This is a genomic window from Leucobacter sp. cx-42, assembly GCF_014529985.1.
In the GTDB taxonomy this organism is placed as follows: Bacteria; Actinomycetota; Actinomycetes; order Actinomycetales; family Microbacteriaceae; genus Leucobacter.
Map to the genome: position 1 here is coordinate 114,180 of NZ_JACVMU010000004.1, position 57,671 is coordinate 171,850.

54 protein-coding genes (1 of these 54 only partly in view) are annotated in these 57,671 nt (G+C 62.8%); 9 read left to right on the top strand and 45 right to left on the bottom strand.

The window, feature by feature from the left end; genetic code table 11:
• Nucleotides 1–113: 113 nt before the first annotated feature.
• From ICM05_RS04820 to ICM05_RS04860, 9 genes are all read right to left on the bottom strand, one after another.
• Nucleotides 114–1,754 carry an amidohydrolase gene (locus ICM05_RS04820; RefSeq protein WP_188023452.1) on the bottom strand — a complete coding sequence of 547 codons (1,641 nt, stop codon included), beginning with the start codon at nt 1,752–1,754 and terminating at the stop codon, nt 114–116.
• Between the two features lie 41 nt (nt 1,755–1,795).
• Nucleotides 1,796–2,965: an FAD-binding oxidoreductase gene (locus tag ICM05_RS04825; RefSeq protein ID WP_188023453.1), complete on the bottom strand. Its 1,170-nt coding sequence runs from the start codon at nt 2,963–2,965 to the stop codon at nt 1,796–1,798.
• Nucleotides 2,966–2,976: 11 nt separating this feature from the next.
• Nucleotides 2,977–3,330, bottom strand: coding sequence for a cupin domain-containing protein (locus ICM05_RS04830; protein ID WP_188023454.1), 354 nt, complete (start codon nt 3,328–3,330; stop codon nt 2,977–2,979).
• A gap of 92 nt (nt 3,331–3,422) precedes the next feature.
• The gene (locus ICM05_RS04835; protein ID WP_188023455.1) at nt 3,423–4,790 is read right to left on the bottom strand and encodes an FAD-binding oxidoreductase; all 1,368 of its coding nucleotides are present in this window, start codon (nt 4,788–4,790) and stop codon (nt 3,423–3,425) included.
• A 62-nt stretch (nt 4,791–4,852) separates the two neighbouring features.
• A complete protein-coding gene (locus ICM05_RS04840) occupies nt 4,853–5,863 on the bottom strand; it encodes an ABC transporter ATP-binding protein (RefSeq protein ID WP_188023456.1) in 1,011 nt (336 codons plus the stop codon).
• Nucleotides 5,847–6,653 carry an ABC transporter permease gene (locus ICM05_RS04845; RefSeq protein ID WP_188023457.1) on the bottom strand — a complete coding sequence of 269 codons (807 nt, stop codon included), beginning with the start codon at nt 6,651–6,653 and terminating at the stop codon, nt 5,847–5,849. The genes ICM05_RS04840 and ICM05_RS04845 overlap by 17 nt, the downstream gene beginning before the upstream one ends.
• A 1-nt stretch (nt 6,654) precedes the next feature.
• A complete protein-coding gene (locus tag ICM05_RS04850) occupies nt 6,655–7,536 on the bottom strand; it encodes an ABC transporter permease (protein WP_188023458.1) in 882 nt (293 codons plus the stop codon).
• Nucleotides 7,537–7,556: 20 nt separating this feature from the next.
• Nucleotides 7,557–8,684 (bottom strand): ABC transporter substrate-binding protein, encoded by a 1,128-nt coding sequence (locus ICM05_RS04855; protein ID WP_188023459.1) that lies wholly within the window; start codon nt 8,682–8,684, stop codon nt 7,557–7,559.
• A gap of 52 nt (nt 8,685–8,736) precedes the next feature.
• Nucleotides 8,737–9,324, bottom strand: coding sequence for a cupin domain-containing protein (locus ICM05_RS04860; RefSeq protein WP_188023460.1), 588 nt, complete (start codon nt 9,322–9,324; stop codon nt 8,737–8,739).
• A 208-nt stretch (nt 9,325–9,532) separates the two neighbouring features.
• Here ICM05_RS04860 and ICM05_RS04865 point away from each other — a divergent pair, with 208 nt between their 5' ends.
• Both ICM05_RS04865 and ICM05_RS04870 read left to right on the top strand, forming a co-directional pair.
• On the top strand, nt 9,533–11,299 hold the full coding sequence (locus ICM05_RS04865; protein ID WP_188023461.1) for a phospho-sugar mutase: 1,767 nt from the start codon (nt 9,533–9,535) through the stop codon (nt 11,297–11,299).
• Between the two features lie 542 nt (nt 11,300–11,841).
• Nucleotides 11,842–12,285 (top strand): GNAT family N-acetyltransferase, encoded by a 444-nt coding sequence (locus ICM05_RS04870; RefSeq protein WP_188023462.1) that lies wholly within the window; start codon nt 11,842–11,844, stop codon nt 12,283–12,285.
• A gap of 94 nt (nt 12,286–12,379) precedes the next feature.
• Here the strand turns inward: ICM05_RS04870 and ICM05_RS04875 are convergent, their stop codons facing one another.
• The 9 genes from ICM05_RS04875 to ICM05_RS04915 all read right to left on the bottom strand — a co-directional run bounded on the left by ICM05_RS04875 (nt 12,380) and on the right by ICM05_RS04915 (nt 20,247).
• On the bottom strand, nt 12,380–14,173 hold the full coding sequence (locus ICM05_RS04875; protein WP_223160330.1) for a cytochrome c biogenesis protein ResB: 1,794 nt from the start codon (nt 14,171–14,173) through the stop codon (nt 12,380–12,382).
• A complete protein-coding gene (locus tag ICM05_RS04880) occupies nt 14,157–14,927 on the bottom strand; it encodes a cytochrome c biogenesis protein CcdA (RefSeq protein WP_188023463.1) in 771 nt (256 codons plus the stop codon). Before ICM05_RS04880 ends, ICM05_RS04875 begins: the two co-directional genes overlap by 17 nt.
• 3 nt (nt 14,928–14,930) lie before the next feature.
• Nucleotides 14,931–15,557: a TlpA disulfide reductase family protein gene (locus ICM05_RS04885; protein ID WP_353055821.1), complete on the bottom strand. Its 627-nt coding sequence runs from the start codon at nt 15,555–15,557 to the stop codon at nt 14,931–14,933.
• Nucleotides 15,554–16,198: a histidine phosphatase family protein gene (locus ICM05_RS04890; protein WP_353055409.1), complete on the bottom strand. Its 645-nt coding sequence runs from the start codon at nt 16,196–16,198 to the stop codon at nt 15,554–15,556. The genes ICM05_RS04885 and ICM05_RS04890 overlap by 4 nt, the downstream gene beginning before the upstream one ends.
• A gap of 99 nt (nt 16,199–16,297) precedes the next feature.
• Nucleotides 16,298–16,807 carry a GNAT family N-acetyltransferase gene (locus tag ICM05_RS04895; protein ID WP_188023465.1) on the bottom strand — a complete coding sequence of 170 codons (510 nt, stop codon included), beginning with the start codon at nt 16,805–16,807 and terminating at the stop codon, nt 16,298–16,300.
• Nucleotides 16,804–17,832 (bottom strand): LLM class flavin-dependent oxidoreductase, encoded by a 1,029-nt coding sequence (locus tag ICM05_RS04900; protein WP_188023466.1) that lies wholly within the window; start codon nt 17,830–17,832, stop codon nt 16,804–16,806. The genes ICM05_RS04895 and ICM05_RS04900 overlap by 4 nt, the downstream gene beginning before the upstream one ends.
• Nucleotides 17,833–17,853: 21 nt before the next feature.
• Complete coding sequence (locus ICM05_RS04905) at nt 17,854–18,615, bottom strand: amino acid ABC transporter ATP-binding protein (protein ID WP_188023467.1); 762 nt, start codon at nt 18,613–18,615, stop codon at nt 17,854–17,856.
• Complete coding sequence (locus ICM05_RS04910) at nt 18,612–19,379, bottom strand: amino acid ABC transporter permease (protein ID WP_188023468.1); 768 nt, start codon at nt 19,377–19,379, stop codon at nt 18,612–18,614. The genes ICM05_RS04905 and ICM05_RS04910 overlap by 4 nt, the downstream gene beginning before the upstream one ends.
• A 7-nt stretch (nt 19,380–19,386) precedes the next feature.
• Nucleotides 19,387–20,247, bottom strand: coding sequence for a transporter substrate-binding domain-containing protein (locus ICM05_RS04915; protein WP_188023469.1), 861 nt, complete (start codon nt 20,245–20,247; stop codon nt 19,387–19,389).
• A gap of 233 nt (nt 20,248–20,480) precedes the next feature.
• Between ICM05_RS04915 and ICM05_RS04920 the strand changes: the two genes are divergently transcribed.
• The 3 genes from ICM05_RS04920 (at nt 20,481) to ICM05_RS04930 (ending at nt 24,547) form a co-directional block, all read left to right on the top strand.
• Nucleotides 20,481–22,529 carry a putative Ig domain-containing protein gene (locus tag ICM05_RS04920; protein ID WP_188023470.1) on the top strand — a complete coding sequence of 683 codons (2,049 nt, stop codon included), beginning with the start codon at nt 20,481–20,483 and terminating at the stop codon, nt 22,527–22,529.
• A gap of 64 nt (nt 22,530–22,593) precedes the next feature.
• Nucleotides 22,594–23,937 carry an aspartate--tRNA(Asn) ligase gene (aspS, locus tag ICM05_RS04925; RefSeq protein WP_353055822.1) on the top strand — a complete coding sequence of 448 codons (1,344 nt, stop codon included), beginning with the start codon at nt 22,594–22,596 and terminating at the stop codon, nt 23,935–23,937.
• Between the two features lie 166 nt (nt 23,938–24,103).
• Nucleotides 24,104–24,547 carry a hypothetical protein gene (locus ICM05_RS04930; protein ID WP_188023471.1) on the top strand — a complete coding sequence of 148 codons (444 nt, stop codon included), beginning with the start codon at nt 24,104–24,106 and terminating at the stop codon, nt 24,545–24,547.
• A gap of 37 nt (nt 24,548–24,584) precedes the next feature.
• Here the strand turns inward: ICM05_RS04930 and ICM05_RS04935 are convergent, their stop codons facing one another.
• Nucleotides 24,585–25,523 carry a LysR family transcriptional regulator gene (locus tag ICM05_RS04935; protein ID WP_188023472.1) on the bottom strand — a complete coding sequence of 313 codons (939 nt, stop codon included), beginning with the start codon at nt 25,521–25,523 and terminating at the stop codon, nt 24,585–24,587.
• Nucleotides 25,524–25,601: 78 nt separating this feature from the next.
• Here ICM05_RS04935 and ICM05_RS04940 point away from each other — a divergent pair, with 78 nt between their 5' ends.
• Nucleotides 25,602–27,365 (top strand): FAD-binding protein, encoded by a 1,764-nt coding sequence (locus tag ICM05_RS04940; protein WP_188023473.1) that lies wholly within the window; start codon nt 25,602–25,604, stop codon nt 27,363–27,365.
• Nucleotides 27,366–27,449: 84 nt separating this feature from the next.
• On the opposite strand, the gene ICM05_RS04945 is transcribed toward ICM05_RS04940, so the two are convergent.
• The 11 genes from ICM05_RS04945 to ICM05_RS04995 form a co-directional block, all read right to left on the bottom strand.
• Nucleotides 27,450–28,241 carry a class I SAM-dependent methyltransferase gene (locus ICM05_RS04945; RefSeq protein WP_188023474.1) on the bottom strand — a complete coding sequence of 264 codons (792 nt, stop codon included), beginning with the start codon at nt 28,239–28,241 and terminating at the stop codon, nt 27,450–27,452.
• A 26-nt stretch (nt 28,242–28,267) separates the two neighbouring features.
• The gene (locus ICM05_RS04950; protein ID WP_188023475.1) at nt 28,268–29,155 is read right to left on the bottom strand and encodes a homocysteine S-methyltransferase family protein; all 888 of its coding nucleotides are present in this window, start codon (nt 29,153–29,155) and stop codon (nt 28,268–28,270) included.
• 186 nt (nt 29,156–29,341) lie between these two features.
• On the bottom strand, nt 29,342–30,754 hold the full coding sequence (locus tag ICM05_RS04955; RefSeq protein ID WP_188023476.1) for a cytosine permease: 1,413 nt from the start codon (nt 30,752–30,754) through the stop codon (nt 29,342–29,344).
• A gap of 134 nt (nt 30,755–30,888) precedes the next feature.
• Nucleotides 30,889–32,538, bottom strand: coding sequence for an amidohydrolase (locus ICM05_RS04960; RefSeq protein WP_188023477.1), 1,650 nt, complete (start codon nt 32,536–32,538; stop codon nt 30,889–30,891).
• Nucleotides 32,535–33,953, bottom strand: a complete 1,419-nt coding sequence (locus ICM05_RS04965) for a cytosine permease (RefSeq protein WP_188023478.1) — start codon at nt 33,951–33,953, stop codon at nt 32,535–32,537. The genes ICM05_RS04960 and ICM05_RS04965 overlap by 4 nt, the downstream gene beginning before the upstream one ends.
• A 169-nt stretch (nt 33,954–34,122) precedes the next feature.
• Complete coding sequence (locus tag ICM05_RS04970) at nt 34,123–35,538, bottom strand: aspartate aminotransferase family protein (RefSeq protein ID WP_188023479.1); 1,416 nt, start codon at nt 35,536–35,538, stop codon at nt 34,123–34,125.
• 143 nt (nt 35,539–35,681) lie between these two features.
• The gene (locus ICM05_RS04975) at nt 35,682–37,172 is read right to left on the bottom strand and encodes an aldehyde dehydrogenase family protein (protein WP_188023480.1); all 1,491 of its coding nucleotides are present in this window, start codon (nt 37,170–37,172) and stop codon (nt 35,682–35,684) included.
• Nucleotides 37,173–37,260: 88 nt separating this feature from the next.
• Nucleotides 37,261–38,640, bottom strand: coding sequence for an MFS transporter (locus ICM05_RS04980; RefSeq protein ID WP_188023481.1), 1,380 nt, complete (start codon nt 38,638–38,640; stop codon nt 37,261–37,263).
• Nucleotides 38,641–38,687: 47 nt separating this feature from the next.
• Nucleotides 38,688–39,830, bottom strand: coding sequence for a M20 family metallopeptidase (locus ICM05_RS04985; protein ID WP_188023482.1), 1,143 nt, complete (start codon nt 39,828–39,830; stop codon nt 38,688–38,690).
• Between the two features lie 19 nt (nt 39,831–39,849).
• Nucleotides 39,850–40,527, bottom strand: coding sequence for a DUF1028 domain-containing protein (locus ICM05_RS04990; protein ID WP_188023483.1), 678 nt, complete (start codon nt 40,525–40,527; stop codon nt 39,850–39,852).
• A gap of 2 nt (nt 40,528–40,529) precedes the next feature.
• Nucleotides 40,530–40,955, bottom strand: a complete 426-nt coding sequence (locus ICM05_RS04995; RefSeq protein ID WP_188023484.1) for a RidA family protein — start codon at nt 40,953–40,955, stop codon at nt 40,530–40,532.
• 168 nt (nt 40,956–41,123) lie between these two features.
• Between ICM05_RS04995 and ICM05_RS05000 the strand changes: the two genes are divergently transcribed.
• Together ICM05_RS05000 and ICM05_RS05005 are read left to right on the top strand one after the other, a co-directional pair.
• The gene (locus ICM05_RS05000; protein ID WP_188023485.1) at nt 41,124–42,065 is read left to right on the top strand and encodes a LysR substrate-binding domain-containing protein; all 942 of its coding nucleotides are present in this window, start codon (nt 41,124–41,126) and stop codon (nt 42,063–42,065) included.
• A gap of 226 nt (nt 42,066–42,291) precedes the next feature.
• Nucleotides 42,292–43,587 carry an NAD(P)/FAD-dependent oxidoreductase gene (locus tag ICM05_RS05005; protein WP_188023486.1) on the top strand — a complete coding sequence of 432 codons (1,296 nt, stop codon included), beginning with the start codon at nt 42,292–42,294 and terminating at the stop codon, nt 43,585–43,587.
• 77 nt (nt 43,588–43,664) lie between these two features.
• Here the strand turns inward: ICM05_RS05005 and ICM05_RS05010 are convergent, their stop codons facing one another.
• The 14 genes from ICM05_RS05010 to ICM05_RS05075 form a co-directional block, all read right to left on the bottom strand.
• Nucleotides 43,665–44,156 carry an N-acetyltransferase gene (locus ICM05_RS05010; protein ID WP_188023487.1) on the bottom strand — a complete coding sequence of 164 codons (492 nt, stop codon included), beginning with the start codon at nt 44,154–44,156 and terminating at the stop codon, nt 43,665–43,667.
• Nucleotides 44,157–44,227: 71 nt separating this feature from the next.
• Entirely contained in the window at nt 44,228–44,632 is a 405-nt protein-coding gene (locus ICM05_RS05015) for a hypothetical protein (protein ID WP_188023488.1), read from the bottom strand.
• Nucleotides 44,633–44,797: 165 nt separating this feature from the next.
• Complete coding sequence (locus tag ICM05_RS05020) at nt 44,798–45,100, bottom strand: Dabb family protein (protein ID WP_188023489.1); 303 nt, start codon at nt 45,098–45,100, stop codon at nt 44,798–44,800.
• Nucleotides 45,097–45,402 carry a glutaredoxin family protein gene (locus ICM05_RS05025; RefSeq protein ID WP_188023490.1) on the bottom strand — a complete coding sequence of 102 codons (306 nt, stop codon included), beginning with the start codon at nt 45,400–45,402 and terminating at the stop codon, nt 45,097–45,099. Before ICM05_RS05025 ends, ICM05_RS05020 begins: the two co-directional genes overlap by 4 nt.
• Before the next feature lie 143 nt (nt 45,403–45,545).
• Nucleotides 45,546–47,003 carry a catalase gene (locus ICM05_RS05030; protein ID WP_215401744.1) on the bottom strand — a complete coding sequence of 486 codons (1,458 nt, stop codon included), beginning with the start codon at nt 47,001–47,003 and terminating at the stop codon, nt 45,546–45,548.
• A 76-nt stretch (nt 47,004–47,079) separates the two neighbouring features.
• A complete protein-coding gene (locus ICM05_RS05035; protein WP_353055823.1) occupies nt 47,080–47,532 on the bottom strand; it encodes a Fur family transcriptional regulator in 453 nt (150 codons plus the stop codon).
• A 559-nt stretch (nt 47,533–48,091) separates the two neighbouring features.
• Complete coding sequence (locus tag ICM05_RS05040; protein ID WP_188023492.1) at nt 48,092–49,330, bottom strand: DUF1524 domain-containing protein; 1,239 nt, start codon at nt 49,328–49,330, stop codon at nt 48,092–48,094.
• Nucleotides 49,331–49,449: 119 nt separating this feature from the next.
• Nucleotides 49,450–49,704: a PLDc N-terminal domain-containing protein gene (locus tag ICM05_RS05045; RefSeq protein WP_188023493.1), complete on the bottom strand. Its 255-nt coding sequence runs from the start codon at nt 49,702–49,704 to the stop codon at nt 49,450–49,452.
• Between the two features lie 180 nt (nt 49,705–49,884).
• Nucleotides 49,885–50,991: a P1 family peptidase gene (locus tag ICM05_RS05050; protein WP_188023494.1), complete on the bottom strand. Its 1,107-nt coding sequence runs from the start codon at nt 50,989–50,991 to the stop codon at nt 49,885–49,887.
• A complete protein-coding gene (locus tag ICM05_RS05055; protein ID WP_188023495.1) occupies nt 50,979–51,749 on the bottom strand; it encodes an aspartate/glutamate racemase family protein in 771 nt (256 codons plus the stop codon). The genes ICM05_RS05050 and ICM05_RS05055 overlap by 13 nt, the downstream gene beginning before the upstream one ends.
• The gene (locus ICM05_RS05060) at nt 51,746–52,510 is read right to left on the bottom strand and encodes an amino acid ABC transporter ATP-binding protein (protein WP_188023496.1); all 765 of its coding nucleotides are present in this window, start codon (nt 52,508–52,510) and stop codon (nt 51,746–51,748) included. Before ICM05_RS05060 ends, ICM05_RS05055 begins: the two co-directional genes overlap by 4 nt.
• Before the next feature lie 2 nt (nt 52,511–52,512).
• Complete coding sequence (locus ICM05_RS05065; protein WP_188023497.1) at nt 52,513–53,481, bottom strand: amino acid ABC transporter permease; 969 nt, start codon at nt 53,479–53,481, stop codon at nt 52,513–52,515.
• 53 nt (nt 53,482–53,534) lie between these two features.
• Nucleotides 53,535–54,503, bottom strand: a complete 969-nt coding sequence (locus ICM05_RS05070; protein ID WP_188023498.1) for an ABC transporter substrate-binding protein — start codon at nt 54,501–54,503, stop codon at nt 53,535–53,537.
• Between the two features lie 44 nt (nt 54,504–54,547).
• Nucleotides 54,548–56,134 carry an amidohydrolase gene (locus ICM05_RS05075; protein WP_188023499.1) on the bottom strand — a complete coding sequence of 529 codons (1,587 nt, stop codon included), beginning with the start codon at nt 56,132–56,134 and terminating at the stop codon, nt 54,548–54,550.
• A gap of 149 nt (nt 56,135–56,283) precedes the next feature.
• On the opposite strand from ICM05_RS05075, the gene ICM05_RS05080 reads away from it, so the two are divergent.
• The gene (locus ICM05_RS05080; RefSeq protein WP_188023500.1) at nt 56,284–57,195 is read left to right on the top strand and encodes a LysR family transcriptional regulator; all 912 of its coding nucleotides are present in this window, start codon (nt 56,284–56,286) and stop codon (nt 57,193–57,195) included.
• 27 nt (nt 57,196–57,222) lie between these two features.
• Here ICM05_RS05080 and ICM05_RS05085 read toward each other — a convergent pair whose 3' ends face one another.
• Nucleotides 57,223–57,671: the 3' portion of an amidase gene (locus ICM05_RS05085; RefSeq protein WP_188023501.1), read on the bottom strand. 751 nt of this gene lie beyond the right edge of the window; only the last 449 of its 1,200 coding nucleotides appear in the window; its start codon lies beyond the right edge, outside the window; the stop codon is at nt 57,223–57,225.

A 57,671-nucleotide genomic window follows, 5' to 3' on the forward strand; every position in this document is an offset into this window, starting at 1 on the left:
TTCCCCAAACACGCGAAAAGGGGTGTTTCTCTCGAAACACCCCTTTTCTTGCGCCAGAAACGCATGATCTCGGCAGAAACGCCCCATCTCGTGGGGATGCCAAGCCAGCCAACCTAGGCCGCGTGCACCACGCGCCCATCAACGACGGTCAGCGCGATAGCAACCTCGGGAAGCTCATCGGCCGAGGCCGCCACGGGATCAGCGCCCCATACGGTGAGGTCGCCTACAGCCCCAACAGCGAGCACGCCGCGGTCTTCGTGACCGCGCGCCTGGGCAGGCCACAGCGTGTACGCGAGCAGTGCTTCTTCGCCGGTCAGGCACTGATCAGGCTCGAAGACGGGAGCCGATGCGTCGCCAGGCGTGTGGCGACCACGCGCCCAAGCCATACCGAGACGGGGGTCGAACTGCGCGACGGGCCAGTCGGAGCCGAGCGTCACGTTGACGCCGGTCTCGAGTACGTCGCGCACGCGGTAGCCCGCGGTGTTCCGGCCTTCGCCGAGGCGAACGGTCCAGTTATCGCTGTGATCTGCCGCACGCCACTGCATGTGCAGGGGCTGCATCGAAGCGGTCACCTGTGCGCCACCAATCTGGGCAGCTTGGAAGCCTCGCAGACGCTCGATGTCCTGCGCAGACAGCACCTCAAGATGCTCGATCGAGTGGAACGGCAGGCCGTCACGGGCGGGCAGTGCTTCGTACACCTCGAGCACCTGGTTCACGGCGTAGTCACCGACAGCGTGCGTCGCGATGAGCATGCCCGCGTCGTGGTACGCGCGCACGACCTCGACGTACCGGTTCCAGTCAGGCCAGAAGCCATCACGACCATCACCGCACGCATCGGCCTCGTGCAGCCACGCGGTGCCGGTGTCGATGACGCCGTCGCTGAAGAGCTTGATTGCGCCGCTCTGCCACAGGTCGCCGCGGCGGTCCTTCGCCGCAATCACTGCAGCAACATCATCATCGGTCGCCCCAACCGCGTGCCAGTGGTGCACCGTGAGGCGATGGTCGAGCTCACCGCGCGACTCGAGTTCTTCGAGCAGGTCGAGTGTTGCTGGCTTCCCGTCCATGATTGCGCCGCCGGCGAGTCCGACAGCAGCAAGCGTTCGGAACATGTCGCGCAGCGCGTCACGCTCCTCGTCATGCGAGGGCTTTGGCGCAGCGTCGAAGAGGATGCCATAGGCGCTCGGCTCACGCAGTTCACCAGTCGGGGTACCGTCTTCGTCAACGACGACCTCACTCGCGTCAGCAAACTCGACCGGGCCGGTGATCCCGGCTGCGGCGAGCGCGGGAGCGGTGCCAAGTCCGGTGTGAAGGTCGTAGCAAATAAGCGCGACGGGGCGACCGGGAGCAGCATCTGCGAGCAGGTCGCCGCGCATACCGGTCTCTTCGAAGGGTTCGTACTCGAGATTCCAGCCGCGCACCCACGCGCCCTCTGGCAGGCGTGCGTGCTCGGCGGCGATCGCTTCTCGGAGCGCCTCGATGGTCTCCAGGCCACCGAGATCGATGCCTGCGGTCACGTCGGCTGCCCAGTGCGGGTGCGTGTGCGAGTCGAACAGGCCTGGGGTGATCACGGCACCCGCCACGTCGCGCACGGCGACCCCAGCGGCTGCCGCACGCTCTGAGACCTCAACGTCTGAACCGATGAGCGTGATCCGCCCACCTTCGATCAGCAGCGCGGTCGCGTCTGCGTGCGCGTCGGTGTTCGTGCGGAGACGAGCGCCAACGAGCGCGAGTGAGCGGGAGCTTTCCGTGGTCATGTGTGGTCCTTTCGCGGAAGCGGATCGCAACAATACAAACGTCAGTGCCGGCCGATGGGCGAGAAATCATCGCGCGGCACGGCGGCTGCGCCGAAGCGCTCTGGGTTCCAATACTGCTGGAACTCGGCGTCGCCGTCACCTCCGGTGACAAGATCTGCGAGGTATTCACCCATAAATGCTGAGTACTTGAAGCCCTCGCCTGAGTCACCGCACGCAAGTACGACGCTCGCGTGGGTACGGCCGATAATGAAATCGCCGTCACCGGAGTCGGTCCAGGTGCAGACCTGGGTTGCGAGGACGTTCGGCACAATTGCCGTGAGGTCGCGCTCGACACGGGCGCGGATCGCCTCAGTTCGGTCGGGCCACTCAGCACGGTCGAGGTCTTCGCCGAGTGTGTGCCCTGCAAGGGAGCGCAGCGGAATGTCGAGGCCAAGCTTGTAGCCAGCGTCGCCATTCGGCATTGCATAGACACCGGGCTCGTCGCTGCGGGTGCAGTCGATGAGGCCGGGAAGATCAGGGGCTGGCGGTGTGAGGCTTGCGTCGCCGACGTACACCACCTGTTCCATGTACGGGGTGAGCGGCAGTGTCAGGCCGAGGCCTGGCAACAGCTCGGTCGTGCCGGGGCCGGCCGAAAGGAGCACCTGATCGCAGGTCACCTCTGAACCGTCAGCGAGGACGACGGTTGCGCTGTCGGGACCGGGGGTGATCCGCGTTACCCGGGTGTTCGGGCGGTAGTCGCCACCGCCAGCGATGAATTCGCGCAAGACCCCGCCGAGCAGCTTGTCGGCGAACACGACACCTGCCTCTTCAACGAAGAGCGCATCGCGGCCGTCTGGGCGGAGGCCTGGGAAGTAGTCACCGACCGAGTCAGCCGGTACGCGCACGTACTGCTGCTCGATCGAGTCGAGTGAGCGGGCGACATCTTCGAGCGACTCGTCATCCCGCCAGAGCGCACCGGTGCGCCGGAACACCGGCTCCCCGATGCGCTCTCCGAGACGTTCCATTGCAGCAAGCGTGCCGAGCATCGCGCGCGAGCGCCACACCTGAGTGTCAGCGAGACGCCACAGGCGCGATGATCCGGCGTTGGAGGCGAAGGGGCTGCCGGGCTCGAACCGCTCAAGAACGGTGACGTGCCAGCCCTCATCTTGGAGTTTCAGCGCCGTCGGCAGGCCCCATGTGCCGCCCCCGACGATGACCGCATGCTGCTTCATTGGAATATCGCCTAGTCGTTGATGGTCGTGTAGTGCTTACGCAGGTGCTCAGTGACGCGCCACTTGCCCTTCCAACCGGAGGGCATCACCATCACATCGCCGGGACCGAATTCTTCTGGCTCTTCACCCTCGACCTCGAGGAACACGCGCCCCGAGAGGATCGTGCAGATCTCGGTGTAGCCGTTGCGCTCTGCGGTGAACGTGCCGGGAGTGCACTCCCACAGGCCCGTGCCGATGCGGTCGTTCGACCACACCTCGAGCGCGGCCTCCTGCTGGCCCTCGGTGATCGCAGTGGGCTTCGGCGCGAGCTCGCCGAGATCAATAGCTGCTGAGTCGTGTGCTGCGAGGGTTCGAATCGTAGTCATCAAATTTCTCCTTTGAATTGACGGCTGTGGTCAGTGGCGGCATGCGTCTGAGGTCATGCATGCCGCTGTCATCAGCGTATAGCGGTGTGCGCTTACCGGCCGCTGATGACGTTTGCGATCTTGGCGATCGGCGAAGTGGTCGGACGACCGTTGAGTTCGGACTTGTCAGCGACGCCATACGCCGCGTACATGCCCTTGGTGGCGATCCAGCGCAGAGGCTCGATCTCCCACTTCCGAACTCGGTGGTTGACCCAGGGAAGGGTCGTGAGCTCGCTGCGGTTGCCGAGGATAAGGTCGGCAATCGTGCGGCCTGCGAGGTTCGTCGAGGTCACACCGGTACCGACGTAGCCACCGCCCCATGCGATGCCGGTCTGCTCATCGAGACCGACGGTTGCAGCCCAGTCACGGGGAACGCCGAGCACACCCGACCACACGTGGTCGATTGCTGCGCCCTTGGTACTCGGGAAGAAGCGGTGCATGATCTCGCTGAGGGTCTCGACCGTGCGCTCCGAGGTCTGGCCGTCGGTGTCGGTCTTCGAACCGTACTTGTACGGAACGCCACGGCCACCGATCGCGATGCGATCGTCGCCGGTGCGCTGCGCGTACATGTAGACGTGAGCCCAGTCACCGAGGACCTCGCCCTTGCTCCAGTTGAGCTCATCCCAGACGTCGGTCGAAAGCGGCTCAGTCGCGATAAGCGACGAGTTCATGGGAAGCCAGAGGCGGTGCAAGCCCTTGAGGTTTGCGGTGAAGCCCTCAGTCGCGCGCACAACGTACTGCGCCGAAACGGTGCCGTGGGTCGTGACGAGCTTGTGCGGTGCGACCTCGACCACGCGAGTGTTCTCGTAGATCTCAACGCCGAGGCGTTCGCACGCCTCAGCGAGACCCTTCGCGAGCTTCGCGGGCTGGATACGAGCCGAGTGCGGGTGCCAGACAGCGGCGCGAGTGTTCGCAACGTTGATCTTTGCCTGTGCCTCAGGTGCTTCGAGCAGCTGGAGGTCGGTGTACTTCCACTGCTGCTCAGCGGCCGCGAACTCGCGGATACGCTTCTCCTGCGCAACGGTGTACGCGACGTTGAACTCGCCGCCCTTCTTGATGTCAGCGTCGATGCCTTCAACCTCGGTGACACGGATCACCTCGTCAACGGTCTCGTTCATCGCGCGCTGGAAGCGCTCAGCCGCATCGCGACCGTGCGTCTTTTCGTACTGCTCGCGACCACCGGTGATTGCGCTGGTGAGCCAACCACCGTTGCGGCCCGAAGCGCCGTAGCCAACGTGACGCTGTTCAACAACGACAACCTTGAGTTCGGGGCGAGCCTGCTTGAGGTAGTACGCAGTCCACAGACCCGTGTAGCCCGCGCCGACGATCGCCACGTCGGCGGTGAGGTTACCCGGAAGTTCAGGGCGCGGTGTAGGGGTACCGATTTGCTCCCACCAGTGGGAGACGTTGCCGTTGATCATTGCAGGGGTTCCTTTGAAATATGTAATTCGTGGTTGTGGGTGTCGGGTCTGTGCGCGGATCGCTACACAGCGAAAACAGAAGCCTGTGCGGGCTCCCAGGCGAGGAGGGCGACCTGGTTGTCAGCGTTGAGCCAAGGCAGCGCCTCAGTTCCGCGGACGACACCGGTCGAACCGTCGCCGAGCACGATCTCGTACTTCCAGCCCGAGCCGAGGTAGATTGCCTGGCGCACGGAGACCTCGACTGAGTCGAAGCCGGCAGGAATGTCAGCGACCGAGTTCACGAGCACGCCGTGCTCGGGACGGACAACCGTCACCTGCTTCTCGGTGCGGATCATGGTCGATTCGCCAATGAAGCCTGCAACGAACAGCGACGCCGGGTTCTCGTAGAGTTCCTTCGAGGTGCCAACCTGCTCGATACGGCCCTCGTTAAAGACAGCGATACGGTCGGAGAGCATGAGCGCCTCCTCCTGATCGTGCGTCACGAAGATGAAGGTGCGGCCAACATCCTTGTGGATGCGACGCAGCTCGAGCTGCAGGCGCTCACGGAGCTGCTTGTCGAGTGCACCGAGCGGCTCATCGAGAAGCAGCACCTGCGGCTCGAACACGAGCGCACGAGCGAGCGCAACGCGCTGCTGCTGGCCACCGGAAAGCTCCTTCGGGTAGCGATCCTCGAATCCAGCGAGGCCCGCGGTTGCGAGCGCCTTGCGTGCCCGATCCGCCGCCTCTGCCTTCGCGACCTTGCGCTGCTGCAGCGGGAAGATCACGTTGTCCAGCACGGTGAGGTGTGGGAACAGCGCGTAGTGCTGGAACACGATGCCAAGGCCACGCTGGTGCACGGGCACCTTTGCCATCGGCTTGCCGTCGATGGTGATATCGCCCTCGGTGAGGTCGGTGAAGCCGGCAATAAGGTTCAGCGTCGTGGTCTTGCCCGAGCCCGAGGGGCCGAGGAAGGTCATGAATTCACCCGGCTTGACGACGAGATCTACGTTGTCGAGCGCGATCGACTTCGGGTAGTGCTTGGAGACTCCGGTGAGAACAATCTCGGCACCTGCCTGATTAGCTCTTGCGTGCACGGTTCTTCCTTCCGGTAAGTACGAGCGCGCCAATGACGAGCGTCGTAGTGAGAACGAGGATGACGGTCGCTGCTGCAGCGAGCGTCGGATCGGTATCGCGGGTCACGCTCGAGTACATAAGCACCGGCAGCGTGTTGAGGTAGGGGCTCTTAATGAAGAGCGACAGCACAACCTCATCGAAGGAGGTGACAAACGCGAAGAGTGCGCCTGACACCATGCCGGGGATGATGTTGGGGAGGGTGACCTTGAAAAAGGTGGTGATGCGGTTGGCACCGAGGCTCAGCGCCGCGAGTTCAAGCCGCTCATCGAATGCCGAGAAGCCTGCGGTGATCGCGATGACCGTGAAGGGCAGTGCGAGCACCGTGTGCGCGAACACGAAGCCGATGATCGTGCCAACGAGGCCCAGCTTGAGGAAGACCGCGTAGATACCGATTGCGACAACGATGCCGGGAACCACCATGGGAGCCATGAGGCCGATCCGCAATGCACCAGCGAGCTTCTTCTTGGTGAGTGCACGCAAGCCCATGACCGCGAGCAGGCCAAGGAGCGTAGCCACGAAGGCGACGAGCAGACCGATGAGGAGCGAATTGCCGAGCGCGGTCGTCCACTGCTTGTTCGTGAAGAACGACTCGTACCAGCGCAGCGACCAGGTCTCGGGCGGGAAGACGAACGAGGCCTTACCCGTGAAGCTCAGCGGGATGACGACGAGCGTCGGCGCGATGAGCCACAGGGCGACGAGCATGCTGACGATCCACAGGATCACGCGCGTGACGGGATGAATTTTCACCATGTCAGAACACCTCCACCGATAGGCCCTTGCGCTTCGCAGCGCGCATGATCAGGCCGATAAGACCGAGCAGCACGAACGTAGCGACGAGCAGAACAACACCGAGTGCACCGCCGCGGCCCCACTGTAGGAGGCTGCTGACCTGTGCGTAAATCGACTGCGCCAGCATGCTGTCTGCCGGCGAACCGAGCAGCGCAGGGGTGACGTAGAAGCCGAGCGCCTGGATGAAGACCATGAGCGAGCCAGCAGCAACACCCGGCAGCGAGAGCGGCAGGAAGATGCGGAGGAACGCGATGGTCGGGCGTGCGCCGAGCGAGCGAGCAGCAACCACGAGGCGGCTGTCGATCCCCGACATCACCGCGTAGAGCGGCAGCACCATGAAGGGCATGAGCACCTGGCTCAGACCGATCATTACACCGAGGTTGGTGCGCAGCAGCTCGAACGGGCCAAGGCCGAGGAAGCCGAGCAGGTTGTTGACGACGCCGTTGTCCTGCAGGAGCACGATCCACGCGAAGGTGCGGATCATGAGGCTCGTCCAGAACGGGATCATGGCGATAACCAGGAGAACGGCGCGAGCCTTCTTCCCAACAATCGTCATGAGGAACGCGTACGGGTACGCAAGCACCAAGCAGATGACCGTTGCCATGAGCGCATTGCTGAAGGTGCGCCCGATCACGGCCAGGTTCTGCGGGTTCTCAAAGACCCACACGTAGTTCGAGACCCCGACCTCGGGGTCGGTCACGCTGCGCAGCATGCTCTCAAAGACCGGGTACGCGAAGACTGCAACCAGCAGCGCGTACGCGGGCAAAAGGAGCAAAAGCGCCCGGTAGGGTGAGCGCTTCGACGTGCTCGCAGCGCTCACCACCGGAATGTTCGTAGTAGTCACAGATTCCTACTTAATAGTTCTTAGCCCTGGAGCCACTTCATCCAGCGCTCGAGCTCAGCGTCGTAGTTCGCAGCCCACCAAGCGGTGTCAGAGACGACCATCTGGTCAGCAATCTCGGGGTTGGTCACGAGGAAGTTCTGGCCGAGTTCATCGACCTGCGGCTTCGCATCAACGTTGACCGGCGAGTACGAGGTCAGCTCAGTAAGCTTTGCCTGCTGGTCAGCACCGAGGTAGTAGTTCAGGAACGCCATCGACGCGTCAGGGTTCTTCGCGTTCTTGGGAACGGTCAGCGCCTCGAAGAGCACGAGCGACTGGTTCCAGACGGGCGCGTACTTTGCGCCGTTCTTGATTGCCTCGTAGCCACGGCCAGACCAGACAAGCGCCATGTCTGCCTCGCCCGATTCGATCATCTGGGTCGACTCAGCGCCGGTCTTCCAGAAGACAAGATCATCGCGGATCGTGTCGATCTTGTTGTACGCGCGGTCCATGTCGAGCGGGTACAGCTCGTCCTCGGCAACGCCGTCAGCGAGGAGCGCACCCTCGTGGATGCCAGGGCCTACGTCTTCGAAGCCAGCGATCGCGCGCTTACCGGGGAACTTCTTGGTATCGAAGAAGTCTGCCCAGCCGGTGGGAGCCGTGTCGTACTTCTCAGTGTTGTAGACGAAGACGTAGCCGTACTGCATCGCGGGGACGTAGCAGTCACCGAAAAGGCCCTCGGGGATCTTCGAGGAGTCAACGATGTCGTAGTTGATCTTCTGCAGGAGACCGTTCTCATCTGCACACTGCTTCTCAGCCCAAATGACGTCGGTGTCGACGACATCCCAGTTCACGTTGTTGCTGTCGACCTGAGCCTTGACCTTTGCGTACTCGGTGGGGCCATCCTCAAGCATGTTTGCGCCCGACTCTTCACCGAACGGGTACGCAATTGCGTCCATCTGGCCCTTCTGGAACGAACCGCCCCAGGAAACAAACGTGAGGGGTACGCCATCGAGCGCGCCAGCCTTCACGGTGCCAACAACGGCAGGACCATCGCCGAGGTCGATTTCAGCGGCTGCGCCACCGCCACCTGCGCAACCGACGAGCAGCGAGCCTGCTGCGCCAGCTGCAAGCAGCGAGGTGAGTACACGGCGGGTGTTCTTGTTCTTCACTCTGGATCTCCTTTGATGTGATGAGTTATGTCGGTAAATCTGTGGGCGCCGGTTAGGCTTCGACCGGGTCGGGAGTCGGCGGGCTGCCGATCCACAAGACCTTGGCCTCGTGCGCTGATTCGTTAAGCGCACGGTGTGGAACTGAGCTCAAGAACTCGATCGAGTCGTCAGTGTTCATGGGGTATCGCTCGCCACCGAGTTCGAAGATGACCTCGCCCTCGGTAACGATGAAGATCTCCTGCGCGTTGCCGTGCGTGTAGTTTTCGGCGCTGGTCGAGCTGCCCGGACCGAGCACGCCCGCGTAGACCTCAAGGTTGCGCAGCGGGGGCAGTGCGAGCACGTACTTCTGTGAGCCGGGCTCGAGTGGGAGTGTGGGTCGATCCGCCGCTTTCAATACACCGCGGGTGTGATCGGCCGAATCGTCAAGCAGCTTCGCGGGTGAGACACCGAGCGCTGCAGAAATCTTGCGGAGCGAGCCGATGCTCGCGCTCGTGCGGCCGTTCTCGAGCTGGCTGAGAAAGCTTGAACTCACGCCCGATGCTGCAGCGAGCGAACGAAGGCTCATGCCACTGAGGGCACGGAATGCCGCGATGCGTCGACCGAGTTCACCCTCGGTGTCTTGCGCATGGTTATCTGCCATGAAGTTCCTCCTCGAACTCCGTGTCACACCACACAGTACAAACTGCTTTGTTTTACTGAACACTGTGTGCAGTGACGCTACGCACAATGTATCTACTTTGTGAACGAATGCAAAATCCGGATTCAACCCAGGCACTCCCGGGCCCCCACGCAGTCCGGTGATAACGTGTGAGAACGTCCAGAATTCGACGATTTCAGGGGGCAGCCGAATGGCACAACAGCAGGAACTGTTCGATCAGGTGAAGACCTGGTCAGAGGCCGATTTCGACGACGAAACTCGCGCAGAAGCCGCGCATCTTTTGGCACGCGCTGAAGCCGGCGACCCCGCCGCCGTAGCAGCGCTCGAAGACGCATTCTCCGGTCGCCTGGAATTTGGCACAGCAGGCCTGCGTGGCGAGGTCGGCGCTGGCCCCCGCCGTATGAACCGCGTCGTTGTGACCCAGACTTCCGCTGGTTTCGCCGCCTACCTGCACGATCGTGCTGCCCGCGGCGAGACCTCCACTCCCCCGTCAATCGTGATCGGCTACGACGGACGCACCCATTCGGCGCAGTTCGCGCGCGATGCGGCCGAGATCATGGCCGGTGCGGGGATCCGCGTCACCCTCATGCCAGAGGCCGGCCCCACCCCACTCCTCGCGTTCGCTGTACGCCACCTCGGCACCTCGGCCGGCGTCATGGTCACCGCAAGCCACAATCCCCCGCGCGACAACGGCTACAAGGTATACCTCGGTGATGCCGACGATGGCTCGCAGATCATTCCGCCAACCGATGCAGAAATCGGGGCGCGGATCGCAGAAGCCGCCACCCGCCCCCTCGCAGACCTGCCCCGCTCGTCTGAGTACGCCATCGCTGACGCGAGCGTCACCGACGAATACGTCGCGGTCACCGCAACATCGGTAGTCGCTGGGCTCCCCCTCGACGACGACGGAAACATCATCGGCAAGGACGTCAACCTCCGCGTCGCCTACACCGCGATGCACGGCGTCGGCGCAGACATCTCCCGCCGCGTCTTCTCAGCAGCCGGCCTGCCCCTGCCAGTTCCGGTGCCCGAACAAGAGACCCCAGACGGCCGCTTCCCCACCGTCGCCTTCCCGAACCCCGAGGAGCCTGGTGCCCTCGACCTCGCGTTCCGAACTGGTCGCGAGATCCAGGCCAACATCATCATCGCGCACGATCCCGACGCGGATCGCCTCGCCGTCGCACTCCCCTGCGTCATTGACGAGCCGGGCTTCCGTCGCCTCACCGGCAACGAACTCGGCCTGTTGCTCGGCTGGCGCGCAGCCGAACGCGAACTGCAGCGAGCCACCATCGCAGGAGAAGATCCGCGCGGCGCCCTCGCGTGCACGATCGTGTCATCACCGGCGCTCGGTGCGGTCGCTGCCGCCTACGGCCTCGACTACGTCGAGACCCTCTCTGGCTTCAAGTGGGTATCACGCGTGCCCGGTTTACTCTTCGGTTATGAGGAAGCGCTCGGCTACCTCACCCACCCCGAACACGTGCACGACAAGGACGGCATCTCGGCCAGCGCCGACATCCTCGCTCTCGCTCGTGAGTGCGCCAGCCGCGGCATCCAGCTGTGGGACATGCTCGACGAGGCCAGCGCGCGCTTTGGCCACTTTGCGAGCACCCCGATCACGCTGCGGCTCGCATCAATGGCGGCTGCGACTGAGATGTCGGCGCGGATCCGCACCTCGCCGCCCAGCTGCTTCGGCGACCGCAAGGTCACTCGCGCCCAGGACCTGCTCGAGCCAGGCCTTGCCGAGGTACCCGCGAACGTGCTGCGCTACGACCTCGCCGATGGTTCGCGCGTCATGATCCGACCGAGTGGCACCGAGCCGAAGCTCAAGCTGTACCTCGATACGTTCAGCGACATCGGTTCAGGCCCCGACTGTGGACCCGCCCGGCGAGAGGCTGCCGAAGCCGACCTCGCAGTGCTGGAGACCGATGTGCGGGCGTACCTGGCCGGGCTCGGCTGATTTTTGAGCTGGGCTTTGAGCTGGGCTTTGAGCCTGCGTATTGAAAAGCAGCTTCGGTAAGACTAAATCAGCGACTTTCACCATACCGAAGCTCGATTCACTACCGTAGGCAACTTGGTGGTCCGCCCCTCAGTGAAAATCCCAGGCAGCTAGATACTGCAACGCAACCAGCCCCAGGCAAGGGCGAGCGAATGCTCGCCCGCGGCAGCACCTCAAGCTGCCATAGCCTTTAGCCGCAGTTCTGATGAGCGCTGCCGCGGTTGCCCCGTGGGGCAACCTTGCCATTGGTTGGTGGCCTCACTGGCACCACACAGTTTCGCGGCTAGTTGGCAATTTGTGCCTCCTATCAACCAAATTCATTTGCCGTAGATCTGTAATCGACCGTAGATATGCTGTTTGCGCTCGTTTTCAGCATATGGTTGGCAAATCGCATATGTACGACAAGCCGACCCAGTGACCCGGTGACCCAGTGACCCAGTGACCCAATGTGATGCTGCTGATAACGTGGGCATTCCCACGCTTTGAGACCATCGGAGGCGCTCATGATCGTTGATCTTGCAGGTGTAGACGACCCACGCTGGCAGAGCGCTCTACCGGTGCTCCGAGAGCTCCGCCCCAATCTGACAGATGAGCTGTTCCAGCAGGTCATCGAAGAGGGCACACCGCAGGGGCTCCGCTTCACTGCGGTGTTTGACGGCGACGATGACAGTGCCGACTGCGTGGCGGTTGCCGGATGGCGTGTGGTCGCAAGCTCGGGAGTCGGTCGCAAATTGTACGTCGACGACCTTTCCACCGCGGCGGCTGCTCGCTCGCGCGGCTTCGGCTCAGAAATCCTCTCCCACCTCAAAGATCGGGCGCGCGAGCTGGGTTGCTCCGTGCTCATGCTCGACTCCGGCGTCCAGCGTTTCAGTGCGCACCGCTTCTACCTGCGCGAGCGAATGGAGATTCGTGCACACCAGTTCCGGATGGATATCGAGTCCGCGTAGGGGGCGGATCCGCCAAACTCGCACACCTCAGTCATACAGAAAGCGCCCCACCTCCAGGAGGTGGGGCGCTTTCTGTTGCAGCGGATGAGGCTCGTTACAGCGCCTCGCGGTGCTGATCGCGCAGGTCGCTGACCGCGCGGTCGAGCGAGGGATCATCGCCACGGGCGAGGCCCGCGTACTGCAGCGTGATTCCCTCGTCACCGATGATCGCCTTGACCCACACGCGACGGCGGGGAACGAAGAGCGACCAGATGAGGCCACCGAGGGCCGCAACAGCGAAGATGAGGATCCAGATCTGTGCCGGGTTCTGCATGACGTCAAACGACGCATACCGCGGCGTCGCCGTGAGCTCGATCGTGCCGAGGCCGTCCGGCAGGTCAACCGTGTCACCAGGGGTCAGGCGCAGCGAAGGCACGTCGATGGCACGACCGGTGAGCTGCTCCATGTTGGTGGTGTCGAGCGAGTAGACGGACTGCGGAATACCGGCATCCACACCGAGATCACCAACGAAGGCATCAAGCGTGAGCACGGGATTCAGCAGATCGGGGTAGTTCGAGGTGAATGCACCACTCGAGTTCTCGGTCTGGGTCGGGTAGAAGAACCCGCGCAGGCCGAGCTGGGTGGGCTCACCGTTCTCGTCGGTCAGACCGTGCATGACCTTGACGACGCCAAGCGACGTGAGGTTCGTGTCCTGCGGAATGAACGGCATGGACTCCTGGTACACGACCTCACCCGCGGTATTGCGAATCACAATCGTCGGCGCGTAGCCGTTTGCGATGAGGTAGATCGGCGAACCGTGCACGCGCAGCGGGTGGTTCACGCGAATTACTTCTTCGCTCTCATCCGTGCCGTCAGGCGAGATGAGCGTGGTCTTGGCGCGGTACTCCTTGACCTGGCCAATCGCTTCAACGTTGGGGTCGTCGGGCTCGATGTAGTCGATCTCGAGGTCATCGAGGCGCAGACCGAAGGGCTCAAGGCTCTCGTCATCGAAGCTGTTGCCCGAGTTCACGGTGTCGTAGTCGATGAGCTGGTTGACGAGCGTCTCGCCCTCAACAAGCACCTTCTGACCGTTGAACGTCAGTGCGCCACCGATCGCGACGCTGACAAGCACGCCAACGAGGCCGGTGTGGAAGATGAGGTTGCCAGTTTCACGCAGGTAGCCTCGCTCTGCCGAAACCGAGATCCAAGCCGGGCGCTTACCGACGGCTTCGCCGCCCTGGCGCTCGACGCGGTAGCGCTGCTTCTTCAGCATTCCCGACGCGAGTTCGATCGCCTGCTCTGCGAACTCGCGCTTCTCAGCGTCGCTCGCCTCAGGGTTCGTCACCACGGTCTCGCTAAAGCCAGCCATGCGGTTCAGACGCGCAGGAGTCTTCGGCGGGGTGCCGCGCCATGCGCGCCAGTGCGCACCAATGCGCGGCAGAATGCAGCCGATCAGCGAGATGAAGAGCAGCAGGTAGATCGCCGAGAACCAGACCGAGCTGTAGACGTCAAACGCCTGGATCGGGAAGGCGTCGAGGACCTTGAAGAGCTTGGGATGATCCGCCTCATACTGCAGCACACCGTTGGGGTCGGCACCGCGCTGCGGCACGAGCGAGCCAGGGATCGCGGCGACCGCGAGCAGCAGCAGGAGCACGAGCGCGACGCGCATGCTCGTGAGCTGGCGCCAGAACCAGCGGAACCAGCCCTTGATGCCGAGCTCCGGCTGGTTGATGGGGGCAGCACCGCCGCTGCCGTCTTCGTAGTCGTCGGGACGACCGGAGAAGCGGCGCTTCGGAGCCTGCTTGGCAGTGTCAGCGGCAGCCGCATTCTCGCTGGCTTCGGCAGCCTGGCCGCCAACAGCCTCGCCAGCTGCGTCGGTTGGCTCAATGGGGTCAGAGGATCGTGCCAAAGTCGCCGATCACCGCCTGCATTGCGAACATCATCTTGCTCCAGAGTCCGGTCACCATGAGGAGACCGATGAGGATCAGCAGGGCTCCGCCGATCAGGTTAACGACACGAATGTGGCGCTTAAAGAACGTCATGGTCTGGGTCATCCAACCGAAGCCGAACGATGCCAGCACGAAGGGGACACCGAGTCCGATGCAGTAGAACAGCGCGAGCACGGTCGCGCGACCGACCGAGCCGGACTGCGCGGCGAGCGTCATCACGACGCCGAGTGTCGGGCCCATGCACGGCGCCCAACCGATTGCGAAGACGATGCCGAGCACGGGTGCGCCTGCGAGGCCAACACGCGGCTTGAGCTTCAGCTGCTTCTTGTTCTGCAGTTTCGAGAACGCACCCATGAACACGAGGCCCATGACGATCACGACCAGACCCATCACCTGAATGATGATGTCTTGGTAGTCCCACAGCCAGAATCCAATCGCGCCGGCTGCCACGTTAATAAGCAGGAAAACGAGCGTAAATCCGGCAATGAACAGCAGCGAGCCGATGATCATTCGGCGCCGTTCTACCTTCTGTGCTGAGGCTGGGTTGGCAGCGGCGGCGGATCCGCCACTCCCTGCGACGCCAGACACGTACGCGAGGTATCCGGGAATCAGCGGCAGCACGCAGGGTGACAGGAACGACACCAGACCCGCGAGGAGCGCGATCAGCGATGCGACGAGCAGCTGCCCGTCAGCGACAAGATCCTGCAGTCCCACGGCTTACGACTTGGCTTCGGCAGACGACTCGTCGAGCGTCTCCTGGATGAGCGTGCGCAGCTGTGATTCACCAGCGAGCTGGCCGATCACGCGGTGGGCGACGCGGCCCTCACGGTCGAGGATGAGCGTGGTCGGAACCGCGTTCAGCGGGACCTGGCCAGCGAACGCGCGCTGCACCTCACGGCCGCCGGCGTTGTCCATGATCGACGGGTAGTCAATCTTGAACTGCTTCGCGAACTGCTCAGCCTGTGCAACCTGATCGCGGGTGTTCACGCCAACGAACTGCACGTCGTCGTCTGCGAATTCTTCGTGTGCTGCGACGAGATCGGGAGCTTCCGCACGGCAGGGCGCACAGCCCGCGTACCAGAAGTTCACGACGGTCACATGGCCGGCAATGTCTGCGTTGCTGAGGGTGCTGCCGTCTTCGACGGTGCCCTCGAACACGACAGGCTCGGTGCGCTCAGCGGCAGGGATCGAGGTCGACGAACCGTCGCCAGATACGTAGCCCTTGTCGCCACCCTCGTTCCACTGGTCGGAAAGGTTGCTGCCGCCGCTGCAGCCAGCGAGACCAAGCGCAGCCACAAGGGTTGCGCCGACCAGCATTGACCGAACACCAAAGCGAGAACTCACACTGCACCTACATCAATCGCATCGTCAACGAGACCAGCCGCGGGGTTGCGGTAGTCCACCTCGAACCAGCGCTCGCCGCGCTTTTCGAACGTCGTGATGCTGGAGAGGTCACACCGGCGCTTCGCCGGGTTGTGTGGCAGCGGCTTCCCGACGATGTCGAGGTGTGCCATCCAGATGGGCGACTGGTGCGACACCATGACGATGTCGCCGCCGCGCGTGGTCTCCCACGCCTCGTCCATTGCCTCACGAACACGTGCCGCAACATCGCGGTACGGCTCGCCCCAGCTCGGGCGCATGGGATTCCAGAACTTATACCAGTAGCGGGGCTTCTTAAACGCCGCGTCGGGTCCGTTATTCACCATGCCCTCGAAGAAGTTCGTGGGTTCGATGATGCGTGGCTCGGTCTGGATCTCCAGGCTGAACACGCTCGAAATAGGTCGCGCTGACTGCTGCGCGCGCTCAAGCGGCGATGCAAACAGCTTTGCGATCTTGCGGTCACTGCCCGCGAGTTCAAGGGCCGCCGCTTCAGCCATCTCATGGCCTCGCTCAGACAGTCGGAACCCGGGGATACGGCCGTACAGCACCTTGTCGGGGTTATGAACCTCGCCATGGCGCACCAAATGCAGGAGTTTGTCGCTCACGTCCCTCATTCTACGTTCAGCACGCCTGAGAGTTCCCGCGATGTTTCGTGGGAACACAGCAAAGCGCCCCGTACCGAGTGCAGTACGGGGCGCGGATCGTTACACCGCCTTGACGTACGTCAGCAAATGGAACTGGTGCTCACCGCCGAGCCAAAGGCCATCACGATCCCTGTCACGCTCGAAACCGAGCGATTCATAGAGCTGGTGTGCACCGCTCATGTGGGGTGCCGTCTTGAGGAAGATCGCACGCCAACCCTGCTCAGCAGTGTGCTGTTCAACGAAGCGCATGAGCTGCGCGCCGACGCCCTGCCGGCGTACCGCCGACGAGACAGCAAGCAGGCGCAAATCGAGTTCGTCTGCCCGAACGTCCTCGTGCAGCGACGGGCCGTCGAGGCGCCGCGTCGTAATGCTGCCGACGGGCGCCTCGCTGCCAGGTAGGAACGCGAGCCAAACGTCGAACTCCTTCGCGCGGTTGCGCGCGAAGTGCATGCTGTTCGGATCCGCGTCCTCATCTTGCGCGCCGTAATCGTGCGCGTACGCGGCGTCGACGAGTGTATCTACGGCCGCGAAATCTGCTGGCTCAGCGAGCCGCACCTGGATCTCGGTCACGCGGCGGGCGTCCAACCGAGCGCGGGGCCGATTTCGGTCGCGAGGACGTGGAGGATGTGCTTCCAATCTTCGAGTTCGAACTCGAAGGGCAGCTCGAAGATGTAGTCGTCAGCTGCCTGGAATGCGACGTCGTTGCGAATGAACTCGACGATCTCCTCGGCCGTGCCGACAACGTCGGGAGCAATGATCGTTGCCTTGCCGTGGATCTTCTCCGTGCGGGGCAGGCGGCCAGCAGCGTACGCCTCGTACTTCTCGACCTGCTCGGGGGTAGCTCCCGAGGTTGGCACGAGGACGCGGGCGACCGATGCGCGTGCCGCGTCACCAGCGGGGTGCTTTGCACGGAAGGCAGCGATCTGGTTGCGCTGGACCTCGCCGAAGTCACGCACGCCGTTCTCAGTCGACGAGATGTTGCTGATGAGCCAGTTCAGGCCGGCCTCGCCTGCCCACTCTGCTGAGCGGAGCGATCCGCCGCCGTACCAGAGGCGGTCCGAAAGACCGGCCGAGTGCGGCTCAACGCGCTCGGAATCGAAGTCTCCCCCAATGCCGTTGTACTCCGGGACCTCGCGCACGGGATCGCCGGCGAGCAAGCCGCGCAGGCGCTCGATGCGGCCGTAGCCGTAGTCCTCCTCGCGCCAACCGGTGTCGTAAACCGTGTCATTGACGGTGTCGTCGCCGTAGCCGGGACCGTGCACGCTCAGGCCAGCAAGCACGCGGCCGCCGGCGAGCACGTCTGCGGTGCCGAGATCTTCAGCGAGACGGAACGGGTTCTCGTAGCCAACTGGGATGACCGCGCTACCAAGGCCGATGCGCTCGGTCGCCTGCGACAACGCACCGAACAGGACGGCCGGCGACGGCAGGCCGTACTGCATGTGGCGCGTGCGCAGCCAGCCGCTGTCGAGGCCAAGTTCCTCGGCGTACTGGAAGAGCTCGATCGCTTCATCCAGGCCCTTGCGCGGTGAATCGCGGTCGAACGGCGCGAGATGGATGAAGCCGAGGCTGCGGATCGGGCGGGGAGTCTGAGTCATGAGTGAGTCCTAAGTCTGAAGTTAAATCTGGTACTCGGTGTTGCCGTGTGCGAGGTGGTAATCGTGCAGGAAGGCACGCGTTCGCTCGTTCGCTTCGGCACCGAAGAATTGCTCGGGCGGGAGATCTTCGCGGATCGCGCCACCCTCAAGGAAGACCACGCGGTTCGCGACCTGACGCACGAAGTGCATCTCGTGCGAGACGAGGATCATGGTCTGGCCTTCGCTGGCCACGCGGCGGATCGTCGCAAGCACCTCACCCACGAGCTCGGGGTCGAGCGCGCTCGTCGGCTCGTCGAGCAGCAGCACCTCGGGCCGCATGGCGAGCGCGCGAGCGATACCAACGCGCTGCTGCTGACCGCCCGAAAGCTGCGAGGGGTACTGATGCGAGTGGTCGGTGAGGCCGACGCGGTCGAGCTGCTCTGCGGCTTCACGGAGAGCTTCGCGCTTGTCGAGGCCGCGCACAACGAGCAATCCCTCAGCCACATTCTCGAGCGCAGTCTTGCGGGAGAAGAGGTTGAACGACTGGAACACCATCGCGGTTGCTCGCCGCAGGCGCAGCACGTCTGCGTGCGATGCCGACGCAGCATCGACCGTGACATCGCCGACGGTGATCGTGCCGCGGCGCGGCTTCTCGAGCAGGTTCGTGCACCGCAACAGCGTTGACTTGCCAGCGCCGGAGGGGCCAACGAGCGCAGCAACCTCACCCTGCTTCACGTCGAGTGAGACTCCGTCGATCACGACGCGATCGCCGTACGCGGCTTCAATGTTGGTGAGCGAAATCATACGGTGACCTCCTGTCGTTTTGCGCCCCATCCTCCGAGGCCGAAGCGGCTGCCGCGATCCGCGCGCTCGGTGAGGTTCATACGCTGTTCGATGACGCGAGCAATCTGCTCAATAACCACGGTGAGGATCCAGTAGAGGATCGCCGTTGCCAGGTACGCCTCGAAGAAGCGGTAGTCACGGCCGCCGAGGATCTTCGCGTACGCCGTAATCTCCACGACGGAAACCACGAATGCGAGCGATGACGCCTTCAACATGCCGATGAAGTTGTTCACGAGCGTCGGGAACGCGATCACCGAAGCGTTCGGCACGGTAATGCGACGCAGCACCTGCCACGAGGTCATGCCGAGTGAGCGACCGGCTTCGATTTCGCGCGGATCCACGGCAAGCAACGCGGCGCGGATCGACTCCGAGCTATACGCCGCCTCAATGAGCGCGAACGTCACGACCGCGACCACAAACGGCGAGATGCCGAGGGCGTCATAGTCCGTGCCAAATACCTGGTTGGTATAGAGGACTGCGATCGGGACCGCGTTCACCGCGAGCAGCAGCTGCACGAGCGGCGGGGTGCCACGCAAGTACGAGACGAGCACCGCGATGATCTGACTGAGAACGGGGACCTTTGCCTTCTTCACCAGCGCGATCGCAAGGCCGAGCACCGTACCAAGCACCGTCGCGATGACGCTCAGGGCGAGCGTCATCGGGATGTACGGCAGCAGCGCGATTGCGTACTTGAGGATCGCCTCGAAGTCGATGATCTGGTTCATCGGGGAGTTACTTCACGTTCTTCGGCGTGACGTCGTAGCCAAAGAATTCGTCGCTGAGCTTGGCGAGCGTGCCATCCTCATCGAGTTCACCGATCGCGCCGTTGATCTGCTCCACGATCACGTCGACGTCCTTCGTGCGCTTCGAGAACGCGAAGGCCGAGTACAGGTTCGTACCGAAGGTATCGCTGAGGTACTTGCCATCGAGCTCGGTGAAGTTGAGCTTGAGTGCGGTGTCAGGTCCACCGAGCTCGTTGTAGACCACACGCTCGTTGAAGAGGAAGTCGATGCCACCGGTCGCGAGGTTCTTGTACTGGGTCTGGGTATCAAGCTCGGTGTACTCGATGCTGATCTCCTTGCCAGGGTTCTGCTCGTTGTACTGCTCGAGCACACGCGTGAAGTTCAGGCCGGGCTCACCGTAGGTGCGCTTGCCAGCGAGATCGTCGAGGCTCGTGATCTTCTGGGAGTCGTCCTTGGTGATGATGCCAAACTGGGCCTCAATCGTCGGGGTTGCGAAGTCGTACTTCTCCTTGCGCTCCTCTGTTGCCGAGAGGTTGTTCGCAACGATGTTGTACAGGCCAGAGTCCAGGCCAGCGAAGAGCTGCGGGAAGTCAACCACCTCGAACTTGAACTCGATCTCGGGAAGCTTTTCATCGACTGCGCGCAAGATCTCGATGTCGTAGCCGGTGAGCTCGTCGTTCTCATCGAGGAACGTGTAGGGCTTGGGGCTTGCACCGGTCGCAACGGTCAGCGTGGTGACGCCTTCTGCGGCCGCTGCTTCCTTCTCGGTTCCCGACGAGCACGCGGTAGCGCCCATCGCGACAGCGGCAATGGCGCTGAGGGCGAGGGTACTGCGGGCGATGCGGTTCATAGCGGGTTCCTTTCAGGAGGGGCGGCATCGTTACCACCCGGGTTGCAAGTAGTTTTGCAACCCCTGAAACATTAGTCGAACTAATGCGTCACATTCTGCAATGTTTTGATTGGTTGCACATGTCGCCAAACGGAAGCCCATAGCCACCTCTTGTTCAACACCTTGGCGCATCATAAAGTGGCAGTGACGAGTGCACCGATGCGCACTCCGGAGCAACAAGGGAGTTCATCGCAATGCGCGGATCCGCACCTCAGTTCGCCCCTCGCTTTTCGAGGCGCCCCCGCGTCTTTGCCGGGCTCGCCCTCGCCGCAGCCCTCACGATCTCTGCACCGATGCCAGCGTTCGCCATCGAGTGGCCCGACGACAGTGAGGACTACGGCACTACGGATCCCGTTGAGAGCAACCTGATCACGCCGACGTTCACGCCGGATCTCCTGCAAACCTTCGTGTTTGCAGATGAGGCACAGCCGACCGAGGTGCGCGTGTCACCCGACGGCAAGACCGCCTACATCATCACCGATCTCAAGCCCGAAATCTTCAGGCTCGACCTCACAACCGGCACGTTCCTTGAGAGCCTGGATTTCTCCGATCTCACTGAATTCACCGGCGGCAACAACATGTCAATCTCGGGCGACGGTCGCCACGCATACGTGACCCTCAGCGAGGGACGCTTTGGTCGCGGCAACACACTTGGCGTGTTTGACCTCGTGTCACTCAAACGCGTCGGACTCGTGACGCTGCCAGAGGAATTTAACGTCATCAGGGACATCGCCGTCTCCGGCAAACCGGACGAACGGTTCATCTATCTTGCGGGCGAAGGCAAGCGTGCGAGCGACGATGCCCTCTTCAAGTACGACCTTGCAACGCTCACGGAGCAGGATCGCCTCGCAATCGAGGTGGTCAACACAGGCTCATTCACGACGAGCCTTGATGGCACCCGAATCTTCTATCCCATTGACAATGAGGTGTACGAGATTGATACCGACAGCATGGAAGTCGTCAACGAGTCGGCCATTGAAGGCGTCAACGAAGTCACCGCACTGCGGTACGACAACGATGCCGAACGCCTGTACTACGGGCACTCAACCGGCCCCTACACCGGCATCTTCAACCCCGTTACCCACGAAGTCACCAGCAACGTTGCGCTCGCTCGGCAGGTCCGCGATGTCATCGGTGACGACGAGAAGAACCGCGCCTACGCGAGTATTCCTTTTGGTGGTTACCTCATCGCGGCCGACCACGACAAGGGCATCCGCACCGAAAGCACCCGCATCATGCCGGGCAACCCCTTCGACATGGATGAGAACCCCGTCACCGGAGAGCTTCTCACGGTGAACTACAGCAGCGGCGCAAAGCCGGAGTCTGGGTACAGCGTCTCCATCGTGAAGAAGCCGAGCGTCTCAACACCGACCGTGACGTTCTCTCCCGGCGAGGCAGAAGCCAGCGAAGGTGGCGAGGGCACCGAGGCCACCCCTGAACTGGCAATCCTCGAAACCGAGGCAATCGGCATCAAGCGCGGCTACGGCGGCGGCATTGCTTGGCAGTCGTCGGCTGACGGGGACACCTGGGATGACATCGACGGCGCCATCAATGAGCAATACCAGCTTGCGGTCACCGAAGAGTCCAAGGTTCTTCAATACCGAGTTCGATGGGTCGATGACTTCTGGGGCGAGCGTGGCGCGAGCGATGCTGTCACAATCGGCGAGGTTGAGCCAGAACCCGAACCGGAGGTTGCACCCTCCATTTCTATGACCGGAGACCTGCCAGATGGGACCGTGGGCATCGTCTACGAGCCGGTCACCATCACCGCTGTAGGCAGCCCAGTGCTGACCTGGTCTGTCGAGGCAACAGGCACCGGCACAGGCTCGGACACCGAGGACCGGTCCGCAGCACTGCGATCCGCTACTCCCAGCGCACCGTCAGCACTGCCGCCCGGGCTCACGCTCAACTCCGAGACCGGCGAACTTTCCGGCACCCCCACCGTGGCTGGCACGTTCCTGTTCGCAATCCGCGTGACGAACGGCGTCGGCAGCGTCGCCAGTAATTTCAGTATCACCGTGACGAAGCAGAAGGACCCGGTCACGCCGGTCGACCCTGTGACGCCGGTCGACCCAACGAAACCTGTCGATCCCACCAAGCCGACGGTACCGACAAACGCTGGAGACAAGACCCCGCTTGCGAACACTGGTTCGACTGACGGCATGCTGTGTGTCGCGATCGGCGGATCCGCCATCTTGCTCGGCGCGTTTGCACTCATGGCCCGCAAGCGTCGTCGCGGCTAGCCAAACAAGAATCCGTATTCAAAACAAGCACTTCGTGCACAGCGTAGGCAGGTAGACTGAACGGGTGACTGAGCGTGTATTGATTAAGGACCTGGCTGCCCGAGAAGACGGCCCCGTACGAGTATCCGGTTGGGTCGAGAAGGTACGTGACCAGCGTTACGTACAGTTCGTCGTCCTCCGTGATGAGTCGGGCGCTGTGCAGCTCGTCAATGGTGGCGTACTTCGTGAGGCGGATCCCGAGAATCCTCGCTCCGACATCCTGGTGCCCCGCACCACCACCATTTCTGAGCTGACCCACGGCACCTTCGTGACAGTTGAGGGTGAGCTGCAGCACAACGAGCGCGTCAAGCTCGGCGGTGTTGAGATCCAGATCGAAACGATCGAGGTCATCACCAAGGCACTCCCCGACAACCCGGTCGCTGACGACTCGAACATCGATGTGCGCCTCGACTGGCGCTTCCTCGACCTCCGTCGTCCGGAGCAGAACCTCGTGTTCCGCGTTCAGACCACCTTCCTCCACGCTCTCCGTAACGTGTGGGTAGACCGTGGCTTCATCGAGATCCAGACCCCGAAGCTCATGGCTTCGGCTTCTGAGTCGCGCGCAGAGCTCTTCGAGGTCGAGTACTTCGAGGGCAAGGCGTTCCTCGCACAGAGCCCCCAGTTCTTCAAGCAGATGGCACAGGCTGCAGGCTTCGGCGGCATCTTCGAGGTTGGCCCCGCGTTCCGCGCGGACCACTCGTTCACCTCGCGTCACGCGACCGAGTTCACCTCGATCGATACCGAGCTGTCGTGGATCGACTCGCACGAAGACGTCATGGAGCTCCACGAGGAGCTCATCGTGGCAGGCCTCGCAGCAGTCAAGGAGAAGCACGGCGAAGAGCTCCAGAAGCTGTTCAACGTTGACCTCGTTGTTCCCGAGCGCCCCTTCCCCCGCATCCCCCTCGCAGAGGCGAAGGAGATCGTCAAGGAGCGCGGCTACGAGATCCCCCGCGCAGACGCCGACATGGACCCCGAGGGCGAGCGCCAGATTGCTGCGTACGTCAAGGAAAAGTACGGCCACGACTTCGTATTCCTCACCGACTACGCAACGTCGATCCGCCCGTTCTACCACATGCGTCACGCGGACAACCCGGAGCTGACCAACAGCTACGACCTCATCTACCGCGGCACCGAGATCTCGACCGGCGCTCAGCGCGAGCACCGCATCGAGGTACTCGAAGCACAGGCAATCGAGAAGGGCATGGACCCGAAGGAGCTCGGTTTCTACCTCGACTTCTTCCGCTATGGCGTTCCCGCACACGGTGGTTTCGGCATGGGCCTGAACCGCGTGCTCATGCTCATGCTTGAGCAGTCGTCGATCCGCGAGGTGACCTACCTCTTCCGCGGCCCGACCCGCCTGATGCCGTAAGGTTTTCTGCCTGGCGTTCACGCCATGCTCGAGCCCCTGGTTGCAGTCTTGTGCTGCGGCCAGGGGCTTTTGCGTGGGCACGGATGGTACCTCGGTGCCAGTCGAGTGCGCGCGATCGAGCCTGTGGTCTGATGTGTTTTGGCGCGATCCGCCACAGACTGGTCGCATGAAGACCACTCAGGCAAAGATTCTGACCGCCCTTGCAGCTGCGACGACGATGACTGGCGCCGCACTGAGCCTCACCGGGTGCGCGTTCATCGACAAGATGGCCACGACCTCCGCGAAGGTGTGGGCCGTCACCTACGAACTCACGACCGACTCAGCGGAGAGCGTGACCGTGAGCAACACCACCTACCGCGACACCCCCTCACGAGCGGAAGGTCAGGTCATCGCAAAGCCAGGGCTGCTCGACGTCTCGACAGAGGGGTGGCGCACGGAGACGCTCGGTGTCGTCACCAAGGAACTGAGCATTTCGGCTACCCCGCCGGAGGGCGTCCGGTTGACCTGCAAGATCCTGCTCGATGGCACCGAACAGATTGCCACAGCTACCAGTGCCGCGCCAGGCGAGGCCGTGCGCTGCGCAGTGCAGGCGCCCGAGTTCCCGGGCTAGCCTGCGCGGGGCAAGCAGTGCGGCTGAGCTGCGCGGGCTAGCCGAGTCGGGTGACGAGCTGCGCGATCCCGCGATCGCCCGTTACGAAGCGGCCCGAAACCTCGCGAATGACTGCCTGCAACGCTGCAGCCGCCCGCGTCGGAGCCATATCCGAGCGCTTCGCGAGGCTCACCGTGCGTGCGAGTGAGGTATCGCGCAGCGGCGTGACCCGCAGCTTAGATCGCACTGCAGCGACGAGCGCTGGCACCACGGCGACACCAATTCCGCGCTCGACGAAGCGCAGGGTCGCATCCATTTCCGCGCCCTCAACTGCGACGCGAGGTTCGAGATCCGCGGCCCTGAACGCCGTGTCCATGGTCGCGCGCAAGTCGTAGTTCTCCGGGAAGATGACCTGCGGGACCTGCGCGAGCTCGGCGAGAGATACGGTCGCGCCAAACGGACTCGGCGCCGCGGCAGCAGACACCGCGACCAACCGCTCGGCAAGGATCGTCTCGCGCTCGAGCACCGCGCGCGCGGCACCAGATGAGACGCCCGTCACGATCAGCGCGAGGTCGAGGGAGCCCTCCATGAGGGCGGCGATGAGGCTGCGCGACCCGCTTTCCAAGATGCGAATGTCGATACCGGGGTACTGCTCATGGAACTCCGCAAGCACCTCGGGCACGAGCGTTGTGCACAGCGTGGGAGGTGCGCCGAGGCGGATCCGCCCCTTCCGCAAACCGGCCAATTCGGCCATCTCGTTGCGTGCGGTATCGGCGTCTGCGAGCATGCGCCTGGCAAGCGGAAGTAGCCGTTCACCGGCTGCGGTGAGGCTCACGTTCCCGCGAGTTCGCTGAAAAAGCTCGACTCCGAGGTCAGTTTCGAGCGCCGCGATCTGCCGACTGAGCGACGGTTGCGCGAGGTGCAATTGCTCTGCAGCCCGCGTGAAATGGCCGGTTTCGGCGATTTCCGCGAAGCCTCGAAGCTGCTCAAGATTCATGTTCGATAGCCTATGCGCATCGAAGCGATAATGACAATACATTGGAGTTATCGTAAAAGCCCGCCTAGCGTGGCCTCCATGAACACAGCGACCGCCGAAACGGCAGCCCCAACCGAACGTCAGCTCTCCACCTCCGTGCTCGTCATCGGCACGGGTGGCGCGGGTCTGCGAGCCTCGATCGAGCTCGCAGAACGCGGTGTCCAGGTGCTCGCTGTCGGCAAGCGCCGCAAGCACGACGCCCACACGACGCTCGCGGCAGGCGGCATCAACGCGGCGCTCGGCACCATGGATCCCGAAGACACCTGGGAGCAGCACGCAGCTGACACCCTGCGCGAGTCGTACTTCCTCGGCGATCCGGCGATCATCGAGACCGTGACCCGCGGCGCATCACAGGGCATTGCGGATCTCGTGCGCTGGGGCATGCCATTCGCTCGCGAGGAAGATGGGCGGATCAGCCAGCGCTTCTTCGGCGCCCACAAGTACCGCCGCACCTGCTACGCGGGCGACTACACGGGCCTCGAGATTCAGCGCACGCTGCTGCGTCGCGCTCGTGAGCTCGAGGTTCCCGTTATCGACACGGTCTACATCACCCGCCTACTCTCGGACGAAGGCCGCATTTTCGGTGCGTACGGCTTCGACATCGTCGACGGCGTCCCCGTCGTGATCCACGCCGACGCGGTGATCCTTGCCGCTGGCGGCCACAACCGTATCTGGCGCAACACCTCATCACGCCGCGATGAGAACACCGGTGATTCGTTCCGTCTGGCGGCGCTTGCTGGCGGCAAGATCCGCGACGCTGAGCTCGTCCAGTTCCACCCGTCGGGCATCCTCGAGCCTGCAGATGCAGCAGGCACGCTCGTTTCGGAGGCCGCTCGCGGCGAGGGCGGCATCCTCACCAACGCGCTCGGCGAGCGGTACATGTCGAAGTACGACCCCGAGCGCATGGAGCTGTCGACCCGCGACCGTGTCGCGCTCGCGAGCTACACCGAGATCGCAGAGGGCCGCGGCACGACCAACGGCGGCGTCTTCCTCGATGTCTCGCACCTGCCACGCGAGGTGATCTTCGAGAAGCTCCCTCGCGTGTACCGCAACCTCATCGATCTGCAGATGCTTGACATCACGAAGGAGCCGATCGAGATTGCACCGACCGCGCACTACTCGATGGGTGGCGTATGGGTCGACGCCGAGTCGCACAACACAGGCGTCGCTGGTCTCTACGCGATCGGCGAAGCGTCGAGTGGCCTGCACGGTGCGAACCGTCTCGGTGGTAACTCGCTCATCGAGCTTCTGGTGTACGGCCGCATCACTGGTGCCGACGCTGCGAAGTACACGAAGAGCCTGACGACCGTGCACCGCTCGCCGGAGGCTGTCGAAGAGGCACGCGCTGAGATGCAGCACCTCCTCACGAGCATGGGCACTGAGACGCCGCGCGTGCTGCAGCGCGAGCTGCGCAACATCATGAGCGATCACGCTGGCGTCGTGCGCAGCGAGGAGAGCTTGCTTGAGGGTCTTGCAAAGCTTGCGGTGCTGGAAGAGCGCGCCGAGCACGTTGGCGTGCACCCCGATATCGCCGGCTTCGACGATCTCGCACACGCGTACGACCTGTACGGCTCGCTGCTTGCGGCACGCGCGACCCTTGAGTGCGCGCTTGAGCGTCGCGAGACCCGCGGCTGCCACAACCGCTCAGACTTCCCGGAACAGAGCGATGAGCTGCGCGGCAACTTCATTTGGTCGCCGGTTGATGGCGTGACGTTCGAGCCTGCGGCTGAGGCTCCCGAGTCGTTCCGCGATCTCGCGAACGAAGCCATCGACACTTCAGTGGCTGGCAAGCTCGTCGAGTAATCGCTCACGTTTCCCGGCTTGCGTGCGGGGTCGACCAGGTGCTCGGTCGGCCCCGCACGTGTGTTCCCGGCGGGCGGGCGCGGATCACGCCTGTCGGCGAACCACCACGAGTGAGTCTTCGAGCTCGTGCTCGTGCCCGTCAGGGCCGGTGGCCTTGCGATTCTTGATTGACGCGTCGATAATTTCGAAGGCTTTGCCGTCTTCGCGCGTGGTGACTCCGGTGGCCGCGAGACCGAGCGTTGCGAGCTCGCCCTCGGGACGGTGGAAGTCGCCGGGGCCGTGGCCTTTTGCCCAGCCCGGTGCCGACGCGTGCGACAACAGCACGAGCGAGCCGCCAACGGTGAGGCGGTCGAGCGCCCGGCGGATGATCTTTTCGCGTGGCAATTCAACCGGCGACTGGAAGAAGCTCGCGGTCACGAGGTCAAACCCTTCGGGTTCACCGTCGATAGCTGCGGGGTCGTCTGCCCACTCCCCCAGATCGGCCGCGATGAAGCGGGCGTTCTTGATGCCGCGATCCGCCAGCTCGGCGTTACCGCGCGAGGTCGCCGTTGCCGAGAGATCAATACCGAGTGCTGTCCAGCCGCGCTGCGCGAGCCACAGCACGTCACCGCCCTCGCCGCAGCCGAGGTCAAGGGAGCGACCCGCGGGGAGCTGCTCGACCGCAGCCTCCAGCGTGCGGTTCACGTTGCCCGACCAGATGCGCTCGGAGTCCGAGTAACGCTGCTCCCAGAACTCCGTAGGGTTCTGGTCGCTCGGCTCGCTACCGTGGCCACCGCCGTGGCCGTGCGCGTTTGCCTCGCGATGCGCACCGGTCTGGTGGGCACCGTCGTGCTGCGAGTCGTCAGCCTCGGCGGCGTGCTTAGGGGAAGAAGTCACTCGATCTCCGATTCTTGAGTTTCTAGTTATTCGGCGTCGTCTGCGAGAAGGCCAGCTGCAATTGCGGCGATGTGGGGCACGTCGGTACCGCAGCAGCCACCAAAGAGACGCGCCTGCGGAGCGTGCTCGCGCAGCTCGAGGAGCTTCGCGGCGAACACCTCGGGTGCATCTGCCGTGTCATCGTCGTGACGCGCAGCATTCAGGCGGAAGCCCGCAATGCGGTCAGTCGAGGTGTGCGCACCGATAGCCTTTTCAGCCTCGCTCGGGTGAGCACAGTTCACCAAGAAGCCCTGAACGTAGTCGTTCGTTGCACGGTCAACCTCAACGATTGCATCGCTCACGGTCGTACCGTCAGCGAGCAGGCCGTCTGAACCAACACCGAACGAGATCACCACGGGCACGTCCATACGCATTGCTGCGCGGGCAATGCCAACGGCTTCGTTCACGTAGCCCATGGTCACTGCGCCGATACGGTTTGCGCCAGCTGCGGCGAGCGCACGCACCTGGGGCAGATGGTATTCCTCTGCCTGCTCGGCAGACATGAGCTCATCGTTAGCGGGCTCGTCTGCGCGAGGGCCAACACAACCACCAACGGTGAGCGTGACGTTGCCATCAACGTTGGCCGCAGCGTCACGCACGAACTCAACAGCAGCGCGGTTGATACGAGCGAGCGCGTCGGCGTCGTACCCGAGCACATCGCCCCACGCGTTACTTGCACGCCAGGTCGGCGTATCAAGCGCGATCGGAAGCTCAGCTGCAACAGCGAGCTCAATGAACGGTTTGTAGTACTCGGTCAGCGCGGCACGACCTGCGTCGCTCTCAAGCAGCTCGAATGCTGCAAACTCACGCAAGCTCTGGCCCAGGCGCTCTTCAAGTGCAGTCTCGATGCCACCATCGGCAATTGTGTTTGGCATGTTTCGCTCCTTCGCTGAACATCGACGTGGGGCAACGCTACCAACTGCCACTGACATCGCGCTCAGATGTTCGCGAATAGCGGTAGACGCGCGAGTCTATAGATATGCCACTCCATTAATGAACGACATTGCCAACACACGAGTGAGGCCCCCGCATCCCGCGAGGGCCTCACTGCACGCAACTATCTATACTTCAGCGTGAACAAGCTGCTTCTTGTTTGCCTGAGCACGGGCCAGCACGTAGTAGATCGCCATGGTTGCAACGAAACCTACGAGCCACGCAATATCGATGAACTGCAGCGACTCCGCGAGGAAGCCGGTGTACAGCGGGGTGATCATGAAGGGCAGCTGCACGATGATGCCGAGTGCGTAGCTCCACAGACCGACGGGGTTCCACTTGCCGTACTTACCACCGTCGGGCATGAACATGTCGCCGATCGAGTACTCACCCTTGTGAATCACAAAGTAGTCGATGAGGTTGATCGCAGACCACGGAATGAGCACGTACAGCAGGATGGTGAGGAACGCATCGAACATCGTCATGAAGTCACCCTGGCCAGCAAGCGCAATCACCGTGGCAATGCCACCAGAAATGATTGTGGTCCAGACGCGCACTCGAGAGGTGATGATCACATTGAAGTTGGACTGCAGCACCGTCAGCCCATTCATTACGGCGGAGTAGAGTTCAACACCGTTGATCAGTGCAGAACTCACCGCAAAAATGAGCAGCACAATCAACCCGAAGCCACCCAGGTATTCGCCAAGCGCAGCGAGCGGGTTCTCCGCGTTCACTGCACCGAGCAGAACACCAAGCGACATTACGAAGACCGAGCTCAGCACAAGGCCGAGGTAGGTAGCCCAGAAGGCGGTCTTGGGTCCGGTCTTCTTTGGCAGGTAACGCGTGTAGTCAGAGACGTAGGGCGCATATGCCAGCTGCCAGACAACACCGATGGCCAGCATCGCAAAGAAGCCCTCGAAGTTGAACGCCGCGTCACTGCGCGACACCGTGACCTCAGGGTTAAAGGCGAGAAGCACCATTGAACTCGCTACCGCCAGACCGATGATGATCGCAAGCCAGCTCATCGTCTTGCGCAGCAGGTCATAGCCGAAGACGCACAGCACGATGCCGACGAGGGCGAAGCCGAGAATAGCGACGGTGCCGTTAAACGCTGGGAAGACCGCGAGCAGCGCGTCCTTCGCGACAATCAGGATGCCGGCGAAGAATCCCATGAACATAATGAACGCAATAATCGCGAACAAGCTTGCACCCATGTAGCCGAACTGCGCGCGGGCCTGCAACATCTGCGGGATGCCAAGGTGCGGACCCTGCGACGCGTGCAATGCGGCGCCGAACGCGCCAATCACGTTGCCCGTCACGATCGCGATGATGCTCCACATGATCGACAGCCCGTAGGCGCCACTCGCGATCGCGCCCGTTACCACCGCAAGCGGCATCATGTTCAAGCTCACCCAGATGGCGAACACCGACCAGTTCGTTCCGGTGCGCTTGTTCTCCGGGATCGGCATGATGTGCTCTTGCTCGAACTGGATAAATGACTTGGTTACCGGAGCATGGCCCTGGTGCTGAGTCTCTGACATTTCGTCTCTCCTTTGAGGCGACCGCAATTACGTACGGCCAAGTGTCTGTATTCAGACAAATGCACTCAGATCACAAATGCGAACAGTCTTTCTCGATAGTTAGCATCTGTTTTTCTGAACTTGTTCGGGCGCAATCACTTGCGCAGTGATGGATCACGCACAAACACGGTGTCTCCGCCGAGTATCGTGCGCTGCACCCGCAGTTGGTCAAAGCTCTCAGCACCGAGAATCGGCCCAGTCAGAAGTACGAGATCGGCTCGTTTGCCAACCGAGATGCTGCCGATCTCTGCCTCGCAACCTGCGATTTCTGCTGCGCCAAGTGTGTAGGAGCGGATCGCTGTTTCAACGCTCAGTCGTTGCTCTGGCTGGGCTGGCACACGCGACTCAGGGTTCAAGGCATGCAGATCTGCGGCGGGTGCCGTTCGGGTGCAAGCGGTGTGCAATCCCCAGAGCGGATCTGGACTGGTGACGGGCCAATCACTCCCCATGGCAAGGTGCGCCCCGGCACGCTCGAGCGCACCAAACGGGAAGTGGAAACGAGCTCGCTCAGAGCCGATGACTGGGAATTTTCGCTCAAGGATTTCTTGATCGTTCCGCGCCCAGAGCGCTTGCAAGTTTGCCGTCACCCCTAGCTGTGCAAAACGTTCAAAATCGGCAGGGTGCACGACGTCAAGATGCGCGATCTGGTGCCGCTGCCCTGAACCGTTCTGTGTACGAGCGTGAGCGACCGCGTCCAGGCACTCTCGCACCGCACGGTCACCAACTCCATGGAAGTGCACGCTGAACCCTGCCGCATCAACTGCAGCGGTAATGAGGTTGAGATCCTCCGGCGAAATAACTGATTCGCCACGGATGCCTGGGTGCGCTCCGCGGTACGGCTCAATGAGCGCGGCCGTACAGTTTTCACAGATTCCGTCTTGCATGATTTTGACGCTTCGCACGTCAAATCCCGCACGTTGCGCCGTAGCAATTCGCTCAAACATTTCGGGCAGATATTCCGGACCAGCTGCTGGTGGCCACCACATCGAGCCCGTCACACGGGCACGAAGTGAACCCTCCGAGAGCGTCTCAAGGTAGCTCGGGAGGCAATCTGGCAGCGTGAGGTACGCTCCCAGAATCGCGTCATGCCAAGCGGTAACCCCAAGGGAGAAAAGGTGCTCTTGCGCGGCAAGGAGACCATCTCGCAAGTCTTCCGGCTGGTGCGCTGGAATCAACTGCGTCACCAGCTCACCGGCGGTATCAAACAGCATGCCGGTGGCTTCGCCAGCGTCATCTCGCACGATGCGCCCAGCAGGCGGATCCGCGGTTGACGCATCAATACCGGCAAGCTCAATCGCTCTGGAATTCACCCAAACACCGTGCGCATCGTGGCTCGTGAACACAGCCGGACGGTCAGGAATGAGCTCATCAAGCAATGCCTTAGTTGGCAACCCACCGGGGAAGGCGTCACCGAACCAGCCGGCCCCAACCACCCATTCGCTGTGGTGATCCGCCGCAAACTCTGTGATGAGACGCGCATAGCCCGCCACCGAGTGCTCTGAATCAAGATCACAACCGAGCAGGCCGAGGCCACCAGCCTGCGCATGGACGTGCGCATCGTGGAACCCAGGAAGCACAGCCGCACCGGCAGCATCGATCCGAGCCGTACCCTCGACTGCAAGCGCGGCAATCTCAGCGTCTGCGCCAATGGCCACGATCCGCCCGTCAGCAATTGCGAGTGCAGTATGTTCACTGCGCGCCGGGTCCCAGATCTGCGCGCCGGTGATGACCGTGTCAACACTCATGCGTTTGCTCCCACGCTCACGGTCGATGCCTTGGCAATTGCCGATTTCTTCCACATTCCATACACGACTGCTGGCACAAAGAAGCCGACGATCCACGCGACATCGACAAAGCCCAGCGGCTCAGCAAGCGGGCCGGTGTACATGTTTGTCACCATAAACGGAATCTGCACGACAAGACCGAGCGCGTAGGTCCACAGACCGATGCTGTCCCACTTCCCATACATGCCACCGTCACGCTCAAACATGTCGCCCACGCGATATTCCCCCTTGCGCAGGACGAAGTAGTCAATGAGGTTGATCGCAGACCACGGAATCAAGACGTACAGCAGGATCGTCACAAAATCACCGAAGATCAGCAGGAAGTTGTCCTTGCCGAGCAGTGCGCCGGTCATTGCGAGCACGGCATAGGCGATCGTCATGATGACGCGCTTAGAGGTATTGATCCGAATCTTCGCAGAGATCGTTTCGAGCACGGTCAGCGAGCACATCACACCGGAGTAGATATTCGATGAGTTCATGACCGCCGATGCGACGCCAAATGCAAACAACACGATCGGACCAAATCCACCAAGCAAACGTCCAAGCGCGGCCATGGTGTCACCGTCGGTCGTCGTCAGACCGACGAGGGCGCCGAGAATCATCACCGTGACCGTGCCAATGACCAGGCCGAGGTAGGTCGCCCAGAACGCCTGCTTTGAGCCACCAGCCTTCGGCATGTACCGCGAGTAGTCAGACACATACGGTGCGTACGCGAGCTGCCACGTCACACCAATCGCGAGCATGCCGAAGAAGCCCGCGGTGTTGTAGCCCAGCTCCTGCGTCACGACAAACGTTGCGGGGTTGCTTACCGCGATGACAATCGAAACAACAACCAACAGCCCAATGACGATGGAGAACACAGCCATGAGCTTTCGCACGAGGTCGTAACCGAAAATCGCTACCGCCAGCGCAATCGCAGCACAGACGATGATGCCGATGTTCAGTGTCTCGCTATTGAACACGGCAGCGAAGCTCTGTGCCGCAACGACAAGGTTTGAAGCAAAGAATCCCAAAAACATGATGAGCGCAATGAGCGCGAGGAGGCTGCCACCGTAATACCCGAACTGCCCTCGCGCCTGCAGCATCTGCGGGATACCCAGCTGGGGCCCCTGCGACGCGTGAAGCGCCGCTCCAAGACCACCGATGACGTTGCCAATGATGACGGCTGTGATGGTCCAGCCCAGTGATAGCCCAAACAGGCTTGGGCCGAGCGCTCCGGTAACCACCGTGAGCGGAAGCATGTTGATTCCCAGCCAGACAAAGAACAGACCGCGCGTTGTGCCGTGCCGCTCGTCTTCTGGAATAGGGCGAATGTGTCGCCGTTCGAACGTGACGATCTTGGTCGTCGAGGTGGTCAGTTTCGGGTATTCACTCATGAGTTGCCAATCGCCATTGATTAGAGAAGTGTGTATGAGCGCGGATCGTTCCAAGCTACCGATCCACGGACCCCCGAGTTCAGGGTCGAAACTTGCCAGCCGCCTGCGCGGCAAAATGGTCGTGCGGTGCCCCGGGAGCCCCGGAACACCGCACGTGGCGCATGGCTGTTTAGAGGCCTGCGCGGTCCGTTGCGATGGTGAATGCCTGATCGAGCAGGCCTGCCATCTCATCGATGTCGTCACGGGTCATCACGAGCGGCGGCGAGACCTGCACGAGGGGGTTGCCCTCCGCATCAATCGCGACGCGGGCGATGAGCCCAACGCTGTTGAGCGCAGGGTTCAGGAAGCCGTCGACGAACTCGCCAGCGCTCATGGGGGTGTCTTCCCAGCGCTTCGTAGCCTTGTTGGTGACGAGCTCGAAGCTACGGTGGAAGCCATCGCCGCGGAAGTCGCCGACGATCTTGGAGTGCTTCTCTGCCACAGCGGTGAGCTGCTGCTCGAGGTACGGGCTGAGCTCTGCCACGTTCTCGACGACGCCTTCGCGCTCCATGATTTCGAGGTTCTTGAGCGCTGCTGCACACGCGACGGGGTGACCGCCGTAGGTGAGTGCGTGGTTGAACATGCCAACGGGGCCGTCGAGTACGGTCTCGATGATCTTGTCGCTTGCGATGACACCACCGAGCGGCATGTATGCCGAGGCGATGCCCTTCGCGAAGACGATCATGTCGGGCTGGAAACCGTAGTGCTGCGAGCCGAACCACGAGCCAAGGCGGCCGAAACCGGTAATGACCTCGTCGGCGATCATGAGGATGCCGTACTTGTCGCAGAGCGCGCGAACGCCAGCGAAGTACTCGGGGGTCGGCGGCTTCAGACTGCCGCCTGCGTTCTGCAGCGGCTCCATGATGATCGCTGCGACGGTCTCAGGACCCTCCTGCACGATCAGCGATTCGAGCTCACCCAGCAGGAACTCGGTCGTCTGCTCGGGAGTCTCCCCCTCGGGACGGCGGTAGCGCTTGGTGTTGTGCGTGTGGCGCACACCCGACATGAGCGGCTCGAACATCGCACGGACGTTGGTCATGCCATTGAGCGACATCGCACCGAAGCTGGTGCCGTGGTAGGCGACGCGACGGGCAATGAACTTGGTACGGCTGCCCTGCCCGATGGTCTGCTGGTACTGACGAGCGAGCTTGATTGCGGCCTCGTTCGACTCGCCACCGCCCGATGCGAAGAAGACGCGGTTGAGATCGCCGGGAGCGAGCTGCGCAATCTTCTGCGCAAGCTTTGCAGCGGGCGGGTGAGCAACGCTCCAGGTGGTCTGGTACGGAAGCTCAGCGAGCTGATCACGTACCGCGTCGCCTACCTCGGCGCCGTAGGTGTAACCGAGCTGCACGCAGAACAGGCCTGCGAGGCCATCGAAGAAGCGGTTACCGTCTTCGTCGAATACCGAGCAGTGCTCGCCGCGTACGAACACCGGGAGCACGTCCTCACGGTACTTGCTTGCGGGGGTGAAGTTCATCACCAGGTGGCGCTTGGCAATCTCGGCAAGACCGCTTTCGGTGGGTGCCGCATTCTGCTGGGTCGTCATTGTCTGTGTCCTCTCAATCGACGCTGACTGGGACGATAGAAACCGTCTACGCGTCCCATCGTTGCAGCGCGATGCTGTTCGCGAAAATATTTTCTGAAGGTGAGCTAGATCACTTGAAGTGATCTAGCTCACCCGGGGGCGGATCAGCCCCACTGCATCCACGTGGTCTTGTAATCCGTGTAGTTCTCCAGGGCGTGAATCGAGAGGTCGCGGCCGAAGCCTGACTGCTTGAATCCGCCGAACGGCGTCGTGAAGCCCAGCGCGTCGACGGTGTTGACCGAAACCGTGCCCGCGACGAGACGCTCAGAGACACGGTGCGCGCGGCGCAGGCTCCCGGTCCACAGCGACGCTGCGAGGCCATACGGGGTCTCGTTTGCCTTCGCGATGGCTTCGTCTTCGGTATCGAAGGGAGTGACGACAGCGACGGGACCAAAGATCTCGCGGGTGTGCACCTCATGATCCGCCGCCACATCAGTCACAATGGTCGGCTCAATGAACGCCTTCGACCCATTGATCTCGGGACGGTTGCCGCCGGAGAAGATCGTGCCGTCACGACGTGCGTTCTCGATGGTTGCCCACACCGTATCGGCGTGCGCCTCCGAGACAAGTGAACCGCAGCCGGTGGCAGGATCGAGCGGGTCGCCGGGGAAGTACGCTTGCGAAGCTGCAGCGAAGAGCTCAAGGAACTCCGGGTACACCGAGCGCTCCACGAAGACACGTGAGTTCGCCGAGCAGATCTCACCTTGGTTGTAGAAACTGCCAAACGCGGCCTTCTCCGCGGCAAGCTGCAGGTCATCGCAATCAGCAAAGATGAGGTTCGAGCTCTTGCCGCCTGCTTCGAGTGCAAGCCGCTTCATGTTCGACTGCCCCGCGTACTGCTGGAGCTGCTTGGCCACTTCGGTCGAGCCGGTGAATGCAAGCATGTCGACATCATTGTGCGTGCCGAGGGCTTTACCAACCTTCGATCCGCGCCCCGTGACGACGTTGAGGACACCGGCCGGAATGCCAGCTTCGATCGCGATCTCTGCGAGCAGCAGCGTCGAGTGCGATGCCTCGACCGGAGGCTTCACCACAACGGTGTTGCCTGCGGCGAGCGCGGGGGCAAGCTTCCAGGTGGCGATTTCGAGCGGGTAGTTCCACGCGACGATCACGGCGATCACACCGAGGGGTTCCCGCGTGACCAGCGCGGTTGAGCCGGGAGGGGTGACCGGAATGAGGTCTTCCTGCTTCTCAATGGCTTCGCCGTAGAAACGATAGAGAGCGGCGGATCCCGGCGCATCGATCGCCATCGCCTCGCGCACGGGCTTGCCCATGTCGATTGAGTCGTAGAGTGCGAACTCTTCCGCACGGGCTTCGATCAGGCGGGCAAACTCGAGCAGACGCTCGCGTCGGTAGCCTGCGCCGGCGCGCGACCAGACACCCGACTCGTAGGCGGCACGGGCAGCGGCTACGGCTGCGTCGACTTCGGGTTCGCCACAATCATGGATCTGCGAGATTACCTCACCCGTCGCAGGATTGCGCTTTTCGATGGTCGAATCTGTGCTGGCGGCAACTCGGGTGCCATTGATGAACGGGCGGCCGTCAAAGGTGAGTGCAGCTGCCGCTGCCTTCCACTCGGCAAGGGTGCGAGACATGTCTCTCTACTTTCACTTCTTAGATGGGGTCCGCGGAGGCGTGCGGAATGCAGCGTGCAGCGGACTCCGGTGCATTGAGCGTGTGTGGTTATTGGTTCTCGGAGCGTTCCGGCAGGAGTTCTGCCGGGATGCGCACGGTCGCTGTTTCGAGATCCTGTTCCTTAATGAGCGGGATGCCCTTGGTTTCAGGGATCGAGACGACGGTGATGATGCCGACCACGCCAACTGCGGCCAGGAAGAAACCGGGTACGAGCATGTTGCCCGTCGACTCGAGCAGCCAGGTGAGCACGTACGGCGCGGTACCTGCAAAGAGCGCTGCGGTGAGCGCGTACGCAATCGAGAGGCCGGTCTGACGGGTTCGGGTCGGGAAGAGCTCAACCACGGTCACCGCGTGAGTGCCGAGCGTGATTGCCAGAATGAGGGCCAAGCCAAGGGTCGAGGTAAAGACCGCCCAATCCTCACCGATCGTCATGAGGTAGAACAGTGGCACGGCCAGCAGGGTCTGAGTCACCGCAGCAACCATGAGCACCGGCTTTCGGCCGACCTTGTCTGAGGCCATTCCGGCAAGCGGCACGATGATAAGGCCGAGCGCAGAAGCCAAGGTGGACAGGAGCGCGGCGCGGCCAGCATCGAAGCCGATGTAGACCTCTTGGTAAGTGAGCAAGTACACGAGCACGACGTAGAACGTCACGTTCATGAAGATCTCCATGCCACAGGTCTGGATGAACTCCTTGAGGTTGCGCTGGAACACTTCCTTGACGGGAGCCTCAGATACGACCTCAAGCTCTTCAAGCTGCTTGAAGTCAGGGGTGTCTTCGATCTTGCGACGAATGTACAGACCAACGAAGCCGAGCGGCACCGTAATCAGGAAGGGAATGCGCCAAGCCCAGTCAACAATCTGCTGGTGATCAAAGACGAGGTTCAACAGATAGACGACGAACGACGCGAGCAGGAAACCGAGCAGGCTGCCAACCTCGAGCCAGCTCACACCAAAGCCACGGCGCTTCGCGGGCGAGAACTCTCCGAGGAATGCAGCAGCACTGCCGAACTCGCCACCTGCGGCCAGGCCCTGCACGATTCGCGTCGCAATGAGCAAGATCGGCGCAGCCATACCGATGACCGCGTATCCGGGGAGCAGACCAAGCACAAGCGTTGCCAAGGCCATCGCGAGAATGACGATGGACAGGGTCTTGCGACGTCCAAGACGGTCACCAAGCCGGCCGAAGATCACCGCGCCAATCGGACGCACCAGGAACGAAACGGCAAACACCGCAAATGTTGCAAGAAGGCCAGCGGCCTTGCTCTCCGCGGGAAAGAACACGATTGCGAGTGTGCTTGCCATGTAGGCGTACACAGCCCAGTCGAACCAGTGCACGAGCACACCGATCGAACCGGCAACGACACTCTTCCTCAGGTTCCGTGGATCAACGAGCTCACTCGCGTCTCGGGTCTGTTGCGATGTCGACATTGACTATCAATTCCTTGACTAGGTGGCGAGAGAGTCCCGCCGGGGTATTAATTCCGACGCCGCGCGAGTGCGACGTCGAGGGCTGTCCAGGCGAGTGCCGTCGCGCCGTCGCGGAGCGTCTGCTCAGCGACCGGCCCCACGCACGCGGCTGCAAATTCTGGCTGGTGGTTGCTTGCAGTGCCACCGACCCCGATATAGGGGTGGATCGCGTCAACGACGAGGGAGACATTGCCCATATCGGTTGACGCTCGGTTCATCGTCGCAGCAGCCGGATCGACGTTGAAGTCACGGCCGAGCGCCTGAGCGTTTGCGCGATAGAAGTCGAGTGCCGCGTTATCAGTGCGCATCTCGGAATACCTGCCACCCTCCGGGGTGACGGTGAGCTTTGCACCGGTCGCAAGTGCGCCTGCTTCGAAGCAGTTCAGCACCCGCTGTTCGAGCGCAAGGAGCTGCTCAGTCGTTTCTGCGCGCACATACCAACGGCCCTCCGTGCGCTCGGGGATCGCGTTGGGCGCTTCGCCCCCGCGCGTCTGCACACCGTGCACACGGACGGAAGATGGCAGCTGCTGACGCATGAGCGCGATTGCGGTCTGCGCGATGATGAAGGCGTCGTTCGCGTTGGTCCCGCGCTCGGGGTAGGCGGCAGCGTGTGCCGACTTTCCGTCGTACTGAATGTGCCAGTGCGTGACCGCGAACGGCTCCGCCTCGGCCACGTCAACGGGAGCGGGATGCGCCATGAGCGCGAAGTCGAGCTCCGTAAACGCACCGCGCTCGAGCAGCTCGATCTTGCCGCCGTAGCCTTCTTCAGCGGGGGTACCGATGACCTCGACCGTCACCTCAGCTTCTTCTGCCACCTCGGCGAGCGAGATCGCCCCGCCTGCCGACATCGCAGAGATGAGGTTGTGCCCGCAGGCGTGACCGAGTCCGGGGAGTGCGTCGTACTCCGCAAGGAACCCCACGGTGAACGCAGCACCCGGATTGAACACCGCACGGAATGCCGTCGGTAGCCCGAGGTACGGCTGCTCGATCTCAAAGCCGTGAGCAAAGAGCACCGCAGCAACGGCGGCCGACGAACGGTATTCGTCCCAGCCCAGCTCGGGGTCGGCATGCAGCTGATTCGAGAGGCGGATCAGCGCAGCATCAACCTGCTGCTCTCGATCCGCGATCCGCTGTTTCAGGGTCGTGATCATCGGTCTGTTCCGTTCTGGCTTACTCGTCGCCCGGAACGCCGTACGACGGTGCAGCGTCGGGGTTCAAGCCACGGCTCACGTAGTCGTCACGCTGTGGCAGCCACTCAGTGAGGGCATCGCGCAAATCAGTGATCGGGTGCTCTGACCAGTCGACGCGAAGATCGGTCACGCGCCAGCCAGCGTTGCTCACAACAGCGATGCCGGCCGAGTGCACCGGTCCTTCCTCGCCGCCTGCCGCGATGGCGGCCTCGAGCGCTGACATCAGACGTTCCTCGATACGACCGCTCGCCGACAATGCCGTGTCTACGAGAGCGTCGAGCACGTCAAGGCTTGCGAGCATGTTGCCACCGGCCACCGCGTTTTCACGCACCGCAGCGCCAAAGTTGCCGAGGGCTCGGCCACCAGAGAAGACCGCTGCTCGGCCAGCGTTGTCGAGCGCGAGCAGCTGGCGGTAATCGATGGTTGCCGGATCCGCTCCCGCAACCACCACATCAATCGCGGCCTGCGCCGTACGGCCGCTCCGCAGTTCCTCGATGAGCTTGGGACCGAGGCGCGGATCAGTGACGTTCTGCGAGTGTGCTCCGCCGACTCCGTCAGCGAGGTTCACACAACGTGCCGCCACAGCGGGAGACGACGACGAGATCGCCGAGCCGAATTCCCCCGTGATGGGATCGCGCAGGATCAGTGAGAAGGTCATCGCTACTTCACCTCGGGAATGACCGCGGTCGCGTCGATCTCAACGAGCCACTCCGGGCGCGCAAGTGCCTGCACGACGATGCCGGTCGAAACGGGGTACACGCCCTTGAGCCACTTACCAACGGTGCGGTAGACGTCCTCGCGGTAGCGGGGATCAATGATGTAGATCGTGACCTTGACGATGTCTTCGAGCTTGGAACCTGCCTCTTCGAGGAGCATCTTGATGTTGTACATCGCCTGCTCGGTCTGCGCGGTGACATCGCCGATGCCGACAGACTCACGCGTCTCGAGGTCCTGACCAATCTGACCGCGGAGGTAGACCACGCCGTTCGCAACAACTGCCTGGCAGAGGTCATTGTCGAGGTTCTGCTCGGGGTACGTTTCCTTCGTATTGAACTTACGAATACGGACGTGGGTCGTTTCAGACACGGTGTCTCCTCATTGAGTGCTCTGATGCTCGGCATCACTGGCGCTAATTCGCCTTTCCACCTATTCTCAGAAGCATCACTATATCTGTAAAATAGGCAAAATATAGCTAGAGCATCTGGTAAACAGATGCAGCCATAAAGTGCCAGATCACCAGGCAGGGGCTCAACGATGACCCAACGTTTTTCCATCACACTCACCCAGCTCAGCTACTTCATCGAGTGCGCAAAGACGCTCAATATGACAGTGGCCAGCCAGAAGCTGCACGTCGCGCAGTCGGCGGTTTCGACCGCGATCTCACACCTGGAACGCTCACTCGATACGACCCTCTTCATCAGGCAGCATTCCAAGGGCCTCATCCTCACGCCCTCAGGGGAACATCTGTTGCGTGACACCCAACAGATGTTCGGAATGCTCACCGACACCATCGACTCCATCAATGCCGAACGCAATGAGGTACGCGGCTCGATCACCGTCGCGGTGTTCAGCACGATCGCACCGTTCATGATTCCCCAGCTCGTGGACCGGGTACAGCAACGCCACCCGCAGCTCGAACTCGAGATCATCGAGGGCGACTATGAAAGCAACCTCGCAGCGGTGCGCGGCGGTCGCGCAGAGATTTCGGTCGGCTATGCGCTCACCGACGCGGAGGGGATCGAACGCGAGACCGTCGGCAGCGTGCGACCCTACGTGCTCTTGCCAGTCGATCACCCGCTTGCCAACGAGTCGATGATCGAGCTGGCCGAGCTCGCTGACGACCCGTTCGTGCTCCTCGACCTCCCCGACAGCAACGACTACTTCCTCGACATTTTGCGCGGCGCAGGCGTCACGCCGAACCTCGCGTACCGCAGCTCAAGCTACGAGACCGTGCGCTCAATGGTCGCCACGGGCCTCGGCTACACGATCCTCAATCAGCGGCCGCGGATCAGCCAGACCTACACCGGGCGCAGCGCCGTCGCAGTGGAGATCCTTGGCGACGTCCCGAGCCTCATATTGACGGTGTCGTCACTCGAACAGCTGTCACGTTCAGCACGTGCACTCGCGGTGACTGACATCGTGCGTGAAATCGTGGCCGAGCAGCCCGGTCGCGCGGTCGGGAAAGCTGGGGAGTGAACCCGATCCACCCCGAATTAGGCAATCAGATGGAGCGTAAGTTGATCATCACTTGAGGTGATCCAGTGCTCCGAAAACGCATATTGGCCAACACCGTCTGGGGTGTTGTTTGCTTAGAAACAGCCCAGGATACAGAGCAATTCCTGTATCCGCACGCAGTCGATCCGCGCTGACGCAACCGACTGCGCAACGGCAGTACGACTAATTTCTGAGCGGAGAACAACGCATGTCGAGCCAAGAAATCGAGGCCACCGAAGTCCTCGTCGTCGGCGCTGGCCAAGCCGGTGTCGCACTGAGCGAACACCTCACCAAACGTGGAATTTCGCACATCGTACTCGAGCGCGATCGCATTGCAGAGCGCTGGCGTTCCGAGCGCTGGGACTCGCTGGTCGCGAACGGTCCGGCATGGCACGATCGCTTCCCTGGCCTTGAGTTTGCGGGAGTCGACCAGGACGAATTCGCTCGTAAGGATCGCGTCGCCGAGTACTTCGAGGAATATGCGGCAACGTTCAACGCCCCGATCCGCACCGGTGTCGAGGTGACCTCGGTTCGCAAGCGCGAAGGAGCAGCAGGGTTCGCGGTCGAGACCTCGCAGGGCCCGATCCAAGCGAACTACGTTGTGAGCGCGACGGGCGCCTTCCAGCTGCCCGCGATCCCCCCGCTGGTGCCAGCGGAGAGCAACATCACCCAGCTTCACTCGGCGCAGTACAAGAACCCTGACCAGCTTCCCGCAGGCGGCGTGCTCGTCGTCGGAGCTGGCTCGTCGGGCGTGCAGATCGCAGAGGAGCTGCGTCGCGCCGGCCGCGATGTCACGCTCGCTGTCGGGCCGCACGATCGTCCGCCCCAGCGCTACCGCGGCCGAAACTTCGTGTGGTGGCTCGGCGTACTCGGTCTCTGGGAGGCTGCGACCCCCGCTGAGGGCGCAGAGCACGTCACCATCGCGGTGACCGGTGCGCGCGGTGGCTACACCATCGACTTCCGCAACCTGGCGAACGATGGTATCCGCCTCGTTGGCCGCGCCAACGCGTTTGCCGACGGCAAGATGCAATTCGGCACTGACCTCGCAGCGAACATCCGCCGCGGCGACGCGAACTACCTCGACCTGCTCGAGCAGGCAGACGAGTACGTGAAGCGCACCGGGATCGATCTGCCCGAGGAGCCTGAGGCGCACATTATTGGCGCGGATCCAGAATGCATGACCAACCCCACCCTCGAGCTTGACCTTGCCGAGGCCGGCATCACCTCGATCGTGTGGGCGACCGGGTTCCGCACCAACTATGACTGGCTGCAGGTCGACGCATTCGATGAACAGGGCCGCCCCGCTCACAAGAAGGGCGTCTCAACCGAGGCTGGCGTCTACTTCCTCGGTTTGCCCTGGCAGTCACGCCGCGGATCGACCTTCATCTGGGGCGTCTGGCATGATGCCGGGTACATCGCCGATCAAATTGACATGCAGCGCGGATACCTGCGCTACGAAGGGTCATCGCGACCCGTCTTCGACGAGGCGCTTGCCTCGGCGTAGCTCACACCGTGTTCCCCAATGGGCGTCAGGCCGTTCAGGCCTGGCGCCCATTTTCGTTTGATCTTTGTCCCAGTTGCCTAAGCCAGCGACAGCAGGTATGACTGCATCGGATACCCAGCGGTCGCGTGCGGAGTAGGTTCCCCCGCAGCTACGAAGCCGGCCTTCACGTACAGCCCGACAGCACGATCGTTCGTGGTCTTCACCTCAAGCTTGAGGCTCGCGTAGCCTGCCGCCTGCGCGTGCTGGATGGCATCGGCCAGCAGCGCGCTGCCGACGCCTCCGCCTGTACCCGCCGGATCAACAGCGAGGTAGTGCAGGTACGCCTGTGTCGGTTCATCTGGAATTGTCTCGACCAGTGCGAAGCCGTCGCGCGGCGCGGTCGCCACTGCGAAGCGGACAACGCCTTGCTCTGCGAATGCATCACGCACGCGCTGCGCCATAACGGGCGCATCTACGCTGCCATCGCGCTCGCGAAGCGCACTCACCCAGATTTCCGCCGATCGCTCCACATCCTGGGGTACGAGACCTTGGCGGATCGAGATATCGCTGCGCTGCTGGGGTTCAGTCATGTACACAAACTACAGCCCCGCGGTAGGCACGGCGCTCACGTTTCTCCTACCCCGGCCTCGTGGGAAGGCTCTTATTCTGCTTCATCCGCGAAAGCAACCACTTCTAATCCCCACCCAGATGAATCGCCCAGATGCGATGCCGTCCACTGGTCAAGCGGAGCCCTCAGCCGCTCCAAGGCCCTCGGATGAGTCGGGTCTGCCCGGTACGCAGCTACCGCAGCCGCTCCCTCCGTGCGCAGCCAGAGTTCAACCGCTTCGTCGTATTCGTCACATTCGTCGTACACGTCGTGTTCGTCGTGCTCATATGAGTCGTCCGGTTCAGTCGGATCGTCCTGCGCATCCCTGTTCCACTGAATGAGTTCAGCCCGCATCTCTTCGAGAGTCTTCCCTTGAGAAGGGTGTTTCCGGTATTCAGCCACCGCAGCAACGACCTCGGTGCGCAGCCAATGTTCGCTTGCTTCCTCGCGCTCATCCATCCCGAGAATGTACCGCCGCAATCCCGCAGGCAACAGGGCTGACGCAAAACATGCCGAGAACTGACCACGCCCCCAACACGCAAAAGTGCCCCGGGTCAATAACCCGGGGCACCGATCGCTGGCCCGATCCGCGCCCCATCAGTGTGGGCACGAACCGTCAAGCAGTTAGACCGTGAAGTCGGTCGCGACGCGTGCGACCGCGTAGCCCTTGATGATCGCGCCAGCCGCGACGTGATCGGGGTGCGTCGCGTACGCTGCGAGGCCCTCGGCGTCGTCGAACTCGGTGATGAGGGTGACGTCGAAGTTGTCGCCGTCGAAGAGCTCGTTGCGGTAGACGTTGATCTTACGCAGCGAGGGCACGAGGTCGATGAGCGGCTCGAGCGCAGCGATGATCTCGGCTGCCTGCGCATTGCGCTCCTCGAGGGTTTCGCCGCCGAGCTTCCAGTTCACGATGTGCTTGAGGGTCATGAGTTCTCCTTGGGTGAGCGGCGGCCGACCGGCCACCAGGATTTAGCGGCCTTTTCGATGCTGGCCGTGAAGCGCGCAGGATCCACGCGCCAAATCGAGTGGCGCTTGCCGTTGATGAGCACGACCGGAATGCTCTCCGAGTGCTTCCGCGCGAGCGCCACGTCTTCGAGAATGTTGAGTTCCTCAAAGTCAGTATCAAGGCCGTTATCGGCGAAGTCGGCACGCACACCGGCAATCACCTCGCGAGCATCGTCGCAGAGGTGGCAACCGGGCTTACCGATCAGAGTGATCGAAACAGACACACGGTAATTCTATGCGGGGCTGGGTGATCCGCGTCCCAGCTGGGTCTCGGCATTCGCGCGCGGATCGTTCCAAGCGCAGAAACGCCAAGGGCGGCGCGGACCGAAGTCCTGCGCCGCCCCGTGCGGTTCTGCGTTACTCGTGCTTACTTGTACGAGTCGCGGAGGAGCTGGCCGAGGCCTGCGTCCACGTTGGTCCAGTACTGGAAGAAGCGCTCACGGATGTCATCGATCGTGATTGCCTGAGCCTGGCCCTTGAGGGTTGCCTGGATGCTTGCGCGATCCTCGTCCGAGAACACGTCACGGTAGAGGATGCCAGCCTGACCGAAGTCATCATCATCCTTGCGGAGGGTCGCTGCCGAGCGAACGAGCTCGCCGTCCGACTCCCAGCTGCCCTCAACGCCAGCCGCTGCGTCAACAGCGGGGCCGCCTGCTGCACCGAACGAGTTCGGGTGGTAGACGCGCTGCGATGCCGACGGGAAGTGGTACTGCATGTTGCCCTGGTGCATGTAGTTGTTCGCCTCGGTTGCGCGGGGCTGGTTCACCGGGAGCTGGTTGTAGTTCGTGCCGACACGGTAACGCTGTGCATCGGGGTACGAGAATACGCGAGCCATGAGCATCTTGTCGGGCGAGATGCCGGTGCCGGGAACCTGGTTTCCGGGCGAGAACGCTGCCTGCTCGATCTCCGCAAAGAAGTTCTGCGGGTTACGGTTCAGGGTGAAGGTACCCACCTTGATACGGGGGTAGTCAGCCTTGGGCCAGGTCTTGGTGAGGTCGAAGGGGTTCAGACGGTAGGTCTTCGCCTCCTCGTACGGCATGACCTGAACGTAGACGTCCCACTTGGGGAAGTCACCCTCGGCGATTGCATTGAAGAGGTCGCGACGGTAGTAGTCAGCGTCGGTGCCAGCGATGCGATCCGCTTCTTCCTGGCTCATGTGCTCGACACCCTGCTGCGAGAGGAAGTGGTACTGCACCCAGAAGCGCTCGCCCTCAGCGTTGATCCACTGGTAGGTGTGCGAACCGTAGCCGTTGAGGTGACGCCAGGACTTCGAGAGACCACGCGGGCCCATGAGGTAGGTGACCTGGTGTGCCGACTCGGGCGAGAGGGTCCAGAAGTCCCACTGCATGTCAGCGTCGCGAAGTGCCGAGTCGCCCAGGCGCTTCTGCGAGTGAATGAAGTCAGGGAACTTCATGCCGTCACGGAGGAAGAAGGTCGGGGTGTTGTTACCCACGATGTCGAGGTTGCCCTCGGTCGTGTAGAAACGCAGCGAGAAGCCGCGAACGTCACGCCAGGTATCGGGCGAGCCCTGCTCACCAGCAACCGACGAGAAGCGGAGGAGCGTCTCGCTCTTCGCACCCTTCTGGAATACTGCAGCGCGGGTGTACTTCGAAACGTCTTCGGTGACTTCGAACTCACCGAAGGCGCCGCCGCCCTTTGCGTGCGGGTTACGCTCGGGAACGCGCTCGCGGTTGAACGCTGCGAGCTTCTCAACGAGGTAACGGTCGTGAAGAACGGTGGGGCCGTCAGCACCAACGGTGAGCGAGTGCTCATCGCTAGCGATGGGGGTACCGGTCTGGGTCGTCGTGATCTTCTGCAAGGTCACACCTTTCGGTTCGCGGTGGATTAAATGGTCGTGAAAATTGCTGGTCGCGGGGCGGCTTGTGTGTGCCGTGTTGCGCTTACGCTGCGGCCTGAAGCGCTTGGCACGCACCACAGATACCGCGGTAGGTCACCTCGGCGGTGCGGATCGCGAAACCAAAATCATCCTCAGCACTGAGGCATGGCGCCGCACCCACCGCACAGGGCACGTCGCGAATCGCGCCACACTCTGTGCACACCAGGTGATGGTGGTTGTCATGATGTGAATACTCGTAGTGTGCCGGGTGGCCGGGAAGCTCGATCTTGCGAGCGAGACCCACCTCTTCAAGTGCCGCGAGCACACCGTATACGGCTTGCAACGAGGTGCCATCGAGGTCTTTGCTCACCGCGTCGAAGACGTCACTGGCGTTCCAGTGATCGCCGCGAGCGAGCACGGCGAGCACGGCCCTGCGGGGGCCGGTCGACCGCAAACCGGCGTCCTTCAAACGAGTACCGAGTTCGGTGTCGCTGAGGGAGATAGCTGCGTGGTTCACGCTTCCTAGCTTACCGCAGTTTTGAGTTATTCAAAAGAGGGAGGGTGTGGGGCGGCGTGGCTGGCGGGTTTCAAGACCGGCCGGGGCTTGGTTCGCGCCTGGATTTGCCGGAGATATGCGTTCGGCCGTAGATATGCGATTTGAGGCGATTTTCCGCATTTTGACGGCGGAAAACATATCTCCGGCGAGGCCCTCCGTGTACTTTCAGGGCTTCGGTAGTACTGAATCCAGTGATTCGATACCACCGAAGGCGTGATTTCTGACCGAGGGGTCGCCCGCGCGCACGCCACTCTGCAGGAACAAGCCAAGGGCAAGGTTGGCCACGTGGCCAACCGCGGCAGCCCCAATGAGGCACCCCTCAACCAGTTGGGAGCTACCTATTGCGCTGCCGCGGGCCACCTTTCGGCGCCCTTGCCCGGGAGCTGAATGGGTAGGCAGAACCTTGCGCGCTGTCCACCGAGATCTAGAAATCGGCCGTCGTTAAGACAAATCCAGGAGAATGAGCCTGAACGACGGCCGATCTGCAGGAATAGCCCCGGAGTAGGGCTGACAGCGGGAGTTACTCGCAGCCGACGCCGTCGCCATCACGGTCGAGCTTGCGCGAATAGCCAGCATCGCCCGCATAAATTGGAGATGCGCCAGCAGCTCGCACCGCGTCACAGTTCTGGTAGAACACGTCGGTCGGCACAGGGGCCGGGGCTGGCGCAGGTGCTGGTGCAGGCGCGGGTGCCGGCGCGGGTGCGGGTGCCGGCACGGGAACAGGATCCGCCGCCTTGGTGACCTTGACCTTTGCGGCAGTGAGCGCGTCTGCCGATGTGGGAGCCAGCTCATCGGGGCAGGACGAGAGGACGTTCTGCATCGCGCTCTTCTCACCCTGCGTGACCCAGAGCGAGTAGGTTGCCTTCACCGTGATCTGACGCGCGACGTACTGGCAGCGGAACTGCTTGTTTGGAGGGAGCCAGGATGCGGCATCCTTGTCACTCTTGGCACTATTGGTCGGGCCGTCGACGGCCAGCAGATTGATGGGGTCGTTCGCGAGTGCGACGCGCTGATCCTGAGTGAGCTGCTGCGCACCCTTCTGCCACGCGTCCGAAAGCGCGACAACGTGGTCGATCTGGACCGCAGTCGAGGTGGTGTTGCCGCGGACGAAGCCGATCTGGGTAGCGGTGTAGGGGTCGGCGAGGGTTCCGGTCATTACCTTGCACGGCCCCTGTAGGGTCTCGGCAGTGAGATCACGCTGAAGAATGTCGTTGCGGGTATCGCATCCGTTGTGGTCGACGTCGAGCCAGGCGGTGCCGAACTTTTCTTTGCGGTCGTATCCGGTTTTGGGCGAGCGCCCCTTCACCGCAAGGCCATCGAGAAGGTCTACCGCGAGGATCGTCTCGCCAGCTGCGGGTGCCTTCGCAGGCTTCTGCTCGGTGACAGGCTCGGGCTCCTCAGTGGGCTCTGAGGTGAGTTCAGAGCCGTCTCCCGTTCCCTCAGAATCTGCGACGCCAGTCGAAGAGACAGCGTTTGAGGCGGGTCCCTCGTCGCTACTCGTTGCAGGCGGCATGAAGCCAACGCTCGAGAGCAGCAGGGCGAGGCCGAGGGCAGCTGCGACACCACCACCCTTTCGACCGCCTGGGATGCGCGCCCACGAGCGGCGCTTGAGCGCGAGCACGTAGAGGCCGGTCACGAAGACGAGCAGGCCGACGGCAAGAAGTAGACCAGGCCAGCCGCTCGTAGCCAGCGCTCCGACGAGGAAGATTGCGAACAGCAACCACAGAATTGCTTGCAGGATAATTCCCGCAATACGCATCGGAGATCGAGTTGATCGTGGGGTTTCGTTCTCAAATCCCGGAGTTGTCATCCAGCAATCCTGGCATGCCGAATGACAGGAAACTCATTGGCTAGGAATGCCGGGCGAGTGGGGGCTTGCTAGCGGGGCGGGCGATCCGTACCTTCAGCGGTGCCGATAAGCATCTTGCGCCCAACCAGGTGCCACACGATGAGCCCGAACAGCGGGACGATCGTGACAAAAATCACCCAAATGGTCTTGATCAGGATCGGCTCGGGGCTGGTGCTCAGAGGTGCATATGATGCGTCGCGAATATCGATCAGCACTGCGATCCACCACAACAGCAGGAGCGCAACGGGAACCAAGGTCGCGAGAAGCACAGGAACGGAAAACATTGCCAAATGCTAGGTCTTTGCAGACTCACTGTCCAGGGTGTGAAGGAGACTGCCCCCAGTTCCACTCGGAATGGGGTGGTTTGAGGCGGGCTGGCAGGTGACGATGTCGCTGAGCCAATGCGAGTGGGGGGGCAGAGCGCAGAGCGCAGAGCGCGAGTCCTGCACCCGGCCCCCAGCGCCCTAGTTCAGCTCGGTCGCGCCAGCGGCCGCGAGGCGGCGGCGCACCTCCTCGATCGGAATCTCGTAGCCTGCACGGCCGGTGGGGCCGAACGCGGTTGTCGCCCGCAGGATCGAGTTGATGAGCGCCTCCTCGACGGCAAGCATGGTCGCGTGAAACATCGGCGACAGGTCGTTGTCGTTGGGGGCGATAGCCGGATCCGCCACTGAGAAAGCGATTGCATAGTCACCGCTCCCCTGGTCATAGTCGGCGCCAACTCCGCGCATTGCGTACGCTGCACGGCGCGCAAGTCGCTCAAGCTGACGCGATTCGAGCGGCGCATCGGTCGCGACGACGATCATGCACGAGTTGCCGATCGTGTCGGCAGTCGTGCCCTCAAGCATCTCGGCGGCTGGCATCGGAACGCCAGCGATGCGCAGCATGCCGGTGAAGTTGCTCTGCACGATCGCACCAACGGTGTACTCAGGCGCGGGCGCGCCAGCGCCGTCGCCACCAGCAGACCCGATCTTCACGCGGCGCGACGAGGTGCCGATGCCGCCCTTGAAACCGAGCGCGGTGGTGCCGGTTCCGGCGCCAACACAGCCCTCGGCCACGGGTCCGGTGACCGCGGAAGCAAGCGCTTCGGCAACGTGCTCGGGGCCGACGGGACGATCGCGGATCGCCGACAGCGCCCCATCATTCGTCTCGCCAACGACCGGGTTCAGCGTCGTCGTCTTCTCGTGGGCGGGAGTGGTGAGCAGCTCTGCGACGAGCGCGTCTGCGACGCGGAATGCCGACAGCGTACTCGTCAGCAGAATCGGCGTCTCGATCGCGCCAAGCTCCTGCAGCTGGGTCGCACCGACAAGTTTGCCGTAGCCGTTGCCCACCGCGAGCGCGGCGGGCAGGTGCCGACGCTCGTTGGTGAGCTGGTCGGGGACGATCGCGGTCACACCGGTGTTGTACTTCTCGCTGATGATCGTCGATTGGCCGATCCGCACGCCCGGCACATCAGTGATGGCGTTGAGTGGGCCACGAGCGTACTTGCCGGCACCAATGCCGAGTTCGTCGAGTCGGGGGCGCGGGTTAGTTCCCGCTGCCGAGCTTGCGCCCGGGGTCTCTACACGCTCCATGCGCGCTGCTCCTTCATAGTTGCGGGATGGGCGCTTCCGCTGAACGCCCAGTCCACGACGGCGTGCGCGAGCACGTCCGTTGAGTCGATGAGTGGCACCTCGAGGTGCGCACTGCCTGCGAGGGCGACGGGAATCTCGGTGCACCCCGCGATCACCACGCCCGCCCCTGATTGCGAGAGTTCGGTCACGGCCTGCTCGAGCAGCCGGGTTGCCTCGGCGTCCTGTGGCTGCTTTTTTACGAGGCGGATCGCGTCCATCACGTTGCTCTGCAGCCGTTCGTCTGGCAGCATCACGGCGACGCCACGCTCTGCAAATGCCTGCTCGTACAGACGGGCGCGGATCGTTCCATGCGTTGCCAGGATGCCAACGCTCCCACCTGCCTGCAGCATGCCGAGTGCGCGGTCGCGGGTGGCCGCGATCATGTCGAGTACCGGGACGTCCACCGCTGCGCGGATCTCTGGCAGGAACGCGTGCGCCGTATTGCACGGCACGGCGATGACGTGAGCGCCGGAGTTTTCGAGGATCCGCGCCCCATCAGCAAGCTGCCTACCGGGGTGTGGGCCGCGGTCAACGAGCGCGCCGGTGCGGTCGGGGATGGTGGGGTCGGACCAAATGAGGGTGCGCAGGTGGTCCTGGTCGCGTTCGGCTGGCGTGATCTGGACGATCTTGCCGTAGAAGTCCGCGGTAGCCGCGGGCCCCATTCCGCCGAGCACGCCGACGACGCGGCGCGCACCCTCAGGGTCGGCAGCGAGTGTCATCGCACGCGCTCCAGGAACCCGCGAATGCGCTGCGAGTCGGTCGCCGTGAGGACGCTCTCTGGGGTGCCGGTCTCGAGCACTCGTCCCTCGTCGAAGAAGCTCAGCGTATCGCCGACCTCGCGGGCGAAGCCGATCTCGTGCGTGACCACGATCATCGTCATGCCTTCGCGAGCGAGCTGCTTCATGATTTCGAGGACCTCGTCGACCAGCTCAGGGTCAAGCGCCGAGGTGGGCTCATCGAAGAGGATGAGCTCGGGGTCCATCGCGAGCGCGCGGGCGATCGCCACGCGCTGCTGCTGGCCACCGGAGAGCTGATGCGGGCGCTTGTGCATGTGATCCGCTAGCCCGACGCGAGCGAGCTCACGCTCAGCACGTGCGTTCGCATCAGCGCGCGACATGCGCTTCACGTGAATGAGGCTTGCCGCAACGTTCTCTACCGCGTCGTAGTGGTTGTAGAGGTTGAAGCGCTGGAACACCATGCCGATGTGCGAGCGGAAGCTCGAAAGCTCCTTATCGGACCACTGGTGGTACTTGCCATCGCGCAGCTCGTATCCGACCTGCTCGCCGCGCACGAGCAGGCTGCCGCCGTCGATCGTTTCGAGGGCGTTGATGGTGCGCAGGAAGGTGGACTTGCCTGAGCCCGAGGGGCCAATGATGCAGCTCACCTCACCGCGGCGAACGGTGAAGTCAACACCGCGGAGTACTTCGTGCTGGCCGAACGACTTCCGGACGCCATGCGCTTCTACGAGGATGTCGTTCATGGTCAGACCTCCGTCAATTCTTTGTTCTTCTTGCCATTTCGCGGGAGCATGATTGCGCCGGTCGCGACTTTGAGGAGGCGCTGGCTGAAGCCAGGGCCACGCACGAGATGGACGCGCTCCTCACCGAAGCGCTTCTCGAGTCGTGACTGCAGGTAGGTCGCTACCGCGGTCATGAACATGTACCAGAGGCTCGCAACGATGAGCAGCTCGATGATGAGGTTGTTCTGCTTGTAGATGCGGCTCGCGTTGGTCATGAGGTCGTTGCCAGCGACGACGACGATGAGCGAGGTCGTCTTGAGCATCGAGATGAACTCGTTGCCCGTCGGCGGGATGATGATGCGCAGCGCCTGGGGCAGCACGATGAGCTGCATGGTCTGGCGGTGCGTCATGCCGCCGGCGAGGGCCGCCTCACGCTGACCGCGATCGACCGCCTGGATGCCGGCGCGCACGGTCTCTGCGAAGTACGCTGCGAGGTTCAGGCCGAGGCCGAGCAGGGCCGCAACTGATCCGCTAATGAGCTGGTTCGTATCCCACCGCATGCCGATCTCCGTGAACGGAATCTTCAGCGTGATGTACGGCAGCAGGAATGCGAGGTTGAACCAGAAGATGAGCTGCACGAGCACCGGGGTGCCGCGGAAGAACCAGATGTAGCCCTCCGCAATCCAGCGCAGCACGGGGTTCTTGGACAGCTTCATCACTGCCAAGATCACACCGAGCACGAGACCAACAATGGTGGCGGCGATACTCACCCAGATAGTGACCAGTACGCCGTCGAGGATCGTCTTTGAGAATAGGTATTCCCACACGCGGTTCCAACGAATGTTCTCGTTGAAGATCACGATCGACACGGCCCACAGCACCGCCGCGACGGCGATTAGACCGACGATCCATCGACCCACATGGAGTCGTGGCGCGATCTGGATCTGCGCGCCGTTTGCGCCGGGGAAGGGCGCTGTACGAGTCCCGCTCATAGCTGGGGTCCTCTCCTATTGTTGGTTGTCGTGCTCGGTGTGATGCGGGGCGCTTACGCGCCGCCGTTAATCAGCGCCTCGTCGACTGCCATGCCTTCAACGTCCCACGCCTTGAGGATTTCAACGTAGGTACCGTTGTCGATGAGCTCCTGGAGCGCAGCCTGGACGGCCTTCGCGAGCTCAGGGTTTGCGTTGTCGATGCCGAGGCCCCAGAGGCTCTCGCCACCCTCGATGGCGACAGCGTCCATCTTGTTTTCGGGATCCGCCGCACGTGCCGCAGCTACGGGGTAGTCAGTGATCGTCGCGACTGCGCGACCGCTCTGCACTGCGAGGTTTGCTGCCGAGTCACCGTCGAACGCGAGGATCTCGTAGGGTGCCTTTCCAGCGTCTTCACACGCGGTCGAGAACTCACCAGCGAGCACCGCAGACGAACCTGAGTCAACAACCGCGACGATCTTGCCGCAGAGATCTTCAGGCTTCGCAATCTTCTCGGGGTTGCCGGTCGCAACGAGGAACGCGTTGCCCGCGCTCACGTAGTCAACGAAGGTGGTGGTCTCGCGACGCTCTTCGTTGTCGGTCATCGAGCTGACGAGCACGTCGTAACGCTTCGAGATGAGACCCGGAATCATCGAGTTGAATTCCTGATCTTCCATCTTCATCGAGACGCCGAGGGTGCGCGACACCGCGTGCGCGATTGCGGGGTCGACACCGATGATGCCGACGTTGTCGCTCGCCCACTCCTCCATGGGAGGGTAGCCAACCGAGGTGACCCAGGTCAGGCCGTCCTTCTTGAACTCATCGGGAAGCAGCGCAGCGACCTCAGCCGAGGGCTCGATGCCCTCGATGATGTCTTTCGCCTTCTCCTCGTCGTGGACCGCCATGAACTCGACAGCTGCGCTGTCCGAGCCCGAGTCCTTGTCATCGCCTGACAGCGACTGGCCACCGCACGCGGTGAGGCTCAGCATTGCGAGGCTGGCAGTCAGGACACCTGCGGTCTGCAGGAATCGAGTGCTTTTCTTCATGGTGTTTCTCCTTTGAACACTGGGTTTCGGGGGCGAGGCCGCAGTTAGCGGGACTCGTGCACGATGCGGCCGTCAACGACGACGGTGCGCACCTGCAAGTTGGGGATTTCGCGCGGATCGACGGCGAAGATGTCGCGATCCAGGACGACGAAGTCTGCGAGCTGGCCAGGCGCAAGGCGGCCAACCTGGTGGCCGAGATTCGCCGCGTCAGCACCGGCCGCGGTGAACCGCTGCAGTGCCTCGAGCAGGCTGATCCGCTGCTCCGGCTCGCGGCCGCCAGCCGGCTCACCCGCGCGGTTCTCGCGGGTGACCGCGGCGTGCACGCCGAAGAGCGGGTTCGCGGGTTCGACGGGAGCGTCCGAGCCGAAGGCGAGGAGCGCTCCCGAGTCGATCAGCGAGCGCCACGGGTAGTGAGCGATATCGCGGTCACCGATGAGCTCGTGGCTCAGCGGGAAGTCAGTCGTGCAGTGAATAGGCTGCAGCGAGGCAACAACGTTGAGCTTCGTGAACCGTTCAACGTCTGCCCACTGGAGGTGCTGACCGTGCTCAACGCGGTTCAACAGCCCCTGCTCTGCGGCGAGCGCGGCCACGCGTTCGTAGGCGTCGAGGACGTTGGTGTTGGCCCGGTCGCCGATCGCGTGGGTGGCGACGGCAATGCCGTTGCTCACCGCCTGTTCGACCTGCGCGCAGAGTTCCTCGAAGGGCACGATTGCGATGCCGTGATTGCCAGGTTCGTCGACGAAGTCCTCGTGCATGAACGCGGTGTGCGAGCCGAGCGCACCGTCCGAGTACAGTTTCACCGGGCCCTCGGTGATCCACTCATCGCCGTCACCGGTACGGCGACCCGCTGCGATCGTCCGGTCCAGATCCGCGGCCGCACTGCCGAGATGGGCGCGGATCCGCAAGCGACCATCGGCCTGCAGCCGCAGCATGCCCTGGCGTACGTCGTCACCGTCGAAGTTCGTGATGTGGGTGATGCCGACCGCGAGCAGCTCGCGCTGGGCGAGGTCGAGGCTCTCGTGCAGCGTGCTGATGAGTGCGGCCTCTGACAGGTCGCGGATCTCATCCATCGCAGATTCGAAGAGCCAGCCCGTCGGCTCCCCCGCCTCGTCGCGATCGATGCGCCCGCCGACGGGGTCTGCCGTGTTGCGGTCGATGCCCACCGCTGCAAGGCCTGCCGAGTTCGCCCAGACCGAGTGCCCATCAACGCTCGGGAGCGCAACAGGGCGGTCGCCGAACACGGTGTCGAGGCGTGCGCGGTGCGGGGTTTCGCCGTCGGTCCACTGGTTCTGGTTCCAACGGCCGCCGAGTACCCACTCGCTCCCGGGATGTTCAACCTTCCACACGCGAAGCAGGTCGAGCGTCTCTGCAAGCGAGGTCGCCTCGCGCAGGTCGGGTGCTTCGAGCTCGCGCGCGAGGTTGCCGATGTGGAAGTGCGCGTCGTGGAAGCCGGGGAGCACGATGCCACCCTCGAGCTGCACGGTCTCGGTGCCTTCGGGGCTCTGCGCCCGCAGGTTTTCCTCGGTGCCGAGGGCAACGATCCGCCCATCGGTCACGAGCATGGCGCTCACAGTGCTGGCATCGCTCTCCAGTGTGTGGATTGCAGGATGCAAGAAAAGCGTGGACACCATAAGGATCACTTACCCTTTCGAAATCACCGGTGAGTTCGTCGTTCGCCTCAGATTAGATCAGGAAGCACGCATGATTCCACCTGAGGGGTCAGAGAATTCGCTATCCTGAGCATCAGCATTACTTACGCTCAACGCCGATCGGAGATCCAATGCTCAACCCCGTTCACCTGCGCACCCTGCTTGAGGTGGTGCGTCTGGGTTCGTTCGCAGCCGCCGCCAACCGCCTCGGCTACACCCCGTCGGCCGTCTCGCAGCAGATGACCGCGCTCGAAAGCGACTCGGGCATCAAGCTGTTTGAGCGCGGCGCCCGCAGCGCCCGCCCGACCCGCGCAGCCGAGGTCATGGCCGAGCACGCGGTCGCGGTACTCAGCGAACTCGACTCCCTCATCGAGGCGGCGTCTGGCATCGACCGTGAGACGAGCAGTGAACTCCGCATGAGCGTCTATGCGAGTCTCGCGCACCAGATCTTCCCCGCGCTCCTCGCAGAACAGCTTGCTGACGAGCCCTCGCTCGCGATCCGCCTCACGGTGCGGGACCCATCACCGGCCGTACAGGCGCTGCGCAGTGGCGAGGAGGTCGACGTCTCCCTTGTCTACCGTGTGGGTGACAGCGGCCTCTCCTGGCCCGACTCCGTGCGCGCGGTGTATCTCGGCGAGGATCGGTACCGCGTCCTCGCCCCCACCAGCTGGCACCTCCACGAACAGGAAACCGTCACGCCCGAACAGCTCGTCGGCCGCGCCTGGGTCATGCACCACAGCGGCAATAGCGATAGCGACGAGATCGAGAGCCTGTTCGCGGCGCAGGGCCTCAAGCCGCGCACCGTCGCTCGCTGCGACGACTTCGCCGTCACTGCAAAGCTCGTCGCGAGCGGATACGCCGCCGCCTTCGTCCCCGAGGCAGCCCTCCGTGATCTGCCGCCGGGCGCGAGCATTCTGCACGTGCCGGAGCTCATGCTCGTCCGCCATGTGTGGGCGCTCTGCTCCCAGCGCGGCATGCAGCAGCCAACCCAGCGCCTGCTGCAGCGCCTCCGCGAAACGCTCGCGGCCACGGCACTGAGCTAGCTGGGTTGGTGAGTGGCGGATCCGCCCCTACGCCAACGCCGGCAGGACCGGCGCAAGGCCAGCCGCTTCGAGCGCAAGCCCGAGCGCGAGCACGTGGTCTTCCGTGAGACCGGTGATGAGGAAGTTACCAATCGCGAGCGAGGCAAGATTGAGCGCCGACGCGGGGATCGTGTACAACCCGAGCAGATTGCGGTAGTCGACCTCGTCATCCGTTGCACGTGGAACGGGCAGGCCCAGCACGGGGCTCACCACCGAGGTCACGCCCTTCATCTTGCACTCGACCAGCACACGGTCGCGGATCGCGCCAAGCGCAGCCATGCGCTCCTCGTACTCGGCTGCCTGGACACCCTGGGTGTTCGCCATCTTGGCGGCAACGTTCGGGTCGTAGTCATCCGCCAGCCGCGGGTAGGTTGCCGCGTGCGTCCGCGCGATCTCCGCGCGGAACGGCGCCCAGAACTCGTCCTCAATCTCCTCGA

Bases quoted from the DNA above. Each gene is read 5' to 3' on its own strand.
- ICM05_RS05060 (WP_188023496.1), bottom strand. From the start codon at position 52,510: ATGAACGACATCCTCGTAGAAGCGCATGGCGTCCGGAAGTCGTTCGGC.
- ICM05_RS05000 (WP_188023485.1), top strand. From the start codon at position 41,124: ATGACCCAACGTTTTTCCATCACACTCACCCAGCTCAGCTACTTCATC.
- ICM05_RS05055 (WP_188023495.1), bottom strand. From the start codon at position 51,749: ATGACACTCGCTGCCGACCCTGAGGGTGCGCGCCGCGTCGTCGGCGTG.
- ICM05_RS04990 (WP_188023483.1), bottom strand. From the start codon at position 40,527: ATGACCTTCTCACTGATCCTGCGCGATCCCATCACGGGGGAATTCGGC.
- ICM05_RS05015 (WP_188023488.1), bottom strand. From the start codon at position 44,632: ATGGATGAGCGCGAGGAAGCAAGCGAACATTGGCTGCGCACCGAGGTC.
- ICM05_RS05050 (WP_188023494.1), bottom strand. From the start codon at position 50,991: ATGGAGCGTGTAGAGACCCCGGGCGCAAGCTCGGCAGCGGGAACTAAC.
- ICM05_RS04975 (WP_188023480.1), bottom strand. From the start codon at position 37,172: ATGTCTCGCACCCTTGCCGAGTGGAAGGCAGCGGCAGCTGCACTCACC.
- ICM05_RS05040 (WP_188023492.1), bottom strand. From the start codon at position 49,330: ATGCGTATTGCGGGAATTATCCTGCAAGCAATTCTGTGGTTGCTGTTC.
- ICM05_RS04965 (WP_188023478.1), bottom strand. From the start codon at position 33,953: ATGAGTGAATACCCGAAACTGACCACCTCGACGACCAAGATCGTCACG.
- ICM05_RS04870 (WP_188023462.1), top strand. From the start codon at position 11,842: ATGATCGTTGATCTTGCAGGTGTAGACGACCCACGCTGGCAGAGCGCT.
- ICM05_RS04955 (WP_188023476.1), bottom strand. From the start codon at position 30,754: ATGTCAGAGACTCAGCACCAGGGCCATGCTCCGGTAACCAAGTCATTT.
- ICM05_RS04900 (WP_188023466.1), bottom strand. From the start codon at position 17,832: ATGACTCAGACTCCCCGCCCGATCCGCAGCCTCGGCTTCATCCATCTC.
- ICM05_RS04950 (WP_188023475.1), bottom strand. From the start codon at position 29,155: ATGCCAAACACAATTGCCGATGGTGGCATCGAGACTGCACTTGAAGAG.
- ICM05_RS05020 (WP_188023489.1), bottom strand. From the start codon at position 45,100: ATGACCCTCAAGCACATCGTGAACTGGAAGCTCGGCGGCGAAACCCTC.
- ICM05_RS04940 (WP_188023473.1), top strand. From the start codon at position 25,602: ATGAACACAGCGACCGCCGAAACGGCAGCCCCAACCGAACGTCAGCTC.
- ICM05_RS04865 (WP_188023461.1), top strand. From the start codon at position 9,533: ATGGCACAACAGCAGGAACTGTTCGATCAGGTGAAGACCTGGTCAGAG.
- ICM05_RS04930 (WP_188023471.1), top strand. From the start codon at position 24,104: ATGAAGACCACTCAGGCAAAGATTCTGACCGCCCTTGCAGCTGCGACG.
- ICM05_RS05065 (WP_188023497.1), bottom strand. From the start codon at position 53,481: ATGAGCGGGACTCGTACAGCGCCCTTCCCCGGCGCAAACGGCGCGCAG.
- ICM05_RS04830 (WP_188023454.1), bottom strand. From the start codon at position 3,330: ATGACTACGATTCGAACCCTCGCAGCACACGACTCAGCAGCTATTGAT.
- ICM05_RS04845 (WP_188023457.1), bottom strand. From the start codon at position 6,653: ATGGTGAAAATTCATCCCGTCACGCGCGTGATCCTGTGGATCGTCAGC.
- ICM05_RS04960 (WP_188023477.1), bottom strand. From the start codon at position 32,538: ATGAGTGTTGACACGGTCATCACCGGCGCGCAGATCTGGGACCCGGCG.
- ICM05_RS04910 (WP_188023468.1), bottom strand. From the start codon at position 19,379: ATGAACCAGATCATCGACTTCGAGGCGATCCTCAAGTACGCAATCGCG.
- ICM05_RS04970 (WP_188023479.1), bottom strand. From the start codon at position 35,538: ATGACGACCCAGCAGAATGCGGCACCCACCGAAAGCGGTCTTGCCGAG.
- ICM05_RS04905 (WP_188023467.1), bottom strand. From the start codon at position 18,615: ATGATTTCGCTCACCAACATTGAAGCCGCGTACGGCGATCGCGTCGTG.
- ICM05_RS05080 (WP_188023500.1), top strand. From the start codon at position 56,284: ATGCTCAACCCCGTTCACCTGCGCACCCTGCTTGAGGTGGTGCGTCTG.
- ICM05_RS04860 (WP_188023460.1), bottom strand. From the start codon at position 9,324: ATGGCAGATAACCATGCGCAAGACACCGAGGGTGAACTCGGTCGACGC.
- ICM05_RS04980 (WP_188023481.1), bottom strand. From the start codon at position 38,640: ATGTCGACATCGCAACAGACCCGAGACGCGAGTGAGCTCGTTGATCCA.
- ICM05_RS05010 (WP_188023487.1), bottom strand. From the start codon at position 44,156: ATGACTGAACCCCAGCAGCGCAGCGATATCTCGATCCGCCAAGGTCTC.
- ICM05_RS05075 (WP_188023499.1), bottom strand. From the start codon at position 56,134: ATGGTGTCCACGCTTTTCTTGCATCCTGCAATCCACACACTGGAGAGC.
- ICM05_RS04825 (WP_188023453.1), bottom strand. From the start codon at position 2,965: ATGAAGCAGCATGCGGTCATCGTCGGGGGCGGCACATGGGGCCTGCCG.
- ICM05_RS05070 (WP_188023498.1), bottom strand. From the start codon at position 54,503: ATGAAGAAAAGCACTCGATTCCTGCAGACCGCAGGTGTCCTGACTGCC.
- ICM05_RS04835 (WP_188023455.1), bottom strand. From the start codon at position 4,790: ATGATCAACGGCAACGTCTCCCACTGGTGGGAGCAAATCGGTACCCCT.
- ICM05_RS04820 (WP_188023452.1), bottom strand. From the start codon at position 1,754: ATGACCACGGAAAGCTCCCGCTCACTCGCGCTCGTTGGCGCTCGTCTC.
- ICM05_RS05005 (WP_188023486.1), top strand. From the start codon at position 42,292: ATGTCGAGCCAAGAAATCGAGGCCACCGAAGTCCTCGTCGTCGGCGCT.
- ICM05_RS05045 (WP_188023493.1), bottom strand. From the start codon at position 49,704: ATGTTTTCCGTTCCTGTGCTTCTCGCGACCTTGGTTCCCGTTGCGCTC.
- ICM05_RS04920 (WP_188023470.1), top strand. From the start codon at position 20,481: ATGCGCGGATCCGCACCTCAGTTCGCCCCTCGCTTTTCGAGGCGCCCC.
- ICM05_RS04935 (WP_188023472.1), bottom strand. From the start codon at position 25,523: ATGAATCTTGAGCAGCTTCGAGGCTTCGCGGAAATCGCCGAAACCGGC.
- ICM05_RS04915 (WP_188023469.1), bottom strand. From the start codon at position 20,247: ATGAACCGCATCGCCCGCAGTACCCTCGCCCTCAGCGCCATTGCCGCT.
- ICM05_RS04985 (WP_188023482.1), bottom strand. From the start codon at position 39,830: ATGATCACGACCCTGAAACAGCGGATCGCGGATCGAGAGCAGCAGGTT.